At 49.2% G+C, this 54,282-nt stretch carries 65 protein-coding genes, 1 tRNA gene and 3 pseudogenes (1 of these 69 only partly in view); 24 read left to right on the forward strand and 45 right to left on the reverse strand.

Features of this window, described 5'->3' with window-relative positions; all coding sequences use genetic code 11:
• The 4 genes from ABGB15_RS15605 to ABGB15_RS15620 all read right to left on the reverse strand — a co-directional run.
• Positions 1 to 296, reverse strand: partial view of a TonB-dependent siderophore receptor gene (locus tag ABGB15_RS15605; protein ID WP_152083750.1) — the beginning only. The gene continues 1,882 nt to the left of window position 1, outside the view; 296 of the gene's 2,178 nt are visible here — the first part of the coding sequence; the start codon lies at positions 294 to 296; its stop codon lies beyond the left edge, outside the window.
• A gap of 52 nt (positions 297 to 348) precedes the next feature.
• Positions 349 to 1,428 carry a YncE family protein gene (locus ABGB15_RS15610; protein ID WP_152083749.1) on the reverse strand — a complete coding sequence of 360 codons (1,080 nt, stop codon included), beginning with the start codon at positions 1,426 to 1,428 and terminating at the stop codon, positions 349 to 351.
• A gap of 272 nt (positions 1,429 to 1,700) precedes the next feature.
• Entirely contained in the window at positions 1,701 to 2,162 is a 462-nt protein-coding gene (locus ABGB15_RS15615; protein WP_152083748.1) for a hypothetical protein, read from the reverse strand.
• Positions 2,155 to 2,931 (reverse strand): transcriptional regulator, encoded by a 777-nt coding sequence (locus tag ABGB15_RS15620; RefSeq protein WP_369064201.1) that lies wholly within the window; start codon positions 2,929 to 2,931, stop codon positions 2,155 to 2,157. Before ABGB15_RS15620 ends, ABGB15_RS15615 begins: the two co-directional genes overlap by 8 nt.
• A gap of 476 nt (positions 2,932 to 3,407) precedes the next feature.
• Here ABGB15_RS15620 and ABGB15_RS15625 point away from each other — a divergent pair, with 476 nt between their 5' ends.
• The 12 genes and pseudogenes from ABGB15_RS15625 (at position 3,408) to ABGB15_RS15680 (ending at position 13,181) form a co-directional block, all read left to right on the forward strand.
• A complete protein-coding gene (locus ABGB15_RS15625) occupies positions 3,408 to 3,845 on the forward strand; it encodes a winged helix-turn-helix domain-containing protein (RefSeq protein WP_152083746.1) in 438 nt (145 codons plus the stop codon).
• Between the two features lie 295 nt (positions 3,846 to 4,140).
• Positions 4,141 to 5,010, forward strand: a complete 870-nt coding sequence (locus ABGB15_RS15630; RefSeq protein ID WP_215722784.1) for an EAL domain-containing protein — start codon at positions 4,141 to 4,143, stop codon at positions 5,008 to 5,010.
• Positions 5,011 to 5,132: 122 nt separating this feature from the next.
• Positions 5,133 to 5,624, forward strand: a complete 492-nt coding sequence (gene tssD, locus ABGB15_RS15635) for a type VI secretion system tube protein TssD (protein ID WP_215722783.1) — start codon at positions 5,133 to 5,135, stop codon at positions 5,622 to 5,624.
• An 11-nt stretch (positions 5,625 to 5,635) separates the two neighbouring features.
• The gene (locus tag ABGB15_RS15640; RefSeq protein WP_215722782.1) at positions 5,636 to 6,004 is read left to right on the forward strand and encodes a tlde1 domain-containing protein; all 369 of its coding nucleotides are present in this window, start codon (positions 5,636 to 5,638) and stop codon (positions 6,002 to 6,004) included.
• The gene (locus tag ABGB15_RS15645) at positions 6,001 to 6,450 is read left to right on the forward strand and encodes a Shiga toxin A subunit (RefSeq protein ID WP_225903460.1); all 450 of its coding nucleotides are present in this window, start codon (positions 6,001 to 6,003) and stop codon (positions 6,448 to 6,450) included. Before ABGB15_RS15640 ends, ABGB15_RS15645 begins: the two co-directional genes overlap by 4 nt.
• A gap of 509 nt (positions 6,451 to 6,959) precedes the next feature.
• A pseudogene (locus tag ABGB15_RS15650) lies at positions 6,960 to 7,207 on the forward strand (helix-turn-helix transcriptional regulator).
• A 260-nt stretch (positions 7,208 to 7,467) separates the two neighbouring features.
• Positions 7,468 to 8,037, forward strand: a complete 570-nt coding sequence (locus tag ABGB15_RS15655) for a Panacea domain-containing protein (protein WP_243569730.1) — start codon at positions 7,468 to 7,470, stop codon at positions 8,035 to 8,037.
• The gene (locus tag ABGB15_RS15660) at positions 8,034 to 8,441 is read left to right on the forward strand and encodes a hypothetical protein (protein WP_369064202.1); all 408 of its coding nucleotides are present in this window, start codon (positions 8,034 to 8,036) and stop codon (positions 8,439 to 8,441) included. The genes ABGB15_RS15655 and ABGB15_RS15660 overlap by 4 nt, the downstream gene beginning before the upstream one ends.
• 394 nt (positions 8,442 to 8,835) lie before the next feature.
• The gene (locus tag ABGB15_RS15665) at positions 8,836 to 9,006 is read left to right on the forward strand and encodes a helix-turn-helix transcriptional regulator (protein ID WP_369064277.1); all 171 of its coding nucleotides are present in this window, start codon (positions 8,836 to 8,838) and stop codon (positions 9,004 to 9,006) included.
• 681 nt (positions 9,007 to 9,687) lie between these two features.
• Positions 9,688 to 10,137 (forward strand): SgcJ/EcaC family oxidoreductase, encoded by a 450-nt coding sequence (locus ABGB15_RS15670; protein WP_215722901.1) that lies wholly within the window; start codon positions 9,688 to 9,690, stop codon positions 10,135 to 10,137.
• An 801-nt stretch (positions 10,138 to 10,938) separates the two neighbouring features.
• Positions 10,939 to 12,912, forward strand: a complete 1,974-nt coding sequence (locus tag ABGB15_RS15675; protein ID WP_369064203.1) for a colicin-like bacteriocin tRNase domain-containing protein — start codon at positions 10,939 to 10,941, stop codon at positions 12,910 to 12,912.
• Positions 12,909 to 13,181: a colicin immunity domain-containing protein gene (locus tag ABGB15_RS15680; RefSeq protein WP_215722903.1), complete on the forward strand. Its 273-nt coding sequence runs from the start codon at positions 12,909 to 12,911 to the stop codon at positions 13,179 to 13,181. Before ABGB15_RS15675 ends, ABGB15_RS15680 begins: the two co-directional genes overlap by 4 nt.
• Positions 13,182 to 13,330: 149 nt before the next feature.
• Here the strand turns inward: ABGB15_RS15680 and ABGB15_RS15685 are convergent.
• Positions 13,331 to 13,429: pseudogene (locus ABGB15_RS15685) on the reverse strand (helix-turn-helix domain-containing protein); the annotation flags it as partial.
• 28 nt (positions 13,430 to 13,457) lie between these two features.
• On the opposite strand from ABGB15_RS15685, the gene ABGB15_RS15690 reads away from it, so the two are divergent.
• Positions 13,458 to 13,871: a hypothetical protein gene (locus tag ABGB15_RS15690; RefSeq protein WP_369064204.1), complete on the forward strand. Its 414-nt coding sequence runs from the start codon at positions 13,458 to 13,460 to the stop codon at positions 13,869 to 13,871.
• Here ABGB15_RS15690 and ABGB15_RS15695 read toward each other — a convergent pair.
• From ABGB15_RS15695 to ABGB15_RS15860, 34 genes and pseudogenes are all read right to left on the reverse strand, one after another.
• Positions 13,837 to 15,096, reverse strand: coding sequence for a pyocin knob domain-containing protein (locus tag ABGB15_RS15695; RefSeq protein ID WP_369064205.1), 1,260 nt, complete (start codon positions 15,094 to 15,096; stop codon positions 13,837 to 13,839). The genes ABGB15_RS15690 and ABGB15_RS15695 overlap by 35 nt on opposite strands.
• A 59-nt stretch (positions 15,097 to 15,155) precedes the next feature.
• On the reverse strand, positions 15,156 to 15,389 hold the full coding sequence (locus ABGB15_RS15700; RefSeq protein WP_369064206.1) for a cor protein: 234 nt from the start codon (positions 15,387 to 15,389) through the stop codon (positions 15,156 to 15,158).
• Between the two features lie 112 nt (positions 15,390 to 15,501).
• Entirely contained in the window at positions 15,502 to 16,170 is a 669-nt protein-coding gene (locus tag ABGB15_RS15705) for a hypothetical protein (protein ID WP_369064207.1), read from the reverse strand.
• On the reverse strand, positions 16,170 to 16,472 hold the full coding sequence (locus tag ABGB15_RS15710; protein ID WP_369064208.1) for a hypothetical protein: 303 nt from the start codon (positions 16,470 to 16,472) through the stop codon (positions 16,170 to 16,172). Before ABGB15_RS15710 ends, ABGB15_RS15705 begins: the two co-directional genes overlap by 1 nt.
• A complete protein-coding gene (locus ABGB15_RS15715) occupies positions 16,472 to 19,921 on the reverse strand; it encodes a host specificity protein J (RefSeq protein WP_369064209.1) in 3,450 nt (1,149 codons plus the stop codon). The genes ABGB15_RS15710 and ABGB15_RS15715 overlap by 1 nt, the downstream gene beginning before the upstream one ends.
• A 52-nt stretch (positions 19,922 to 19,973) precedes the next feature.
• Positions 19,974 to 20,564, reverse strand: a complete 591-nt coding sequence (locus ABGB15_RS15720) for a tail assembly protein (RefSeq protein ID WP_369064210.1) — start codon at positions 20,562 to 20,564, stop codon at positions 19,974 to 19,976.
• Complete coding sequence (locus ABGB15_RS15725) at positions 20,561 to 21,286, reverse strand: C40 family peptidase (RefSeq protein ID WP_369064211.1); 726 nt, start codon at positions 21,284 to 21,286, stop codon at positions 20,561 to 20,563. Before ABGB15_RS15725 ends, ABGB15_RS15720 begins: the two co-directional genes overlap by 4 nt.
• A gap of 1 nt (position 21,287) precedes the next feature.
• Positions 21,288 to 22,043, reverse strand: a complete 756-nt coding sequence (locus tag ABGB15_RS15730) for a phage minor tail protein L (protein ID WP_215722910.1) — start codon at positions 22,041 to 22,043, stop codon at positions 21,288 to 21,290.
• Entirely contained in the window at positions 22,040 to 22,387 is a 348-nt protein-coding gene (locus tag ABGB15_RS15735; RefSeq protein ID WP_369064212.1) for a phage tail protein, read from the reverse strand. The genes ABGB15_RS15730 and ABGB15_RS15735 overlap by 4 nt, the downstream gene beginning before the upstream one ends.
• Positions 22,388 to 22,389: 2 nt before the next feature.
• On the reverse strand, positions 22,390 to 24,906 hold the full coding sequence (locus tag ABGB15_RS15740) for a phage tail tape measure protein (protein WP_369064213.1): 2,517 nt from the start codon (positions 24,904 to 24,906) through the stop codon (positions 22,390 to 22,392).
• Positions 24,890 to 25,204, reverse strand: a pseudogene (locus tag ABGB15_RS15745) (phage tail assembly protein T); the annotation flags it as partial. The gene ABGB15_RS15740 and the pseudogene ABGB15_RS15745, both read right to left, overlap by 17 nt.
• Before the next feature lie 8 nt (positions 25,205 to 25,212).
• Complete coding sequence (gene gpG, locus ABGB15_RS15750) at positions 25,213 to 25,626, reverse strand: phage tail assembly chaperone G (RefSeq protein ID WP_369064214.1); 414 nt, start codon at positions 25,624 to 25,626, stop codon at positions 25,213 to 25,215.
• 35 nt (positions 25,627 to 25,661) lie between these two features.
• Entirely contained in the window at positions 25,662 to 26,399 is a 738-nt protein-coding gene (locus ABGB15_RS15755) for a phage tail protein (RefSeq protein ID WP_369064215.1), read from the reverse strand.
• A gap of 7 nt (positions 26,400 to 26,406) precedes the next feature.
• Positions 26,407 to 26,805 carry a phage tail terminator protein gene (gene gpU / locus ABGB15_RS15760; RefSeq protein ID WP_369064216.1) on the reverse strand — a complete coding sequence of 133 codons (399 nt, stop codon included), beginning with the start codon at positions 26,803 to 26,805 and terminating at the stop codon, positions 26,407 to 26,409.
• A complete protein-coding gene (locus tag ABGB15_RS15765) occupies positions 26,802 to 27,356 on the reverse strand; it encodes a phage tail protein (protein WP_369064217.1) in 555 nt (184 codons plus the stop codon). Before ABGB15_RS15765 ends, gpU begins: the two co-directional genes overlap by 4 nt.
• Before the next feature lie 9 nt (positions 27,357 to 27,365).
• Positions 27,366 to 27,641 (reverse strand): DNA breaking-rejoining protein, encoded by a 276-nt coding sequence (locus ABGB15_RS15770; RefSeq protein ID WP_369064218.1) that lies wholly within the window; start codon positions 27,639 to 27,641, stop codon positions 27,366 to 27,368.
• The gene (locus ABGB15_RS15775) at positions 27,634 to 27,960 is read right to left on the reverse strand and encodes a DUF2190 family protein (protein WP_369064219.1); all 327 of its coding nucleotides are present in this window, start codon (positions 27,958 to 27,960) and stop codon (positions 27,634 to 27,636) included. The genes ABGB15_RS15770 and ABGB15_RS15775 overlap by 8 nt, the downstream gene beginning before the upstream one ends.
• Before the next feature lie 82 nt (positions 27,961 to 28,042).
• Entirely contained in the window at positions 28,043 to 30,055 is a 2,013-nt protein-coding gene (locus tag ABGB15_RS15780; protein WP_369064220.1) for a ClpP-like prohead protease/major capsid protein fusion protein, read from the reverse strand.
• Positions 30,000 to 31,499, reverse strand: coding sequence for a phage portal protein (locus ABGB15_RS15785; RefSeq protein ID WP_369064221.1), 1,500 nt, complete (start codon positions 31,497 to 31,499; stop codon positions 30,000 to 30,002). Before ABGB15_RS15785 ends, ABGB15_RS15780 begins: the two co-directional genes overlap by 56 nt.
• Positions 31,496 to 31,711, reverse strand: a complete 216-nt coding sequence (locus ABGB15_RS15790; RefSeq protein WP_369064222.1) for a hypothetical protein — start codon at positions 31,709 to 31,711, stop codon at positions 31,496 to 31,498. The genes ABGB15_RS15785 and ABGB15_RS15790 overlap by 4 nt, the downstream gene beginning before the upstream one ends.
• The gene (locus tag ABGB15_RS15795; protein WP_369064223.1) at positions 31,708 to 33,816 is read right to left on the reverse strand and encodes a phage terminase large subunit family protein; all 2,109 of its coding nucleotides are present in this window, start codon (positions 33,814 to 33,816) and stop codon (positions 31,708 to 31,710) included. The genes ABGB15_RS15790 and ABGB15_RS15795 overlap by 4 nt, the downstream gene beginning before the upstream one ends.
• Positions 33,816 to 34,304, reverse strand: coding sequence for a DUF1441 family protein (locus ABGB15_RS15800; protein ID WP_369064224.1), 489 nt, complete (start codon positions 34,302 to 34,304; stop codon positions 33,816 to 33,818). Before ABGB15_RS15800 ends, ABGB15_RS15795 begins: the two co-directional genes overlap by 1 nt.
• 568 nt (positions 34,305 to 34,872) lie before the next feature.
• Positions 34,873 to 35,064 (reverse strand): hypothetical protein, encoded by a 192-nt coding sequence (locus ABGB15_RS15805; protein ID WP_369064225.1) that lies wholly within the window; start codon positions 35,062 to 35,064, stop codon positions 34,873 to 34,875.
• Positions 35,015 to 35,290: a hypothetical protein gene (locus ABGB15_RS15810; RefSeq protein WP_369064278.1), complete on the reverse strand. Its 276-nt coding sequence runs from the start codon at positions 35,288 to 35,290 to the stop codon at positions 35,015 to 35,017. Before ABGB15_RS15810 ends, ABGB15_RS15805 begins: the two co-directional genes overlap by 50 nt.
• A gap of 7 nt (positions 35,291 to 35,297) precedes the next feature.
• Positions 35,298 to 35,927 carry a glycoside hydrolase family 19 protein gene (locus ABGB15_RS15815; RefSeq protein WP_369064226.1) on the reverse strand — a complete coding sequence of 210 codons (630 nt, stop codon included), beginning with the start codon at positions 35,925 to 35,927 and terminating at the stop codon, positions 35,298 to 35,300.
• On the reverse strand, positions 35,927 to 36,205 hold the full coding sequence (locus ABGB15_RS15820; RefSeq protein ID WP_369064227.1) for a phage holin family protein: 279 nt from the start codon (positions 36,203 to 36,205) through the stop codon (positions 35,927 to 35,929). The genes ABGB15_RS15815 and ABGB15_RS15820 overlap by 1 nt, the downstream gene beginning before the upstream one ends.
• Positions 36,195 to 36,584, reverse strand: a complete 390-nt coding sequence (locus ABGB15_RS15825; protein WP_215722933.1) for a phage holin family protein — start codon at positions 36,582 to 36,584, stop codon at positions 36,195 to 36,197. The genes ABGB15_RS15820 and ABGB15_RS15825 overlap by 11 nt, the downstream gene beginning before the upstream one ends.
• A gap of 900 nt (positions 36,585 to 37,484) precedes the next feature.
• Entirely contained in the window at positions 37,485 to 37,622 is a 138-nt protein-coding gene (locus tag ABGB15_RS15830; protein ID WP_369064228.1) for a hypothetical protein, read from the reverse strand.
• 436 nt (positions 37,623 to 38,058) lie between these two features.
• Positions 38,059 to 38,241 carry a DUF1187 family protein gene (locus ABGB15_RS15835; protein WP_369064229.1) on the reverse strand — a complete coding sequence of 61 codons (183 nt, stop codon included), beginning with the start codon at positions 38,239 to 38,241 and terminating at the stop codon, positions 38,059 to 38,061.
• A 61-nt stretch (positions 38,242 to 38,302) separates the two neighbouring features.
• Complete coding sequence (locus ABGB15_RS15840) at positions 38,303 to 38,698, reverse strand: antiterminator Q family protein (protein ID WP_369064230.1); 396 nt, start codon at positions 38,696 to 38,698, stop codon at positions 38,303 to 38,305.
• Positions 38,699 to 38,804: 106 nt separating this feature from the next.
• On the reverse strand, positions 38,805 to 40,676 hold the full coding sequence (locus ABGB15_RS15845; protein WP_369064231.1) for a toprim domain-containing protein: 1,872 nt from the start codon (positions 40,674 to 40,676) through the stop codon (positions 38,805 to 38,807).
• Positions 40,677 to 40,783: 107 nt separating this feature from the next.
• Entirely contained in the window at positions 40,784 to 41,746 is a 963-nt protein-coding gene (locus tag ABGB15_RS15850; RefSeq protein ID WP_369064232.1) for a helix-turn-helix domain-containing protein, read from the reverse strand.
• Positions 41,743 to 42,039, reverse strand: coding sequence for a transcriptional regulator (locus tag ABGB15_RS15855; RefSeq protein ID WP_369064233.1), 297 nt, complete (start codon positions 42,037 to 42,039; stop codon positions 41,743 to 41,745). The genes ABGB15_RS15850 and ABGB15_RS15855 overlap by 4 nt, the downstream gene beginning before the upstream one ends.
• Before the next feature lie 25 nt (positions 42,040 to 42,064).
• Entirely contained in the window at positions 42,065 to 42,280 is a 216-nt protein-coding gene (locus ABGB15_RS15860) for a helix-turn-helix transcriptional regulator (RefSeq protein WP_072032721.1), read from the reverse strand.
• Positions 42,281 to 42,390: 110 nt separating this feature from the next.
• Between ABGB15_RS15860 and ABGB15_RS15865 the strand changes: the two genes are divergently transcribed.
• The 8 genes from ABGB15_RS15865 to ABGB15_RS15900 all read left to right on the forward strand — a co-directional run bounded on the left by ABGB15_RS15865 (position 42,391) and on the right by ABGB15_RS15900 (position 47,207).
• Complete coding sequence (locus ABGB15_RS15865; protein ID WP_369064234.1) at positions 42,391 to 43,050, forward strand: LexA family protein; 660 nt, start codon at positions 42,391 to 42,393, stop codon at positions 43,048 to 43,050.
• 45 nt (positions 43,051 to 43,095) lie between these two features.
• Positions 43,096 to 44,022 (forward strand): hypothetical protein, encoded by a 927-nt coding sequence (locus ABGB15_RS15870; protein WP_369064235.1) that lies wholly within the window; start codon positions 43,096 to 43,098, stop codon positions 44,020 to 44,022.
• Positions 44,023 to 44,197: 175 nt separating this feature from the next.
• The gene (locus ABGB15_RS15875) at positions 44,198 to 44,491 is read left to right on the forward strand and encodes a hypothetical protein (protein WP_369064236.1); all 294 of its coding nucleotides are present in this window, start codon (positions 44,198 to 44,200) and stop codon (positions 44,489 to 44,491) included.
• Positions 44,492 to 44,563: 72 nt separating this feature from the next.
• Positions 44,564 to 44,950: a helix-turn-helix transcriptional regulator gene (locus tag ABGB15_RS15880; RefSeq protein WP_369064237.1), complete on the forward strand. Its 387-nt coding sequence runs from the start codon at positions 44,564 to 44,566 to the stop codon at positions 44,948 to 44,950.
• Between the two features lie 106 nt (positions 44,951 to 45,056).
• On the forward strand, positions 45,057 to 45,410 hold the full coding sequence (locus ABGB15_RS15885; RefSeq protein WP_095442899.1) for a hypothetical protein: 354 nt from the start codon (positions 45,057 to 45,059) through the stop codon (positions 45,408 to 45,410).
• Positions 45,410 to 45,913, forward strand: coding sequence for a hypothetical protein (locus ABGB15_RS15890; RefSeq protein WP_369064238.1), 504 nt, complete (start codon positions 45,410 to 45,412; stop codon positions 45,911 to 45,913). Before ABGB15_RS15885 ends, ABGB15_RS15890 begins: the two co-directional genes overlap by 1 nt.
• A gap of 12 nt (positions 45,914 to 45,925) precedes the next feature.
• Positions 45,926 to 46,786, forward strand: coding sequence for an ORF6N domain-containing protein (locus tag ABGB15_RS15895; RefSeq protein ID WP_369064239.1), 861 nt, complete (start codon positions 45,926 to 45,928; stop codon positions 46,784 to 46,786).
• A gap of 1 nt (position 46,787) precedes the next feature.
• Positions 46,788 to 47,207 (forward strand): hypothetical protein, encoded by a 420-nt coding sequence (locus ABGB15_RS15900; RefSeq protein WP_369064240.1) that lies wholly within the window; start codon positions 46,788 to 46,790, stop codon positions 47,205 to 47,207.
• A 38-nt stretch (positions 47,208 to 47,245) separates the two neighbouring features.
• On the opposite strand, the gene ABGB15_RS15905 is transcribed toward ABGB15_RS15900, so the two are convergent.
• The 6 genes from ABGB15_RS15905 to ABGB15_RS15930 form a co-directional block, all read right to left on the reverse strand.
• A complete protein-coding gene (locus tag ABGB15_RS15905) occupies positions 47,246 to 47,419 on the reverse strand; it encodes a hypothetical protein (RefSeq protein WP_369064241.1) in 174 nt (57 codons plus the stop codon).
• Positions 47,419 to 48,018, reverse strand: a complete 600-nt coding sequence (locus ABGB15_RS15910) for a Rha family transcriptional regulator (RefSeq protein ID WP_369064242.1) — start codon at positions 48,016 to 48,018, stop codon at positions 47,419 to 47,421. Before ABGB15_RS15910 ends, ABGB15_RS15905 begins: the two co-directional genes overlap by 1 nt.
• 104 nt (positions 48,019 to 48,122) lie before the next feature.
• Positions 48,123 to 48,320, reverse strand: coding sequence for a helix-turn-helix transcriptional regulator (locus ABGB15_RS15915; RefSeq protein WP_369064243.1), 198 nt, complete (start codon positions 48,318 to 48,320; stop codon positions 48,123 to 48,125).
• Between the two features lie 137 nt (positions 48,321 to 48,457).
• A complete protein-coding gene (locus tag ABGB15_RS15920; protein WP_369064244.1) occupies positions 48,458 to 49,411 on the reverse strand; it encodes a DUF6387 family protein in 954 nt (317 codons plus the stop codon).
• Between the two features lie 232 nt (positions 49,412 to 49,643).
• Positions 49,644 to 50,837, reverse strand: coding sequence for a tyrosine-type recombinase/integrase (locus ABGB15_RS15925; protein ID WP_369064245.1), 1,194 nt, complete (start codon positions 50,835 to 50,837; stop codon positions 49,644 to 49,646).
• Between the two features lie 164 nt (positions 50,838 to 51,001).
• Positions 51,002 to 51,078 (reverse strand) — tRNA-Arg (locus ABGB15_RS15930).
• 277 nt (positions 51,079 to 51,355) lie between these two features.
• On the opposite strand from ABGB15_RS15930, the gene ABGB15_RS15935 reads away from it, so the two are divergent.
• The 3 genes from ABGB15_RS15935 to fimZ all read left to right on the forward strand — a co-directional run bounded on the left by ABGB15_RS15935 (position 51,356) and on the right by fimZ (position 54,238).
• Positions 51,356 to 52,054 carry an EAL domain-containing protein gene (locus ABGB15_RS15935; RefSeq protein WP_232623262.1) on the forward strand — a complete coding sequence of 233 codons (699 nt, stop codon included), beginning with the start codon at positions 51,356 to 51,358 and terminating at the stop codon, positions 52,052 to 52,054.
• A gap of 24 nt (positions 52,055 to 52,078) precedes the next feature.
• Complete coding sequence (locus tag ABGB15_RS15940) at positions 52,079 to 52,795, forward strand: DNA-binding response regulator (protein WP_215722781.1); 717 nt, start codon at positions 52,079 to 52,081, stop codon at positions 52,793 to 52,795.
• 810 nt (positions 52,796 to 53,605) lie between these two features.
• Positions 53,606 to 54,238 (forward strand): fimbria biosynthesis transcriptional regulator FimZ, encoded by a 633-nt coding sequence (gene fimZ / locus ABGB15_RS15945; RefSeq protein WP_152083736.1) that lies wholly within the window; start codon positions 53,606 to 53,608, stop codon positions 54,236 to 54,238.
• Positions 54,239 to 54,282: the final 44 nt, after the last annotated feature.

A 54,282-nucleotide genomic window follows, 5' to 3' on the forward strand; every position in this document is an offset into this window, starting at 1 on the left:
ACATCAGCAATGGTTTTCGCCTGCTGATCTTCCACCAGTTTCGAGGTGTAGCTGATGATATTGAACGGAACGTCCATGGCATTCTGCTGGCCGAGCATTCCCATGCGTCCGCCGTTGGCTACCTGCCCGTCAAGAAAGGCTGGCACCAGCTGGTCACCGCCGGGTTTGAAATCGCTGGCGGGAGCAGACTGGACAACAATGGTGTCCTCTTTTTTAGCCTCCGCCGCAAAGGCGGAGTGCGTAGCCGCAGCAATGGCAAGCGCCAGCAGCGTTTTGTGCATTGTGGTGTTGTTCATAAGTAACTCATTAAAAGTACACGCAAAATGGCCCGTAACCGGGCCTTAGAATTTATTTAAGAGAGATGCGAACGACGCTGTCCGGGCCGTTAGTGGAGTTGTCTTTATTGAACGCCTGCTTAACGGTGACGTAGAGCGTCTGACCATCGGCCGACAGCAGCAGGCTGTTCGGATTCGGTGGCAGATCCCAGGTATGCTTCACGGCATAGGTGGTGGCGTCCAGGCTCAGCAGCTTGCCGCTCTCGCGCTGGGTGATGTACAGCTCATTGCGTTTGGCATTAAATTTCACCGCCAGCGAATCGCCTACATCAAGTTGTTTGATCACTTCGCCCGTGTGAATATTCAACACCAGCGTGGTTTTGGCTTTAGAGTTATCGGTGACGAACAGACGTCCTGTGGCCTTATCTTCCGCCAGGTTCAGGAGCAGCGCAGGCTTGTCGCCCAGCGGTTTCCAGCGTTTTTCAATTTTATTAGTGTGCGGGTTGATAACGAGGATCTCGCCGCCGCCGTTGGCCGCATACAGACGATCCGTCTGTTCAGACCACAGCAGCCCGGTGACCCACTGACCGGCATTTTTGATGGTTTTTTTCAGTTTCAGGGTTTCGGCATCAACAACCCAAATCACGCCTGGATCGCCCACGCCGCCGACATACAGCGTGCCTTCATGCAGCAGAATTTCACGCGCGCCAAACGGGAACCCTTCTTCGTTACGCTCGGTAAACATCAGGCGCTTTTTGACTTTACCGTCTGCGGTGTTAATGGCGCTGATACCGCCGTCCAGCGAGTTAGTCACATAAACGGTCTGCCCGTCAGGGGAGATCGTCATTGCGAAGTTTTTCAGGTCGGTATGGCTGCGGCCCGTGGTTTTCAGCGTGGCGGGATCAAGTTTGTAGACCACCCCACCCTGCACGTCCTTGAAGCCTTCCGCGCTGGCAACAAACAGCGCATCGCCTTTCTGGTTGAGCACCATTTCGTACAGGCCATCGGCAAGATCGCGTTTGATCACACCCGTCTCAGCCGGAGCCGTCACGGTTTTCTGGGCTTCTGGCGCAGGTGCTGTCGTGTGCTGTGCAGCACAGCCGGAAAGCGAAGCAGCAACGAGCAGTGCCAGCGCGGACAATTTTTTGGTCATCAGGAACATCCTTTACCGTTTAAAGAGAGTCAGGCGGGGATCTGCGTCGCATAGGGCTGCGATTATGATTGTGTTGGCAGGCTGTAAGGCCAGAGCAGATTCCACCGTTGTACTCAGTGTTCCGTGTGAGATCTGCTCACTATTGATGCGGGATGAGTCCGTCAACGCCCGCAAACACTAAAGAGAATGAGAACTATACTCATTATCTTTATATAATCAAGTGTAAAAAGACGTAACCCAAGGACATTGAAAGGGGCTGGAAACTGCATCACTTACTCACTTTTAGAGCAGAAGAAAACGGGCAAGCCGTCATAGAGGAAGAGATAGCTGTTGTCATTGGCGGGAAGTATTTTCAGGCTGATACCGCGATCGCGCCGATGAAAGAAATCTGGCGTATGGTCTCTGAAAGCCTGCGGCTTTTTCGGCAATGCATTTGTCTCATTCGAAACCATGATCACCTTGTCTGATTCATTCCAGTAGTTGAAGGTAATTTTGTTGCTGATCGCCTCCGGAGGTTTCCCTTTTTCCCGGTATTCCCCTGATGACTCATAAATTCCTCTGCCATTCCTCAACGTATAATTCATACTCACATCAATAGCGCTATTTTCATCCACAATAACAGCCTGAATCTGACAGCTAAAATTATCCCGCCGTTCGTGAACGGACCAGGCACCCAGTAAAGGTGCAATAATACCAAACGCGATCAAAGCCCCGTGTATTAATGGTTTATTCATTATAGTGTTGCCTGTAAAAAATTGACCGGCAATTCGCTGCACTTGCTTTTGGATTGCGATCGCAGACAATCACCGACATACCATGCTGAGCAATATTAAGACTTAAATAAGCAAACATCCCGGCAGTACATTGAACAGGATATCGGCTCGTCAGTGTTTCAAACGTACTGCGGCTTTTATCAATATTGTGCCATGAGGAAAACACCTCACACCCGCCAATCTTCCCCACTTTCTGGTAATGTTCAAAAACAGGGACTCTGTGATTAAATTCATACCAGAAGATTGAACAGGATAGAATAAACATTCCGCCTGCCAGCCAATACGCGAGCGTGGTTTTGTGTTTTATTGAATGAGAAACCACCGTTTTAGCTGATATTCCTGTATTTTCGATAGCAGAGGGTGAATTGTCTGACGTGAGAAAATCGTCCCGTTTTCCGACACGCAGCACCGCAGTTGATTTAAAGCCCTCCTTTGGAAAAGTCTTAATCACATCTTCCGCTAATCCGGCGGTTTTCAATGCCTTACGTACAGAGGCAATGGTCTGATACAGCGCATTCGTGGTGACAACGGTTCCGTGCTTCTCCCATATGGCGGCAAATAAAAAACGCTGGCTCAGTATCCTGTCATTGTTTTCAAGAAGTTGCAGAAGGCATTCACTGACGGGGCCATGCAGAGCGATCGACCGTTCAGGATAACCCTTCAGCGGCCCCAGGCGGCGCATCTCAGGTTCAAAAAGGAGGGTTTCATTGATCAGATAAGTATTCGTCATAGCACAACCGGGGGCTACATATAGGGACAAAGCCTGTTCATCCGTGCCCTTCAGAGGTAAAAAAAGCTGATTCAGGATAAATCATTTTAATTCACTCCTCTCTTTGGTCGCTCACATTTATTGTAATGCGATATATCGGACAACAATGATGCGAGGAGTGCCACACCAGTCCAACATTTAATGCCAATTTTTAGCAAAAATTTGAAATTAAATTTTGAGCATTTTGATAGAGACATGTTTTTAGCATAAAATACTACAAAACAGATAAATTAAGTCATTAACTCCAAGAATACCATTTATGAAAAAAAGAACACCACAAATGATTATCACGCTCCCCCTTCGCTATAGCGCATAGGGGTGTGTATTGGAAACCCCTCTTTGCGGCCTTATAATCTCCCATATAAAAAATAGGGGTTATAGAAAGGCATAAATGCAGAGGTATAAGACTAATTTAATCATACGCAAGCAGGAATGATATGGATTATCGTCTATATGGATTTATGATCGGTGATGGTATTCACTTCGACATCCTTAACCGCAGGATTTATCGCCTTACAGGTTGTCGCAGCGATAAAAACATCACATTTGTTTCGATCTATTTTAATGAAACGATGCTGAAGCTATTCCTTTATCTTCTGAAGCATGGCAGGGAAAACCCTGTCTCTAAGGAAGAGTTATTTGAGAAAATCTGGGAGGAGAATAACCTCAGCCCATCGACACAGCGATTATGGCAAGTTCTGAATAATCTGAACAATAAAATCAGGTTGCTGGGATTACCGGCGGATTTTATTAAAAACGTCAGAGGCCGTGGTTACATAATAAATTACCAGAATGTCACCCCTATTTACTACAAAATGAGTGAGCTCCACACTCTTTGCAATAATAACGGCGCAGAAATTAACCTGAGTGATTGATGTCAGCCCAGGTATTTGCCCTGAGCAGTGACGCGAAGGGCTTTTTTCCTTTCCAGTCTGTAAACATTTTTTTCTCGTTAATTAGCGGCTTCGCAGAATGCCGCCGTTGAAGCCGCCCATGCAGGCGTTCGTACGTACTCTTGCACAGCGGAGTGCCCGGTCCGCGAAAGCGATCGAAACCGGATTAACGGATCTGTCTCGCATGTCGACACCGGCTTTAACCTGGTAAAGAGCGCGGCGACTGGGTTAAATTCTGATCACTGCTCTGCGGTTGCCCGCACGGTAAAGGCTCACAATGAACAGCGTTAACAAACCTAACCCTGCGCGGCTCTCACGCTTTCGCGCACTGCTGGCCCGTTTTTTTCGCCACTCGCCGGTAAAAACATTGAGCGCGGCCATTCATCAGCGTCAGATCGTGCCGGTCTATCAGCCTTTTTTCGACAGTCAGTCGGGCAAAATGGCCGGAATTGAAGTGCTCGCCAGGTGGAAACACCCACGCTATGGCTGCGTCTCCCCTGATATTTTCATCCCTCTTGCGGAGGAACATAATCTTATCGCTCCGCTAACCCATCATCTTATTCAGCAGGTCATTGCCGATCTACAGCACCGATGTCATCTCTTCCCGGACGGGCTCTATATTTGTCTTAACCTTAGCCCCCATAACTGCCTCGATCTTCGTTTTAAAACCGATTCCGTTGAGCTTTTACACAGGCTCTCCGCAAGCCACGTGCGGCTCGTTATAGAAATCACCGAAAGGCACCCGCTGCATTTCACTCCTCAACTGAGCGAGTGGTTTGCGACGTTACGAAATTCCGGCATCGCGATTGCGCTGGATGACTTCGGCACGGGATATTCGAACCTGTCATACATTCACGCGCTGGAGCCAGAGTTCATTAAAATAGACAAACTGTTTATCCGCCAGATCGACGGTAGTGGCGATACCCGCCTGGTGGATAGCCTTATCGAACTGGCGAAAAAAATGCATCTCAGGATCATTGCAGAAGGTGTCGAAACACAGGCTCAGGCTGACTACCTGCGCTTAAAAAAGTGTGATTTTTTGCAAGGGTACTACTTCTGCCGACCCGTGGAGATTGCCGAACTGGTCAGAAAGGTGACCGGGAAAACAGGGGATGTATTTCGCAGAGACTTTTCGGTTTATGAATGAATCATGCCTGTTTATCAATGACGCGAATCATGATTAATCCATGCCAATAAAATATTACATTTACAAAAATTATTGCGCGGTATGGTTAATTAAATTTCAGGGAGTAACAAGGAGTTACCAGGATGGCAATACCCGTTTATCTATGGCTTTACGAGGAAGACGAAAAGCTACTGAAAGGAGGAGTTGATATTACTGGACGAGAGGGAAGCATTGAGCTGGTGGGGATGCAGCACGATGTATTTATCCCCACCGATGACATGACCGGCGCTGCTACCGGAACGCGCCAGCACGAGGCACATACTTTCGAAAAAGAAATTGACCCATCCTCCCCGCTTTTATACCGCGCCCTGACGACTGGCCGCACACTGGCAAAAGCTATCTTCCGATACTACCGCATCAACAATAACGGCATGGAAGAAGAATATTTCAATATCATGCTGGAGAACGTGAAGGTATGCCACATCGTGCCAGTTATGTTTGATACTAAAGACCCGGATTTTGAAAAGCATGGCCATATTGAACACGTTGGCCTGCGTTACGAAAAAATCACCTGGAATTATGTCGATGGTAATATTCAACACGCTGACAGCTGGAAAGAACGTAAAACCGCATAAGGAGATCACTAATGGCTAAATGGCTTTATAAACAAAGCACCGGTGAACTGTTCAAAAATGGAAAACTCGTTGAAACAGGTTACTCCGGCGTTCTTACCAATAAAAATAACCCTGACCGCGAGCACGTGCGAGGTATGGGGCCAATCCCGCGCGGAACATGGAAAATTAGCAGCTCTGGCACCAGCAAAGGGCCGCTGACTATTACCCTGAAACATATTAGTGGAAATACCTACGCACGCGATATGCATACCTTCCGAATGCACGGTGATAAGCGTGTTGGTATTACCGGATTTGCCTCAGAAGGTTGTATCATTATGAGTCATTCGACTCGCCTGCTTGTAAGTAAGGATACAGGTGCATTGCTGGAGGTTGTTCGATGATCCGCACATATGCACTGGCTATTATCTTCATGCCAGTATGTGTAATAGCAGCAGTTCCGGATAGCGAGTGTGCAGCACCTGGGCATTATGTCGAAGGGATGCTCCTTACCAGCATAAAGAATGATCTGGGTATTGACCTGACCACAATCCAGCACGATAAGACCGCCGTTGAAGTGCTGAGTATTGCGCCAGTATCTGATGTATTTGCCCGAAAACTTGCGATTGCTGACAGTAAGGCTGACTTAAAAAAACCAGCTGATATAAGACTTTCAGAGCGCGATTACTACCGTATTTATCACGACAACCATGTACTGACTGTAACAGCAAAATACACGTTTACGGATAAAAACGGCAAACTTGATGAATTCATTTCGTCAGCTTTTACAAATGATAATGAATGCTCGGTACGGTTCAACGGGTATCTGACCTTATCGCGAGAATTCTAGCAACTGAAGCCCGCATTGTGCTGTAGCGGGCCTGATTCACCTTTCCTCTTCCACCGCCAGAGACATACCCTCAGTTGAAAAGCACGTATTAGCTGGATTTAGCAGGCTTTGCGGTACGTTAGAAAATATAAAGATGGCACCCCTGTAGGATTCGATATTATTAATCAACGCATTGACACACAAAGAAATTATCTCATTCAATAATTATACATACCCCCTAAAGCACCCCCTCATTCGTTTGCATGAGTACAGCACCAAGAACCATCACGGAAATCTGTACTGAATTACAACATTAGCAAACAAAAATTTGAGCGATGAAATAGCTCATGCTGGTGCAACTCGCAAACAAAAACACGCATATATATACAGAAAACGTTGTTCCAGTCGTTCCAGTTGTTCCAAAACCAGTATCTATTTGAATTTTAACAATTTTATATTCCAAAAGAGGAACAACTAGAAGTCGAAAAAGTTGTTCCATATAGCGACTTTGGTACAACTGGGGAGGAAAAATGAAACGAGCAGTTGGGAAGAAAGAACTTCTGACAATAGTGCCTTTGTCACTGAGCACTATCTATAGACTGGAAAAGAAGTGGGAGTTTCCGAAGCGTTGGAACATTACTAATGGGCGCTGCGTATGGAACGCTGAAGAAGTTGAACGCTAGCTGGATGAGCGGCAGGTAACAAGTCAGGAGGAATACCAAGGAAAAAGCCGTCAAAACAACAGTGCACTCATCGTCCAGTAAGCACGCTCCTTTAGTGCCGCCATGGCCTTGTAACTCCTACTCGTAGTAGAGTATGTCCTCTAGAACTTAATGCATGCGAGATGTCTGGTATCGAGCAAAGTACATCAACAATCAGGCAAGCAAGTTCTGCTAGCACTGATACAAGGAAGTGTTATTTATATGTTTTACATTCATTGCTTTTCATGCTTACTCATATCTATTCGCTTTGCTTAACTCATCAAATTTGAGTAAGCTACCTATACGGTAAACACTGTGTTTACTCTGGAGGTTGAGTATGTATAGCGAAAGCAAAACAGCGCAAATGGCTGGCTATCTGCTGCTAAAACGCGGTGGGCGCATGGCATACATCAAGCTCATGAAGTTGCTGTACCTGGCTGACAGGGAATACATGATCACTTACGGCGACTCCATGACTGGTGATCGTGCCGTATCAATGAACAACGGACCTGTCCTATCGAGGACATACGATCTGTTGAAATCTGGAAGCCCAGAGGAGGAATCACCCTGGGACGACTGGATAGCTGGCGAAGCAAATTTTGAAGTATCACTCAAAAAGCGAGTTAACGGGCTCGATGACGATGATGCTTTTGATGAGCTTAGCAAGGCAAACAAACGCATTCTCGATAAAATTTTTGACGAGTATGGTCAATACAAAAGATTCGAGCTTTGCGATCTTACTCATCGAGTTTGCGCTGAGTGGCAGAACCCACATGGTTCATCAGTTCCGATTAGTCCGAAGGATATTCTTATGGCTGGAGGAAAAAGCGAATCAGAAGCTGATGAGCTTATTCGCCATATGCGTGAAAGAGATGCACTCAAACAGTTCAGTAGGCAACTGGCATGACGCAACAATATGCCCCTTACAGGAAAGGCACGGTTCTAGCACCTGTTGGCGGCAGCGATCATTTACATATTATCTGTAATGATCCGGTTCACTACCCGATACATGGTTGCGACTGTATTCTGGTAGTAAACATTTCTTCAGTTTATCCCCCACCCGCTTACTGTGATCCTGCATGTATTCTTCATGCAGGAGAACATCCTTTTGTTTTCCATGACAGCTACGTTTACTATGAAGACGCTATCGTATGGAAAGTGCCAAACGTGATATCACGTGAACAAAGCGGAGAACTTACTCCTCACGCTGATATGGATGAGGGAGTGCTTCAGCGTGTTTTAAGCGGTTTTGAAACATCCGATTTTACAAATCCTAAGATATTAAAATTCTATAGGGCATACTGCGTTTAACGCCTCGCGAGCCTTATTTGTCACATACGACATTATTCGCATAACATATTTAATCCATAAAAGTCTTTCAGCACAATGCATGAATAATCCATTTATCTGGTAAGCCTCTTGTTCATGGTTTTGCTTGTTTCCAGTGCTCGAAATTATTATCTACCTTTAGTCAGTTATATATAGCAGACGGTTATTTTTCGGCTTGCAATCACCGAAACGTGTCGATGTTCCCTTCCACGCTTCCAAGATTTCTCCCGTGCAATTAGATTGCGCATTTGTCAGGCCTGAAATCGCCATAGTTGAAGGCTAAGTAACCCATTTATTGGGAACGACTTTAATTTCCTGATTTTCCATCTTCACACACAACACTGAGAAAGGAGATTACCAATTGGACACTACTTTGATGAGAATTGAACAGGTTTGTTTTGCTACTGGCTTCAAAAAACCAACAATTTACGAGTGGATGCGCAAAGGAAAGTTTCCGAGACCGATAAAGATAGGGAGAAGCGCCCGGTGGCCTTCCTCTGATGTGGAAAAGTGGATCGCAGAGAAAATCGATGAAACAGGAAGCTAAGTTACATTGACCGTTAGGACAGGAGAATAGAAATGCCTCAAAAAGTACGCACAGAACTGAACGATGAATCATTCATTGACCTGAAGTACATAACTAATGATTCGGGGTTCACAGCAAAATACTTCTATTCACAGATAAAGAGGAATGAGTTCCCTGCGCCAATAAAGCTGGGTAGAAGTTCAAGATGGTTACTAAGAGATTATTCTGAATGGAAAGCCAAGCACATCCAGAAAAGAGACAGTGAACTGCACCTTATGTACACTATTCCTCGGTAGCCTGGTATGAACACCGGGGTACCAGCCGCTGCCCGTTCTTGCATACGATGGGCGGCGGTTTTCTTTACGAAGCTGGTTCCTGTAATGCTGTTTTCAGGCAATTTCACAAGTGTTTAACGCTTTAGTACATCTATAAGCAACAAAACTTATGCAAGAATTAAACTATTCTGCGAAAAATATTTAAACAGCCTACTCTTTCAAACTTGTTAGTCCATAACAATTATTTATTGATCATGATCAAATTTCAAGTCATTGATTAATCCTGACTGACTGTTGAGGATTCGTTTAATAGCATGTGATATTTTGGCTTTAGGTTATTCTTCATGAGTAACAACTAAGCTGTCAGGATAATATTTTATCCATTACGCTAATTTAAAATTTATTTTATGATGATAGGACTTTCCATATGAAAAAACTTAGTATCGCAGTGGCGCTTTCATTATTATCTGTAAATGCCTTTGCTCAGGAGCAAATTAACTGCACTCATGCTGATAAAACACAAATAGAAGGTTTATTCGATAGATGGAATGCATCATTAAAGACAGGTGATGCAAAAACCGTTTCTGATAATTACCTTAGTGATGCTGTTCTGTTACCAACGGTATCCAACCATGTTCGTCTCACAGATGCGGAACGTGTGGATTATTTTGAACATTTCTTAAAGAAAAAACCAAGCGGAAAAATTGACAGTCGTACTATCCGCCTTGGATGTAATAAAGCAATTGATACAGGAGTATATACCTTTACTTTTGCAGATAAATCAACTGTCACGGCGCGCTATACTTTCACCTACGCCTGGGATGGTAAAGACTGGAAAATTTCCTCACACCATTCTTCAGCCATGCCTGAAAGTTAATTATCGATATGATAATTCCGGTTTAGTAACATAAATATTTCCATAAGAAATATTGAATATGAAAAGGTGGCAAGACGTGGAGTGAGAGCTGAAAACAGGGGGTTGTTTCTGTTCTTCCTGGCATGATAAAACGCTCCCGTCAGCTACCTTTATGTATTGTTGAAAAATAATGTCCCGCCTGCAACCATTGCTCAGGTGATAACTTCGGGCATATTCCGCCGATTCAGCCCGACTCTCTTGCTGCAGTCGGCCCAGTGCGAGTTCGCCAGTCAGTCCTCTCCCACACTTGCATATGGCGGGCGGCGGTGGTTTTTTATATCTCATTGCATAACCATTTACATTCCATGGTTTAGGTTAAATGCCTGTATGACGCGATGTTCAGTTGCGCATGTTGTCCATACAACAGTTTGATATTCCTTCCCCCCTTCAGCCCCGTGCATGCAGGGGTGTTTTTTCCGCCTGCTAACAAGTACGTCCTGTTATTCCCACATTTAGCGGAACTGCTGGTCCATAGCGAAAAATGGACCAGCGGTAACTTTTATGTCCACCAGGCAAATTTTAATAATCTCCACCGCCAGCAATCCACTCCACCGGACTCACTGTAGCAGAATAAGTCTCCTTATCTTTGTGAATATCACACTCAGCACTGTCGCGTCATCTCCGGGGTGCTATGTCTCTCACAGCTATAAGTGATAATAATTATCATTACGTTGACATTAAATCCCTGCTCTAATATCCTTGTAAACTGCTGTACGGATTAACAGTAATGTTCTTTTTTTCAAAAGAAAACAAGGAGTTTATATGTCTGATGGGAAAAACGCACCCGCTGACCCAGGTGATACTCTGGTAGTGTGGGGAAACCGACCGGACTGGGGACAACCCGGTGCCGGAGAGAGCATCGGGATAAACCCGGATTTTGACCCTAATACCGGCAACGGCTGGCTGCCCGCTGAGGACGGCTACACAGAGGCGCTGCCGGCCGGAGTGCCGGCTAACGTGCAGTCCGCGATAAATCAGGTGAAGTCAGTCGCAACGAACAGAGCGCTAATGAGTGCCGACATCTGGAAGCTGAAGCCCGCCGTGGGCTACCCGTGGAACCCTAAGGCAGCACGGGACCCGATATTTGTATATTTCCCCGCTCAGACAGTGAGCAATACGAATTTGTCTTCGGGCCGTTTGCCGGCCAAAGTTCCGGTACATACCCGCATTCAGGACGATGTGCATGACGGAGTTCAGTATATCTGCGCTACCGGTTCCGGTTCCAGCTCGCACAACCTGCCGGTGATTAAGGCCAGGGCTGTCGGCAGGAGTTATACCGTCGGACACCTTCCGGGCCCGATGAGTCCCTATACGTTCAGCTTCAGCGCTAATGCCCCGCGTGGAGAGCCGCGATTTACTCGGGCCGAATCAAAAGCCAGCGGTCTGCATCCTGCTGGCTTTACGGTCGGAGCTAACACCACTGACTGCATTGTCGTCTTTCCACAGGGAAGCGGGCTGCAGCCGCTGTATTTTGCGATGGTGGTAGGCCTGCCAGCGGGCCCTCTGAAGCTGCGTCAGACAGCTGAAAATCAGGCAAGGGCAAAAGCTGATGATGCTGCAAAAGCCAAAGCAGCCGCAGAGGCTAAGGCGAAAGCCGAGGCAGAAGCCAGAGCGAAGGCTGAGCGGGAAGCCCTGTTTGCAAAAGCCGGAGTGAAACCGGCACCAGTATACACACCACAAATGGTGACAGGTGCGAACAGTGCCATGAAAGCACCCGGTGCAATGGTGCTGAACCAGAGTCCGGGTACTCTGCAGATGGCGCTGGCAGGTGCAGGGAGCCTGACGCTTTCCGGTGCGGCAGAAAAAAGCATTCTGAACACCATACTTTCCAGCGTGAAGACTCTGGGGAAAGCCGCCCCCGGCGGGTATGTGATTTCTGCCATATTTCACAGCCCCAAGGCCGGTGAAGGCAGCGACAGAGTGCCAGGCCGTGACCTGGAAGCCATGTTTGCGCTTAACGCGCAGCATATCGCGGGTCAGGGTGTGAAAATTGAACCGGGTGTGAAAAGCGTGAACCTGCCGGTGCGCGGACAACTGATCATCAGTAACGGGCAACGGGCGCTGCAGTTGCTGAAAACAGGGAACAGCAGCATCCCGGCAGCAGTACCGGTGCTGAATGCGGTGCGTGATGCTGCCACCGGGCTGGATAAAATCACGGTACCATCAGTAGCAGGTGCACCAGCACGAACCATTCTGGTGAATCCGGCACCGGCTCCGTCTAAACCATCAAATACCGGTAATCAGAAACCTGTACCAGTGACGCCAGTTCATACCGGAACAGAGATAAAACCAGTGGAAACGCTGGTGACGACCACAACTCCGGCTGTGGATGCTGGCGGACTGCGGGACTTTATCTACTGGCGACCAGATGCAGCAGGTACTGGCGTGGAACCGGTCTATGTTATGCTGAATGACCCGCTGGATTCGGGGCGATTTACTCGTAAGCAACTGGATAGAAAATACCTCAAGCATGCTAATGATTTTGGTGTGAACGACACGAAGAAAAATCGCGCAACATTGACTAAATTCAGGGATGCAATAGAAGCGCACCTAGCGGATAAAAGAACAGTGGAGAAAGGAACCTATCTTCATGAAAAAGAATCAAAAGTATTCTTTAATCCAAAAACCAACAACGTTGTTATTTTGAAGCAAAATGGTGATTTTATATCCGGATGGCATTTAACTGTAGGGACACCGCAATACGAGGTTTACATTAAAACGGGGAACTTGAAATGAGTGTTAAATTAATTGATTTGACGAAAGATTTAGTGTTATCCAAGGTGTCTCCTGATGATTTTGAATCCCAGTTTTTTAAGTTATGGAGAGATGAGGGAAATTCAGGGACGCTAGCAAAGGATAGCAAGGAGGTTAGTGAGTGTTTATACGAAATTTTCGATCTGGCTGAGCGATACACATCTGATCCTGAACGTTCATCCATTGAAATTGACGAAAACACTCTGAAGAAAGAAGCGGAAGTAGCATTGAAAAAATTTAAATTCCTCTGATAAGTATTCTTTGAGTATGTTCTTTGCGCCATCCTTCAGGATGGCGTTTTTTCGTAATCGTCTTACTCCGGTTGCTCAGAGCCGTTAATGTCCGGTACCAGCCCAGTATCCCCGGTAAACTTCGACACGATAATTTCAAAAACCACATATTACAGATATCGGTTTTCCGCTGGAAACTTTTTATACAAAGTGCAAACAGCCACATCATAAATTATCGCAACCTGCTTTCTGTCCACGCCGTTCGCCAACGGTTTCATTAAGCGAGCGTCTCCCATTGTGAAAGTATTTTCGGATGGAGACAGTGAGACTAACGACGAATCAGAAGGATGTACCGTTCTACGTATTGCGCCAGGACAGTACCTGATTGAGGGGTGCTGTGGACTGAACTCTGACGCTATCTGGGGTGGGATTGACGGGGGATTTGAGATACCAACCGATCGTAACAAGCAGCCGCTCATCTGGCTGGATTATGAAGTTAACGCCGATGGTTCTATTCTGGTAAAAACCTATCACCGCACGCATCCTGCCGCGCCAGAATTCGCCAGAAACGAACTGCAGGGTATAAACGATGGTGATTCGATAGACATCCCTTCTGATCAATTTGTCTCTGTACGTGTTCAGATGCCGCAGGACAGTCTCTGGAATCAGCGTAAAGCTATGGCTGAAGTTCCTGATTCATCCGCTGGTTAAACAGAGAATCGGATGGCATATCCAGGCGAACATCGATCCAGCTGTTCACCGGCACGTCCATCGGTTCCCCTTTCGTTTTGATGAGCTGACCATCATCGCTCAGGAGGTATTTTCGCTTAAACAGGCGGATAGTCAGTCCGCCGCTTTCAGTTTGCTCCGCTTCAACAACTCCCAGCTCACCCATGCCGCCAGGGTCCATTGGCGGTAATAGCTGCCACCCCTCAGACGCCAGACCTGCCGAACCAGTCAGAACGTACACACCGACGTCAAGCCGCGAAATTGAAATCCCCTCTGCTTCTGCGTTCGCCGTGCCACACCCACACCACGTATAACCCTCTTCATCAACATCGCTGCGCTCGTTGTCAGTGGGAGAGTTCACTATCCGGGCAACGGGTGACGCTGCTTTGAGCGTTCCATCTGATGCCTTTGTTGTGTTCAGTGTATTGTAATGAGTCACCCATGCTGACCATGAGCCTCCATATGCCCTTGCCCCGATAGTTCCTGATGCATTCACCTGTATTTGAGATTTATTTGTTGGTAACCGGGACAGCGTTAACAGAGCAGTGTAGCCACTGAAGTAGTTTACAGCTGAGCCGCCATTTGCGTAGTAAATTCCTGTCGTCAGAGCATTGTTGGCGTCACTCGCTGACGGATTAGGTGGTGACTCTGTACCGATACCAAAATCACCTACAGAAAGGAGATCGCCGGAAGTGCTGTAAGCATTCCGGGTGGCAGCACTTCCCAAACCGAGGTTTGTGCGAGCATCTTCTTTGGTTGTTGCACCGGTTCCGCCTTCAGCAACAGTGAGCGCACCGTTACTCCCTTTCTGCAGTAATTTACCGATGCCAGGAATGGTTACAGGGGTGCCGTTGATGGTAACGGTGATGTTCTGGTTTGCTGAGGTTGTAGCGAAAGCCTCCCATGCGCCAATATTCTCGTCATACTCGTTGATGAGCTGAGAAATGGCCTGTGCCAGCCCGTCGACAGAAATATTGTCAGATACCAGAATGCCGTACTTCTGGCCGCTCAGTGCCGGTGACGCGGCAGGGGTAACCGTCAGAGACGTGCCGCTGTTCACAGATGAAATCTGAAACATCTGCACCGGGTCAGACATGACGATAATCGTCTGGCCAGCGCGAACCTGGCTGGCGGGTGCCGTCCAGTTCGTGCCGGTTCCGGTGGCGGTGTTTCCGTTAATAGCGATGGTGCCAGTGTTATAAAGCATATTTTCTCCAGGCAACAAAAAACCCCGCCGGAGCGAGGTTTATATTCGAAAGTGATGGATTATTTACAGGTGGTGCCGGTGAATGTATTCGCACTTACCCAGCGCCAGTTAAAGGGATAACCGGCCCGGTACTGCGTCTGGTTATTTTGTTTACGAACTCCGTAAATCTGAACGATGTTTTCCTGACCACCAACGATAGCTGTTCCGCTACAAACAGGTTCCTGTTTTTCGAGTACGCCTGCGCAACCAGACAGCATTAAAGCGCCAGCCATGCAGATAATTAGCTTTTTCATTTTTGATAGTATCCAGAGGAATTCAGGTACTTAGACGATACCAGCACGAATGTGATGGGTATAATTGATTTGATAGATCAATTAATAGATATTGATCGCTCAAAACGATCAATTAGTCATAGACTGCGGTATTGATGGCCGTTATAGCCATTCCGGTATTCGTTCCGCCTACCGGACTTCCCTGTCCGTTCTGGCTTCCCACCGCAGATATCCGGGTCGTTGTGCCGTTATATGATGCCCCTGCGTAAGCAGTTACGTTAACTATCACCGGCTGCCCCTGGACCATCACCTGAAACAGCGTGGAGCCGAGTATCGCAGGAACAATTGCATAAGAGCCAGTTAACGTCTGGTCTATGTTGATCCCTCCGCTACTCCCCGGTGTTCCCACAGTGACCAAATCACTTAGCACCCTGCTTTCATTGGTGAGTACAAGTTTTCCGTCCTCGTCCCATATCGCCATTCCCCATGCTGGCAGAGTCTGGGGGAATATTGCAAAAACATACGCCGTGAGTGTATGGACATTCCCGGCAGGACTGCTTGATCCCACTCTGATAACATTACCCACCCGAGTGGCTCCCACAGTTGCCGCTTTCGACGTTTTACAAAACACTATCGCCGGATAACTTGCATCGATGGGAATATCCACAGATGCGCCCTGATAATCTCCTCCTGTATTTACCGAGTTTACCGTTTCCTTTCGGTACAGGCAGAACGGTGTTGAAGTTGGTGTGATAAAAGGGTTCCCGCTGTCCAGAGAAATCAGCGCGCCGTAATCAGCCATTATGCGTTCTCCACAAAAACTACCAGCTCGCATTCAGATGCCGGGTAATTCCCCACTCCTGTTGTGCTCGCGGCGCTGAGAGTTATGGTGTTACCGCTTGCAACGATTCGCCGGCCCACCGATACCGCCCCCTTATCAAGAGAGACAGCAAACCCGACTTTCATTCCAAAGGGAATGGTGAATGACCAGCTTCCTGAGGTTTGTCCTTCAGAGAGTTGAATGCGCCCCACAACGGAGACAGGCTTTATGCCGTAGTTATTTGGTATGCCGCTGGCATCCCACGTCTGAATACCCCACACCATCAAAATACTCCCGTTATTTTCCCAATCTGGACACGGAGCCTGTTTGCGTCCCGAATGCTTATAGTGACGTTTGTCTGCTTCATGCCTCCGGCACTGTCACTTCCGTAGTTCTGCATCGTTCCGTCTTTACCCCATCGCCAGCCAGCACTGCCTGCAACATAGTTATTGGACTGCAGTGAATCAGTGATTTTACCGAACTGAATACTCGCATCCCGGAAAAAGGCGTCATTGATGAAAGTCTGCCCGTTCTGAATAACGAACGGGAGCGTGACTGTTCCACCTGCCTGAGCCATAACCGCGAAGCGGTCAGCAAGGAAAAGCACCTGGGACTGCATGCCCGATGGTGTATTCTCCACACCGATCCCCATACCGGCGGCATACTGATGCCCGTTGGCATCCACGGCCACTTTAATGCCGTACATTGCGCTGAGGTTGCCGTTCACATCTGCGACAGCCTGCGCGGTCTGGTTAATGGCTGCGGTCTGGCCGTTCACAGTTACAGTGAGTGAGTTTATCTTCGTCGCCGATGCCTGCGTGAAGTCAGCAAGGGTTTCGGAGAGATCGGTGGAGTTGGAGATGTTGCCACCGGCTGACGCATCCAGCGTCACCAGTGCGCGGGCTACGGCCTGGCTCGCATCAGCAATAGTGGTATCGATACGATCAATGCTGGCGCTGTTCCCGTTATTTGTCGCCGTCTGTGAGCGGCGGCTGGTGACCTGCGCCAGGCTGTTCTGGATAACGGCAATCAAGGAGTTTTTAACACCGCCGGTCATGCCGTCCATCGAAACGGAAATCTCGTCGATCTTCACCTCTGCCTGCGCCAGCCCGTCGGCATTTTCCTGAATGGCCTGTGCCTGTTGCTCCAGTTCGTCTGCGTTCTGCCTGATGTCGTCTGCCATGCCAGCAATTTTTTCATTACTGTCTACAGCACTTTCGATCAGGTCCTTAAACGTATCCGACTCTTTGATATCTTCCAGAATAACATCGGTGATGTCAGACACATCGATACTGGCCTGGCCGCGCACCCAGTCGGTGTAACCTGATTCATTGCCCGTTCGGTCCACCAGCTGTGCGCGATACCAGAATATCTGCCCCGCTTTAAGTCCCATCTGCTGATATTTGCGCTGCGGGTAAGGCACATCGGCCAGCAACATCGCATCGTCCTCAGTACCCGTCAGGCTGTACTGAATTTCCGTCTTCAGCGTATCGTCTGTATTTGCCGGGAATCCCCAGTTCAGCTCGATGCCAAATACCACGTTTTCAGAAGCGATAAACCCAACTGGCTTCGGCGGATTCCCAACCTTGCCTGTTAACGTTTTCTCTTCTGAATAGCCCCATCCGGACGAAATTTCAGCGGCATTGATTGCACGCACGCGCACCAGGTAGCGCCCCGCGTAAATACCCGGCACGTCAAAGGAGGTGGTGGAGCTGCGTGGCACGTTTACCCAGTTACTGTCGTTACGTCGCCACTGTGCTTCATAGGCGATAGCGTTCTGCGCCTGGTCCCAGCTCACACGCATGGTTTCAACGCTGATATTCTGCTGAACCACAGAGAACGAACCGATCACGATGTTCGCTGGCGGCGACTGGTTACCCGGCGGGATCACACTCACCGGCCGCTGGTCAATAATGGCTCCGTTATCAATTCGGGGGTATTTATCGGGATCGTGCCATGCGCCCGTAACAGAATATGTTCCGTCATTATTATCAGTGACGGTGATAACCCGGTACTGCTGGACATAAAGTTCATCAGATTCAGCAACCCAGACAGATTCAGCCTCAGGCGTTTCACTGAATGCTGTGGTGACCGTCACTTTTCTGCCGTTGATGGCCTGTATCGTGCGTCCCTGCGACAAGCCACCTGGCAGGTTGACGATCAGTCGGTTTCCGACCGCCACGTCAGAATCACGATCGAGTGTTAAAACCCTGCCATTCACGGCGCTGAGGCGACCGCCCATCCTTTTCCCGGAGAGCATTTCGTCTTCAATGCCGATGACATAGCCTGGCTGGGGTATCTTTCCATCAAGCCCCACATCAAAAGCAACAATGCGATCCTTATTGTTGGTAAGAATACCCCAGCGTCCTTTGCGGTTCGCCTCAGACTGGCGCGTACAGCCGATGGCTGTCATTTCCAGCTGATTAAATCCATACCTCGCCACCAGCGCCTGTTCAAATACAGGCTCCATTGCATCGGCATAGGCATTCGCCGGATCAGACCAGGATACCAGCGCATTGGTGTAACGGGTTTTGGATGTGCTGCTGGAATAATTGAAAACGCCGTCGATCACGTTGCTGCGGTTATAGGTGTAATCAATATCCCGTGGCATGTCAGCCAGGGCAACGATTTGGTCACCGCCCCAGTAGGTCATCCCCCTGAAAATCGCAGCGAAGTCACGCAGCACTGTGTACGCATCATTTCTATCCTGGACATACACATTGCAGATATAACGAGGCTCCATACCGTCCCCGCCCTTGCCGTCGGGAACCAGTTGATCACAATACTGCGCGACCTGGTACAGTGACCATTTATCGATATTTTCCGCCGTCAGCCGGTTACCCAGCCCGAAGCGGTCTGACACAATCAGATCGTAAAAAATCCATGCCGGGTTATCTGTCCAGGCCCACTTAAACACGCCCGTCCAGGTGCCACTGTATGTGCGCGTCTCCGGATCATAAACATCTGGCACGCGAATGACACGCCCGCGCGGTTCGCAGGAAATCTGCGGGATTGAGCCGTTGAACTGGCTCGAATCAAATTCGATGTAGAGCAGGGCCGTATTCGGATAGCGCAGCTTGGCATCAATCACCTCGGTGTAGCTCTGTAGCATCATCGTGTCGCCAATTTTGGCGCTGTTCGCATCAGCAGTAATTTTACGTAGACGAACTGTCCAGGTGCTGGCCGCCGCCGGAAAATTGATACGGTGGCTGCGCTCGTAGCCTGAGGTAGTTTTCCCCGTCACACTTGTCGTCAGTACCGTTTTCCACGTACCGCCGTCGGTCTGCAGGTCTATCGCATACTGAAGTGAGTACCCGACCAGATCGCCGTCATCCTCCTGTTTAAACAGTGAGGGCCATTTCAGGCGCAGACGTGCTGCTGACAGTTGCGTGTTTGTGAAGGTATGCGTCCAGGCCGTCACACTTGATACTTCGGTACCCACGCTGATTTCGTTTTCAGTACCGGGGATCCCCTGGATGTATTTCTGCGCCTGTGTGCCGGATCGAAATTCCCACGCCACACCGCTGAAGTTCTGCGATCCGTCTTCGTTCTCCAGTGCGGTACCGTCAAGATAAATGTCCCTGCCGGTTAACTGCCCGCCAAATTCTCCCTCGCCCAGCGCGAGAAGGATTTTTGCCTTCGCTACAGATTGCAGATCATCAGGCTGTTCGGTAGGAGTTCGTGAACTGGATCCGCCGCCCTTGCGGCCTTTAATAAGGGATTCTGTAGCCATAGCGCGCCCATAAAAAAAGCCACCCGGAGGTGGCCTGATGGAAATAGAATTGTTACTGCTGATCTTCGACGTAGATACCGGCGGAAATTATCGCCCCACCAATGCGGCGTTTGCCGTAAAGCAGCGGTACCGGATTACCCTGCGCCGTTGTGTTGGTGACGCCACCGAAGGCATAGCTGGCTTTATTATCAGCCGACTGCTTGCTGGCCAGTCCTTTGGTTTGCGGGGAGAGCATCTGAATCACTCCGCCGAGCGCGAGTGCGGCACCCACCTGGAAAACGATGTTACTGGCCCAGATAGCCGCTCCCCACGGGGCAAAAGCGGCGACGGCGATCAGCGCTGCGCCGAGAATGGTCTGCATCAATCCGCCGCGCTTATTGCCGATGATGACCGGCGCAATACGGATATCATCACTGCCCTCATCCATTTCCAGCGCTTTCTGGTCCAGATTCCGCGTTCCACTGAAAACGGCATAGGTCAGTCCGCGCTGCCGGCTGTTATTCAGGAACCGTTCAAATCCAGGAACAATGACACATAACGCCCGCACCGCTTCCCTGGCTGACGAAACAGCAAGCTGATACTCACGCCCAAAAGTTGCCCCCAGCACACCGTACAGGCGAACTTTGCGCACAGACTCTGTCATGCCCCCTCCTCAGCGATAAAATTCTTGTGCCTGACAATTTTCATGGTGCGTTCAACCCAGTACCCGCCATACGGGACTCGCTGGCTGAGATGACCATAAAGGTGATGAAGTAACATGTTCCCTTCAAGCAGGATCCCTGAATGGTTCCACTTGTTCGATTCCACCTGCATGATGACCAGATCACCCGGCATCGGCGGGCCGCTGAATTCACGGAAACCGCACTCATACCAGCAGTCCTGGTAGAAATTATCCGCGTGGCCCTCTTCCCACCAGTGATAATCCACCCGGTAATCTTTCAGCTCAATACCGTGCTCCTGCCGGAAATAGCTCATTACCAGCCCCCAGCAGTCAAAATGACCAAGCACAAACGGACGCTTCAGCAGCGGCAGTTCTCCGCGCGGCTGAATGGTGCGTAAATCCCCCTCCGGCCAGCTCACTATGTGCCATGGTAAAAGCGTTGCATCGCATTGCGCTTTATCCAGTTCACTCGGCTGTGTCGTGGCATCCGGATGACTGTGAACAATGGCCGTCACGGCCCCCCAGTCCTCAGCCTTCGCGTAGTCCTCAGGTGAGAGGTGAAAATGCTCTTCAGGTTCACTGGCAAGGTTACGGCAGGGGAAATAACGTTCAACCCGGCTTTTTTGCGCCACCACCCCGCAGCACTCACGGGGATATTCTGCAGCCGCGTGCGCCATAATGGCAGTAAGGGTTTTCTTGCGCATATCAGCTCCTGATAAGGGATGTACCAGGGAAACCGCCAAACGGCAGCTCGTTACCTTCTCCATGCCGGAGCTTGCAGGCAGTAAGAGTGCCGTTGCAGACATCCAGAGAAGGGTCATCGACCGGATTGTTATTTTTGTCAAAATAGCGGGTGCCGGCATAATCGCAGCCATCGCCGGTACGGTACTTGTTACGGATGCACCAGGTGCAGAGGGAATGCAGCTGGCGCGTCGGGATCATCATTCCCTGTACGTCCATCGGACTGGACAGCACAAACTGCACTGTCTCATTTGTCTCACCAGTCTTACCGTCGATGTACCATGTCTGGCGTTTTTCCTGCGTCGGGTTCGCCAGGGGATTTCCTGACGGGAAGTTTCGGGCATCCAGATACTTTGCCATCGTATCGTGAATGACCACACGCGCCAGGACGAGATCATCATACGCAAGACAAAGTGCGGTGATGGCGCTGTCCAGATTGGCGACAGACAGTTTTGGTTCGGCGCTGGTCCCGTCCGTGGATTTTTCCAGCCCCTCTAACTGATACGGCCACGCCCTGTATTCCGTTCCCTGCCACCAGATTGATTTTGGCGGCAGGCGGGTTTCATCACCACCAGCCGCCGCAATCTCTTCAGGCGTGTGCGGGATGTTGTAAGCGTGAAAATACATCACATCAGACACACCGAACGCGGTGCCGTCCACTTCAATCAGCCGGATATCATTACCCGGCTCCAGTTTTTGATAATCAGCGTTAAGACTCATGGTGCAAATGCCTGTTCAAACGTTGCTGAAACAGAAAGCATTGTTTTGCCAAGAACAACCTTCTGCAGCGAACTGGACTGAACACGCCACAGGGCGGCTTCTCCGAATGGCGGGGTGAAAATGAACGATTTGGTTTTGTGGCGGCGAAGGAACGCGTAAATCTCCAGCCCCTTTTCCGGTCGGCCCCTGAACGAATATTCAAAAATCAGCTTTTCATCATTCAGGCCGGAGCCACTCACCTGCTCATAACCATCACCAAATTTCGCTTTCCGGATGGTGTCTTCACTTTTGGTTGTGGGCTGGCTGGCCGACTGGATCCCCCACGTAAATGTTTCGATTGCCATGTTTATCTGACCTTCATCGCATTCCAGATAATCCCGCCCGGACGAGAAGCCTTGCGGATCCCGTCCTGAACCGATTTATCGATAACCTGCTGATAAGCGCGACCAAGCTGGTCACCCTGTGACTGCTGCTGCCCTCCCTGCTGTTCAGTCGTCACACTGACCGGCGCGTATACACTGACACCGAACGGCACACCAGCACCGGAAGAGGAACCGCCCCCCACATAGCCGCCACTGGCATAGCCCTTCATCATTCTGTAGAGGTTGCCCACGCCTATTCGTGAGGTGGCTTCTTTGTTAAAAACAAACTCACCACGGTGTACCACACCCGCAGGCTCATATTTCCCGCCTGCGCCGGTATACCCTCCGCCAGCAAACCCGATAGCGGAGCCAACAGCACCGACGATCCCCACGCCCGCCTGTTTAATGGCGATCTGCGCCAGCATCGAGAGTGTTGAACGGGTAAAATCAGCCCACTTTGCTTTGCCGGTAGTCAGCATGTCGGCAAGGTTTTTGGTCATACCGTCAAAGGTGGTGGCAGCCACCGATTTTATCTGTCCGTATGCGTCACCGGCTGAATCGGCATAATCAGCCCATGCGGACCTGGCACCGGACAGCCAGTCACCACGCAGTTTGTCCTGTTCCTGGTAATATCCCTGTAGCGCCTGCAGTTCCCGCTGATAGCCCTGGTCCGATTCCGAACCTCCACCATTTTTCCAGCCCTGAAGGAGCTGAGCTTCTTCATTACGCCGCTGAGCTGAACGACTGCTCATACCTGCGCTTTCAGCCAGAGCACGCGTTTTCTCACCCATTTGCGTAACGTATTTCTGGGACGTATCCTGCAGGCGGTTAAGCCGCTCCTGCGCCACTATCTGATCGCCAAGTTTCGCATTCAGCTCTGCGCGGGAGAGCACTTCATCTTTACTGGCCAGCAGGGATTTTTCTTCAGCAGAAAGTGCGCGCGTCTTCGCCGCCTCTTCCAGAACAGCAAACCGGGACTGCTGACGCCACAGTTCCTGGCGTTGCTGGCTGATGGTGTCGTTTATGCCCTTGTGATCCTGCAGGATGCGCAGTTGCGCTTCCAGCTCCAGCGTCTGGGCACTGGCAGTATCGGTCGCGCGGGTTCCAGCTGGTGTACGCACAGAAGGGGTTTTCTTTGGTTTTTTAAGGGTATTTTCGTACTCTTTTTTCGCGGCAGCCAGGTTGATGTTGTAGTCAGCCTGGAGGATCCGTCCCTCTTTCAGCGCTTTATTCAGCTCATTCTGGCGGGCTGTGTATTTCTCCAGCGCACTCTGAGTTCTGGCGTAATTTGCCTGAGCCTGCGCAGCATATTTCTGGCGATCGGATTCAGCTGCAGCCTCTCTTGATGCGTTCTCTTCATTCGCTCTGGCGGTCCCTGCCTGCTGTTGCGCCATATCCAGCGCCAGCCTGGCCGTTTCGCGGTCATTCCAGAATCGGGCGCGGGCCTCATCGTTGACATAACGGTCACCTTTACGCAGGTTCCAGATTTCATCAGCTTTTTTGAACGCGGCTTCGGCTTTTGCCACCATCTCCTGCGCGGTGTCAGGTCGCCCAATATCGAGGGCTGCATCCCACATCGACTTGAAGGCGCGCTTCAGGGAGTCCGCTGTGGATTCGATCGTCCCCATATTGTCGCGGATAGATCTGGTTTGCTCATTGAAACCGGCGGTAGCTGCTTCATTTGCTGCCTGCAAAGCGCCAGCCTCATCCCCCGCACGCTGCAACTGAGCGACATGCGCAATCTGAGCAGCCGTGACATTGTGAAACTGCTGCGCCATTGCAATCAGACCTGAAGTCGGGTCTGTGGTCAGCTTGCCGTAAGCGGCAGCGACTTTTTCCACCGGCACGCCGGAGGCATCGGTAAACCGCGCCACCGCCTGGCTCATTTCATCAAAGCGCGAGCCAGCACGCACACCCGCGTTGATAAGCTCGGTCAGCGCCTCGCTGGTCTGGTTGAAGGTCAGCCCCGCAGTCTGCCCGTTCCGCGCCAGCGCCAGCATGCGATCTGCAGTCAGTCCGGCCGTGTTCCCCGACAGTACCAGCGTTTTGTTGAAATCAGACAGGGTGGAAGACCCCTGATACCAGGCGTAGAACAGAGCGCCCGTTGCGACGGACAACGCCCCGATACCGATCATCATGGGGGAAGTTGCCCCCATCAGTGCCCGGAACGTCGGCATGATCCCACCAAAGGAGTCCTTAACCTGCCCACCCTGCTGGAGCAGGATAAGCCACGGGCTCTGGCCTCCCGCCAGCTGCGTGGCGATATCGGTAAACTGTGCCGGCAGCATTCGCATTGCTGCGTTATATTGACCGACCGAAATACCGGCCTTGCGGGCGGCGGTCTCCTGGCGGCTGAATGCCTGCTGGATCCGCAACGCAGAATCATTCGCCGCGTCACCTGCCTGTTTAAATTCTTTCTTGACGTAGTTGATCTGCTCGTTAAATTTCGTCGAGTTAACATCAAGGTTAACGACCAGATCACCGACTGCCGTCTGGGCCATAACGCACTCCTCCTGAAATACCCGCGGCCTTCGCCATCAGCGTGTCGTCATCCGGCTCATCGCCACCAGCAGACTCCGGTTCAGAAGACAGAATGCTGAAACTGCCGGGAGTTAAATCCGGATCAGCGAAAAACAGGGTTGAAATGGTGTAGAGCAAACCGGAAAAGTGAGCATCCAGTTGCGCATCATGAAAGAAGTTGTCCCGGTAAAAGATTTTCCAGTCGCCATATTCTGCAGAGGACATACCAGCAAGCATGGCGCGCCAGTCCGGCCGGCCAAACTCACGCGCCAGTTTCATGGCAAATTTCAGCTCGCTGGCGAGGGCTTTTCCGCAGTAACAGGTGCAGCAGGTTCATGATCTTGCTCGTCGGGAGCATCAGATACCGGGGCAATCATGCCGGAGAGAATTTTCACTCTGAAATCCGCTTCAGCAACAAGTTCTGTCGGCCAGGTCATCAGGATTTCTTCCTGAATTTTTGCCACTTCCTCCGCAGCACCACCAGGCAGAGTGTCTTTCAGGGCATGGCCATGCCAGATCGACAACGCCACGAGGTATGCGCCATTCTTCACTGTAAAGGTGATCGCCGTTTGCATATCCCCTTCGTCAACGGCTTCCAGTTGTTTAAGGTACTCAAGGTGTTCAATCCGCTGCAGCGCCGACAGCTGAAACAGTGTTACGCTGCAGCCGTTATGCTCAAGCAGTTCGCTTTTTAGAAACATGTTTACTCCGGGATGCGGGGCTTACGCCCCGGTTATCAGGAAACCGTCACCGTGCAGATCGCCACAAGGTTACCGTCATTGGTCATGACAATGATGTCGACGGTGCCCGCCGCCACGCCAGTCACGGTCAGTGTGTTGCCGTTAACCGTGACGATCGCTTTTGATGGATCAGAAGTCGACGCACGGAAGGAGGTGTCCGACGCGCTGGCAGGCATAACAGAAACAACCAGTTGCGTGGTTGAACCGATGTCCACAGAATCAGTGGATTTATCCAGGCTAATCCCCGTGACGCCAATCGGTGGGGTACCGCTGTCCTCTGCAAGTGAAGGTTTACCGTTGTTGGTGATTTTTGCGGTCCGGGTCATCACCTCTTTGGAGGAAATTGTCTTGCCGAGACTGCTCACCCAGCCCTTAAAGACATCGACGACACCATTCGGGTATTTAATTTTGTATCCCTTCACGGTGCCTTCATCGAACCAGTTCACCAGATCCTGCTGGCCGGAATCACCTGGCATCCATGCAAGCGTCAGATTGGTTTCACCGGCTGATTTCTGTCCCTGCATCGTTGATGTCCAGTCGGCATTCTCATCATCGATGTAAGTATCATCTTCAGATTCAGCTGTCAGTTCACCAGGCTGCAGATCTTTAATCTTTGCCAGGCGCAACCAGTCAACGTCAGAAAGCGGGTTGGCATACGGATCGCCTGTTCCCGTATACACCCAAAGCGTGGTACCGGCACCTTTTGTTGGTGCCAGCGGGTTTGGTGTTGCCATAGGGTCCTCACATTACATAGTTGATTGAATAACTAAGATCGGCTGAGCCCCACATCATCATTTCTTCATCTCGCTGATAGTCATAGCCATTTGCATTCATCAGTTCGATTAGTGGAAGCAATTCGGGGATGTCCGCCAGAACCGGGTACACTTTTTCTTCCATCCAGGCATCCAGCGCAGAATCTGTCTCTTTTGCTTTAAGAAAAACCTCGATATGCAACAGTGCGGTCCACATATCTTCATCTACGCTATCTTCTGAAGCTCGTGCGTCAGTCAGGTAAACAGCTACAGCAGGCAGATCTTCTTCTTCGAGAAATCCTGGACGTCCGTCGAACCAGGTTATTTGCTCTGTGATACTACGTTTCAGGGCCGTCAGAACGGCAGCGCGTATCTGCGGGTGTTTCATCGTTTGAGTATCAACCTCAGTTGGTTTTGAAGGTTCTGGCGCATAACGCCAGGCATGTTTTCGTCCATCAGTCGGGGTAACTCCGCACGGAAGGTCTCAGTAAGGGGAACAGCCAGGGGAATGCTGACCACTTCAATGGGATAACGATTCTTTGTGGTGCGTCGCAGTACATGCCAGCGACCATTTGCCAGTTGCTGGATAAAAGCGCCTGGAAAACGAAACGGGCCTATTCTGAGCACACTGTTTGCACCCGACTTATCTCGTTTCCTGCGAGACAAACGAACACTGGCGGGGCCGAGTTTAATGGCGGGTAGATTTCCCCTGTTCACCCGAATAAGTGCGCGTGGTTTACTGACGGTCGCCCGTCGTAACCTGGCACGTTGCTTAACCAGTTTTCGTGGCACACGAGTAGATTTTGAAACGACAGAAACGCTTCGGTTGATGGCCAGCCCGGCAATCCTGTTAACAGACTGGGCAGAGGCACGGGGCACCGCCGTTTTGCTGATGCTGTTGAGGTTCGCGATAGCCTGTTCCAGGCCTTTTATCGACATAGCCTCCTCCTACTCAATGAAGATGCGTGGTTTCCCGTTAAACTGTTCGTGGCGTGTGACGGTCCAGTTTTTGCCTTCCCACACCACGACATCGTTTCGCCGCGGGGTGTATTCTCCACTGAAAACCACCAGCGACCGCAAATTCCCTGATAATGGCCCCATCTCTTCAAGCAACTCAGCAGGGATAACGTTGCATGTAATTCCGTTGATCAGCGCCGTTTTCCCCATCTTTGTTATGGTGGCCGCGTCCATGCGTGCCGCCATCCGGTCAAAGGGGTTAGGCATTGATCTTTACTTCTACAACGGTGGTGCCTGCCCCTGCATCTTCCCAGGCGATGCCCGCGGCAACGGCGTCCGTTTCTTCGATCGTGATTTTGCCGTCCTTGAGATACACCTGCGCCCCGGCAGTAACCGCATCTTCGGAAACTTTTGGCAGGATGAATACACCCTCAGTAAAACCGTCCCCGGTGTCGCCAGCCGGAATATCGGTAATTGCTACCGCGATAAGTTTTCCAACAACAACCGGGTCGCCGCTGTGAACATCGGTTGCACCACTGTTTACCAGAGGGATCGTTTTCCCGTCCTGCGCATAGTTCTTGGCCATAACTTCTCCATTCAGCCCCTTGCGGGGCTGGTTTCAGGTATAAAAAAAGCCCTTACGGGCGTCTGTTTGTCAGGACTGTTTTTTACTGACCAGTGGATTTGGTCATGCCGCGATAGTCCAGCGGTGCCACACCGGCATCAATACGCACTTTCGTGGCGATACCATCAGTGGTGAAGCCTTCCTGCTGATCGATATAAGGCGTGTCGACGCCGTTGAGATAAGCGACCTCAATGGTGTCGGTGCCCTTCGCGGCAGCCAGATACCAGGCTTTCGCATCAGCTTCATCCAGGCGAGGTTCGGCAATGACTTCTGCAAAGTTCTGGATAGGGTTAACGATCCCGGCATTGATGTCTGCACCTTTAACACTGGCCGACTTGATAGTCTGATTCGCCAGGGTTTCCAGGCCGACAGGCACCAGCATGTAGGCCGGACGGATATTCAGGGTTCGTTCGCCCTCTTTCTGCAGGCGCATCAGCTTGCGCGATTCGTCCAGGCTGGCCACAGAAATTGCGCCCGAGCTCAGGTTCTTGTGATCGGCATGGAACAGCGCCTTGCCATCGGAAAGTTTCGGATTTTTGGTCAGGATGGCGTAAACCAGATCGCCAATCGTTGCTTTCGCCGCGCGCCCCATCTTCATCGGAACGTCGGTGAGCTGGTTCAGGTCATCATTAATGATCGCCTGACGGGTCACAGAGAAGATTTCACCATAAGTTGCCAGCGCGATGGTTTCACCTTTATCTCCGGTGGTTACGTATTTGTACTCTGCTCCTTCACGAACCTGACGCAGGGACGGGAAGCCGCCCATACCGACACGAGTAGCGGTTTTGAAGTCTGACAACTGCCCTTTCTTGGTCCACTGTTCAAAGGTCTCTTCGGCCTCTTCCCAGCCCTGCATTAGCGCCTTATTTGCCACGTCCAGCAGGATGTTGCCAAAATCTGAGGTACTGTGCGTTAACGCCAGGCCAACCATCTGCATAGGATTGTAGCTGGCCACACCGATGCCTTTTTCTGTCAGGGCCATACGCGCATACTCGCGCAGCGTCATACCGTTATAAACGTTATCCCGCTCCTGACCTTCGAACCCGGCACGCGCCATCAGTGCCTGGCGAATACCATCCGCGACGAAGTTACCGTTGCCCGCATGAATATGCGGCTGGGTGGTTTTATTGGACGGCGTGGCCGTTTTACCGAGTTCTGCCAGCAGCAAATCTTTCGCCTTATCGACTGAACAATCAGGGTCGGCCACACACTGATTCTGCAGTTCCATGTGTTTATTGCCGAACATGGCAAAGAGATCGCCAATAGCGTTAACGCGGGCTTTCTGCTCAGCCAGTACCTGCGCGCGGATCGCACTTTCGTCCGGTACCGGGTCCGTTTTTGCCTGTGGTGCCTGAGGCTGGGTAAGTACCGGATCACGCTGAGTAGTATTGCGCGGTGGGGTGATCATGTTGCGAATGCTTTTTGGCATTTTTTCAAATTCCTCAATACGTTTTGAATGGATACAGGCCATTGCCTGAAGGGATGGAGTCACCTGGTCGGCAAAACCCAGTTCGAGGCATTCAGAACCGTCCATCCAGGTTTCTTCCTCAAGCATTGCCGCGATTTCTTCGGTAGTTTTTCCGGTCTTTTGTGCATATGCCGGAATCAGCACCGATTCCACTTTGTCGAGCAGGTCGGCATAGTCGCGCATATCGTTAGCATCACCACCGGCAAATCCCCATGGCTTGTGGATCATCATCATGGTGTTTTCCGGCATGATCACCGGATTACCCACCATTGCGATAACGGAAGCCATCGACGCAGCGAGACCATCGATGTGGACAGTTATCGATGCGCCATGATTTTTGAGGGCATTAAAAATGGCAATGCCGTCGAAGACATCACCACCGGGTGAGTTGATATGAAGGTTGATATGAGTGACATCACCGAGGGCTTTCAGGTCATTGACGAATTGCTTCGCCGTCACCCCCCAGTAGCCGATTTCTTCATAGATGAAAATGTCGGCCTCGTTGTTGCTGGCCTGCATGCGGAACCACGAATTACTTTTTACGCTGGCTTTCGGACGGTGGCGCGCCCGGTTCTCTGGCTTCGGCACTGGTGCCTCCTTTATCATTGGCGGGGTCGGTGTCAAACACCAGGCCCTGTTCTCGGTTCTCGTCAACCTCCGCTTTACGGCGGGACTTCACATCGTCCGGATTACGGCCGCTGGCCCGGATCCAGTCAGATTCTGTTGCTGCACCACCGCGTATCTGCGTTTTCCAGGCATTGGCTTCTTTAACGGGGTCTATCCACGGCATAACGGGTCCCGAATAAACCGCGTTATACAGCGTGTCCATATCGATACCTCTCGGCAGCTTGATTTCTCCGGCAGCAACAGCCATCTTCAGCCAGGCCCGGTACATGGGCCGGGTAACTGAACCAATAAACCAGTCCTGCAGAATCAGATATCCGTCGGTTGACTCGACAAGCTCCTGCCGCTGGGCACTGTACGTGCCGTTGTAGTTTCGGGAGGTACTGGAAAAACTGAGACGACTGCCGGCGGACACGGCCCGCAGTTGCCCGTTACGAAACGACTCAAGGTTAGGGTTCGGGCGATCGGACTTAATCATCCCGATTTCTTCACCGGCCTGCAGCTCGTCATAGAGCATTCCGGGCTGAATCATCAGCTCGCGGTCATCACTGCCGGAATCAGACTCGAAACTTTGTCCGTCCCCCTTTTTGATATACATGCCGAGTGCCGCAGCAATTCTGGCAGCAGTAAGCTCAGAGTCCTCATACTCTTTCAGCGCGCTCAGTCGCATCAGGACACCCGACAGAAGAGAAGTTCCGCGGGTCTGGTGCAAACGCCGGGTAAATTTGAGATGAAGCATGTTCTCCGCATCTATCTCTTTGGTATCGAACTGTCGCCCGGCCACCGGCAGACTTTTATAGACCTGATATTTTTTTGGCCGCCCCCAGCTATCGACATAAACGCCCTGGTTGAGCTGGGTGGCAGCATCGCTGTTCATTGGTACGAAGTCAGGCTCCAGTGCTTCCAGCCAGAATGGCACGCCAGCAACAGGCTGAAGTCCATTTCCGGTACCGCGAACCAGTTGAGCAAATACCTCACCATCCCGGAGCCACGTCCGCAGCATCAGACGCTCCAGCATGGGACGGGTAAACTGGGTTGTGACATCAGGCCTTACGGACCATTCACCCCACTTTCTTCGGATATCACTGGCAAGTTTTTTGGCAATCTTCCCGTTACTTAACTTCGGATGCGGCTCAACTATGATGCCTTTAGCACCAACCACCCTTTCTTCCAGCTTGTCGAAAACGCCAATCACCAGATCGTGATTGTTGTCCAGCCATCGGGCCTGCTGCCTCAGGGAAACCGCCCCCATCTGGCTGAGCTGATCGGCAGAGCGACTTTCCTTCTGAGCTTTGTGAGTCCGCGTTTGCTTAACCGCCTCATATGCTTTGATTACTGCACGGGCACGCAGGCGTGAGGCTTTCCAGCCTGGCGAAAACAGGCCTATCGCATCATCTAAAAAACTCATCCGAACCTCGCCAGCCTGTAACCGGGTCGCCCGCGGCGTTTGTTATTGAGCGTTGCCAGCCGGCGCTCCCATTCCTGACGGCCTTTTCTGATTTCCGACAGGTTTTCGAGCGTCATCTGCTGGCCATTAAATGTGATGGATTTTCCGTCCAGGACAGCAAGCTCTGCCGCGGCATAGCGGTCGATCATGTTTTGAATATCTGCTGAATTCACACCCACCCTCCTGAGGTAGACCACGGATTAGTCTGGTCAGTCACAGACTTCTCACGCTTTGGTTTTGGCTTTGGTTTTGGTTTCTTCGCTGACGTCGGGGATGGCACTTCGCCAGTTTCCGCCTGCGTGTTCTCGATCCACGCTTCCCGCCGTGCCCATTCAGGAGCAGACGGCCATTTAATTTTTTCGTAGCCATTAAGGATGGCGAGTGCATCGGCATAGACGAGAAGGTCAAATGCTTCGTTGGCACCGCGCCCTGGCTTACTCCATTTCCCTTCATTCGAGCGTTCCTCATACGTCAGTTCGTCATAGAACCAGCTGCCCAGCCAGTCGGGGAAATGCACATAGCCAGGACCGGGGGAATCACGCCACAGCGCATTATTCACCCGGTCTTTAAGGGCATCTGTCTGGAGAAGATAAAGAGGCACATCCCCTGTCGCCTTTGCGCGGCGCGTTGATCTGCCCGTGTTGTCGGGAAACGTTAGCTGGATAAGTTTGCTGCGTCTGACGCTGTCCCCCTTGAAGAGACAGATACGCTTGCCCAGTCCCTCGCGGCGACATCTGCGCCAGAACTTGTAGGCATTATCTGTCACGCCGTCCTCGCCCCCGGAGTCCACAGCCATCGACATAAGCCGCATGCCCTTTGACGGGTCAGACGCGAGTGGCCACGTTTTATCAAAGACGTCGGTGAGTAAAAGATCCCAGTCCTCCGGATAGCTTGCCGGGTCCACCTGTATGCTTTCCCCGTTGCCATCGCAGCGCAGCGAATGCCGGATGTTGTAACGGTCAACTATCCAGCGCTCCCCCATACTTCCGTAACCCGTGATCTGCACAACAAAGCGCCGGTTGCGTCCCGCCTGAACGTCTACCGTTGCGACAAGGAACTGCACGCCATCAGGCACAGAACGTTTAGGCACTTCTTCAGCACGCTGTTCAAGCAATTCGCTTTTACGCTGTTCCATGCTGGCACGCGGCAGATAGGGACGTCCGAAGTCGGTGTTAATTACCGTCTTCAGGGTTTCTTCGCTGCGCGTGGTCTCATATTCCTGCTCAGCTGTCAGGAATTTATAGATCAGCTGCGCCCAGGTCTGGTAAGCAGCTGCGGGACCTTCCATCCAGAAAGAAGCAATGCGCGATCGACGTCCGTCGCCGCTGATATTGCCACTGCTGTCGATACTTTGTCCGTCCCGGAGCCATACACACTTCATGTTGAGGGAGCGTTTCATATCAGCGGTGATCCTGCCCTTACAGGCCGGGCACTGAAGATATGCCGCCTCACTCGCCAGCACCGGATCATTGCTGTCCCGATACCCTGTCATATTGTCCATTTCCGGCTGGAAATATTCACCACAATGAGGGCACGGCCAGTAAAGCCGACGGCGGTCTCCACGGTTGTACAGCGACAGGATACCAGTGGTCGGCGGGGCTTCATGCGGCGTGGAGCGCCGCCATTTCGTATCCCTGATATCCCTGCCAGGGGAACTCTCCACCAGAGTCATGCCCGAAGACATGAAAGTAGTGGTTCGTTTGGATGCGAGGGAATAGGCATCACCTTCCCCGTCGATATCTTCCGGGAAGCGGTCATAATCTGTCAGCGCCACACTTTTATAGTCGGACGAGGACATAATATTGACTGATGGCCAGCCGAGTTTCAGGTAATTACCTGCCCGGAATGTACGGTCGTAAACGTTATTGTCATTACGTCGCGGGCTTAACCGGGACTTAACTGCCGGGCTGGAGCGGAAGGTACGATCAAGACGCTTTTTAGAATGCTCGCGCGCCTTCTCTTCGGAGACCTGAATAACGAGCATGTCAGCCGGATCACAAACGATGTTATAGACAATCCAGCCATCAATCAGGCCGATAGTTTTCCCCGTTCGCGCCGGGCCGACAAACACCACGGCATCATATTCACGGGATGCAAGGCAGTTCATTGGCTCAATAACATAAGGGGCAAGGTTCGGGTCCCACGGGACGGAATTTCCCGCCCCCATTGGTACGCGCATATAATCTTTAACTGCGTCGGCCACCAGCATACGACGCGGGGCGCGCAATATCCCGGATACGTCACGACGAATCCCCCTGGCTGATGCCCGCTTTGCCATCAGTCCTCCTCTGGCTCATCCTCCTCTGCTTCGGCTTCCAGTACCTTCTGGGCCATCTGATCACGTAAATCATCGATAACGCTCTGAACACGCGAAACCGCTGCAGGAGAAAGTGCGCAGTCGCGTTCAAGTACATCCGGAAGGGTTTCAAGAACCATGATGATGGCTTTTGCCATCAGAGAAAATTCGCGAGCAACTTCATCAGCAGGAATAAGCTGACCCGTTTCCTGCTCGAATTTGATCCGCTCATTCTCTGCTTTCCAGTGGGCCAGTCGGTCAGACGGTGTCATGTCATCAAGCTCGCCCGCGATGGTCGGCACCATCAATTCGGTAAGAATGTCGGTGATCTGAAACAGTTTTAATTTGGCGTTACTGCCGGGAGCTGGTTCAACATTTTTCAGTCTGGCGGCAACTGTCTGCCGGTGCACACCAGTGATCCCGGCCAGCTGATTAATGTTCAGCTTAAAAGAAGCTATTTCCTGGTCCATGATGGTGAACACTTTTTAAACGATTCGACATCTTTCGAAAATGGCCTCTAATTAAATCAAAGACCTGCTCAAATGATGATGATGACCCTGGATCGCAAAAACTAGCCGTTTTCCGCGCGCCAGCCGCCCCGTGGCAGGCCCCCCTGACGGGAGGACCCTTATTGATAATGATTATCATTTGCTGTACTGTGCTATTGCAGGCTATGGCAGTGGCCCGCTCAATACTCCATTATCAACCCACGCCGCCTTCGGGCGGCTTTTCAGGAGCCATATGGTTGCTAAAAACAAAACACATTGTCGGCGTATAGCGCGGTCTCTTTTTAACAGACAAGATTTATGCATAACCGCCAAACCTCCCGATCAAGATAAAGCAGCAACGTTTATCTCTGTTTCGACAGGACAAGTGCCTTTACTTATTCATCTTGTCCCTTCGAAAAACAACCGCTAACGTTAAGGCGATTAAAAGAAGTGCAGTACAGTAAAGCTACCAGGAGCAAACTGTTCGCCCAGGCTCACAGCTGAAAGACCTTCTTAGATATGCGCGTGCGATGCGCATTAAAAAGCCCCGCTATTGCGAGGCTCTGGTTTCTTTCTGGCAGTTCGCCTGCCATGCTTTGTTATGCGCCAGGATGTCGCGCTTCGTCTGCTTATCCAGCACGTCGATATTGTGGTCTGTCAGATAGATAATTCGCGTCCACAGACAGCCTGTATCAACCACCACCGGGGCGGGTGAATTTTTCGCGCAGCTCGCGATCAACATCGTCATCAGCCATACGCTTAACAGCTTCTTGCACATTGCTGGCCTCTTTCGTTACTTCCACCCGCCGTTCTGCTGCAGCAACCGTAGCCGCTGCGTTCTCTTCGGTACGCTGCTGGTCTGCTTTCGCTTCCGCTTTGCTGGTGCCGCGAATGTGACCCAGGCCAAAAGCACCAGCGATGGCAGCTATCACAGCGGCTGCCAGCCCGATTATCGTTTCAATACCCATAGTGACCTCACACCAGCACGGCTTTTGCCAGATTAAAACGACGCCGACGGTCATCAAGTCCATTACGGCCGCCATTGATAAGGAGCGTCACGCGCTCCACGTCGCCGGAATGAAGCAGGCAACCGTGGGAGACATAGAACCATGCGGCGGAACGCGCAGCATAATCATCCCGTTCCAGCAATTCGGGATACGACACCAGATCCAGTTTCAGCGCCTGACCACAACTGTGATAATTGCTCAGCCCGGTGATTTGCTTCAGCCCGCGCCCCCGATATTTCCAGCCATCACCCGCTACCTGATTACCCAGGTTCTTTTTGCCCCATTCGCCGCCGTAAACCAGGTTGGCGATCGCTTTCTGGTTGGCCGGTTGCGTTGCCGTTCTGCCAAGTGCGGCAGCCTGCTGCGTCGTGATACGGTGTGTACCGAATACGGGAACAAGACGATCGGCTGCATAGTTCAGACTTTCCACCAGCGTTGTATACCCACCGGATTCATGCCCCATCTGCGCAATGAACATCGCCTGATCGAGCGGTGCCGTAATGCCGAATTCCTTCATTGCGGCATCGATATGCGGAAACCAGCGCGCAGCTAACCCGGCGCTGATACCAGCCGCCTTCTGAAATTGTGTTTTGTTCATTAGTGCCTCAGATGATCAACCAGACGAGCCAGATTACCCCGTACCTTCATAACAGCAGCGCATATCAGGAGGTTTGCCACCACCACCAGCCAGCTGGAGTCACGATAAAGGCCGAAGATGAATTGCAACGGGATAACGGCGTAAACCAGCACGGTTATATACGCCAGGACAGAGATGAAAGGACGGTGCCTGGCACCATGGCGCTGGTAAAACATCAGGACAACGACGATCACCGCACAGATAAACGCATTAAAGAATGCTGTCAGCTCACCTGCCATTGCCCCCTCCTCCGCGTAACCGCGAGAAAAAGCCGAACAGACTGTTCAGGTCCTGGTTATTAAGAAAAGTTAGGATTTTTATACACAGGGCAGACAGAATCACTGCGCCGAGTGCATCCAGTGGTTTTTCATAACGCGTGGCGGCGTTGAGCCATGAGCCAATAAAGCCAGCCCCAAGCACCCCGACGATAAACGATGTCAGGAAATATGCCGCCAGACGGCCGCGCGTCAGGTTTGTTGCCGTCGCAACGTAGAACACCGCACCTCCGAAAGCGCCAAAAACGACGCCAAAATCGGTGTGGGTAAACATGCCGTAAGCAACGGAACCCAGCAGGCCTCCGCCGAGAACTGCGCTGGCTCCGGTTAATGGATCGGACATTTAGCCCCCTCATATTGCTGTGAATCCTCTCAGAATTGAGGGGAAATAAAAAAGGCCACCGGATGGCAGCCTTAGTTGATAAGTGTTTTTTAATATCGCTTCATTGTGTTGATCGGAGCTCTTTCAGACCAGTCAGGTCGCTCACCAGCCATAATGGCACGCTGTTGAGATGGCGTCACAGACTGGGTTATTTCAGGCATTGACTTGTATTCAGGTTTTTGGGGAGGACTGATAACAACATCAGAACTACAACCTGACAGGAGGAAAAACGCAAATACAGTTGAATTGAACTTGAACACTTCAAACCCTTCCAATGGGATAAAATTTTGCAGAAATAATGTGGTGCCGGGTGCCTCCCGGTGTCCCTACCCCAGTCAGTAAAGACGCGTGCATACCTGCAGATGCAGTTGACTGGAACGCCCTTTCGCTTAGAAAGGATTCACCACCTACATAATTTATTCCTCAAGCATTCATGCCGTCAATAATTGTCTCAACACGAAAAAAATGACCAGCAAATGAGTGCTGGTCAGGGGTCATGCAGTTGTCTCTGCGAAGCGGGTGTTTCCCCACCCAGTGTTTTCAGTATCGAGAGCATTATCGAATGCCGTATTAACTATAGCACCGCGAATAAAAGATACTTCGTCAAAAGCGAAAAGAGATGATCACTATACAAAATTATGAGATCGCATTCAAAATTCCAAGATGTTACAAAAAACAAATTTCAAACCGTTCCTAAATAAAGGACGCACTCCATCCAACTAACCACTCCGGTTAATCAGATTTTAATGGAGTGCTTTTGAAAGCCGACTGAAACCATTATAAACTGCAGCAACCCCGTGGCACTGTTCAATAGCGCGCTTTCAAAATCATCCCACTAACGATTTTTTTTCTCCAGGTCCTTCACCCCCCCTCTTCATCTTCTTCGAGCATGGATTCAATCCATTGCCGCTGCTCTTCAGTCAGGTCTAGCGACTTCAGTTTTTCCCTAAGCTCCCGTGCCTTCTTGTCGTCATCTGATGTTTTTTTGTCAGAAGACATACATTCCCCCCAGGATAACCAAGCCCCAGAACAAAGCGCTGATTACAAATACCAATATCCAAGCTGCGCGAGGTGAAATTTTCAACCTGTTGATTCCTTATAAAACCGACAACAGGTATTAGGACAAATCTCAGAGAATGCCGTTCAAAAAGAAGGGGGGTTCAGGGAAAAATAATTCATTCTGTTTCTCATATGGACAGATAAACTGAAAACTTTGTAGTGAGAAAACTCTTAACAGATATATGTTCTACAAAAATTGTTTCAACTCTAGTGTATTTATCTTCATATAATTAAGCACGCTATCAATTAGCATGCTTATTTTTTCCCACTAAAACTCTAAAACAAAAACCCCGCCGACAGGCAGGGTTTCGATGACTAAGCTGTTTGTCGAAGTGACCACTCTTAACAGGATATTCCGTTTTTTACGTACGTAAACCTATTTTGCCTTCTCACAGCGAAAATTTTCGATTGTGACCTTAACTCCATAAGATTTACCAGCCTCTGTGTCCCTGAAGAACATTTTTTCGCATTGTTCGCGAGTCATTTTGTGTTTAGAAAAGCGAATCCACTCAGCTGGTGTGCCTCCTGCTTTGATGATAGTCGCTGTGATTTTAAACATAACGTCCTCTGTATATCCCTCTGTTAAATTATTAAACAGTGAGACACCAAGATGAATCAAATTACTTAATCACAAGCGTACTTTTTTCAACATAGCGATCCATTTCCAGCCGGATATCAAGCATCATCAACATGCCCTCAATCACACCCTCAGCTTTCTGCAGTTTTTTACCAATATGACCGTCAGAGCAGCCATGCTTGCGGGCCAGCGCCATAAACGTCATGCCCATCACATAATAATCCACCAGCAGATCATGCAGATCCTTATTGTTTTTGTTTAGTCTTGCTATACATCCGCATAAAATCATTGCGTCATCGTCACAGCATTGTGGCCGCGATTTTACCCTCGCCGGAATGAGCCCTTTAAATCCAGCAGCAATAGAAGCCCACGTAACATCTTCATGATTATTGGCTGCCCACGCTCCCCAGCGCTCCAAAACCATTTGAATTTCACGCATTGTTCTGTGCTCCTGTATTATTCACGCTGTTGCTGTTGCTGTTGCTGTTGCTGATTTGCATACCCTGAGGGCTAAAGTGTTTTAGTAATGCTTCAAGTTCCATATCTCACACCCTCGTCACGTTGCTGGCTTCCCACTCGAGATCAAGCTCGCTTTGCTGCTTACCTACCAGGTAGTTAAATGGTTTTTTCTCGCCTTCCAGGAACTGGTGAGATCGAGAATCGAAATTAGCTCCGATATCACCAATCCACCCCTCCCCCTCTCGCTGCTTCAACAAACGAATCATTGAGGCAGGCAGATTAATTGCGGCCTGTTCGTCTTTATCGAGGCTCTCATAACCCATACGATCCGCTTTTCTCTGCGCCAGCTCACGGGGAATGTTGCGCCAGACGGCCATAACGTTGTCAGGCATGTCCGTTAACGCACCGGTGCCTTTTACGTCCATTTTTCCTGTTGGAGCAGAGTCGTTTGTTTTTCTGGCATGAGTAACCAGCAGGACATGACAGTTGTGCTCATTCTTGAAGTCGCACAGCGTATCGATGAAGTCCTTCTGACCTGTGTAGTCTTCTTCGTCTAAACCACATTTTGCCAGGTTATCTATGACGAACAGCTCAATGCCATAGCGACGCCGGGCATAGGCAAAAATCTCAAGAAGCCGGTCGGCTTTGGCCGTTCCAGTGAGTTTGAATACCCAAAGGCGGTCAGAAAACCATTCGTTGGTCATAATGATTTCTTCACGCTTCGGTGAAGAGGTGCAGATGGTTTGCCGTGTGAGTCGGGCAAGCATTTTGCCGGGTTTAAGCTCCAGAGAAGCAATACAAGTCCTGACGCCCTGACTCATCGCATCAATCGCGATATGTCCAACGAGCTCTGTTTTTCCATGCCCATTCACGCCATTGACGAGGGTCAATTCACCGGCACGGAACTTAAAGTTGTTGTTCAGCGAAGCCCATGGGCTTGTAAACAGACCGGTATCCCGATGTTCGAATGCCTCGATAGTTTCTTGAAGCAAGTCCCCTGCTGAGCAAAGCTCATCGGGATCGAAGAATTTGGCGCGCTCCATGTATTCCAGAATGGAGTCGCTGTCCATGCCGTTCATCAGGCAATCGTTGATATCTTTGTGGGGAAGTTCAACCATGCGGCAACGATGTTCCCCAAGACGTCTGGCGATTTCTTTTGCAGCTTCACGGCCTACATCGTCGTTGTCCAGGCACAGCCAAATTTCCTGGAAGCGATCGAGGTTATGGTATTCATATTCAATCCACTGCTGTTTGGCCCCTTTACCACCACCAAAGGGAACAGACAGGGCATCATAGCCAAGCTGCGTAAAGGTCATGCAATCAATCTCACCTTCGCACAGAACTACCAGGCGGGTGTTTTTATCCAGAGCCTGCCAGCCAAACAGACATGGTTCGCAATCAGCTTCAGCCATAATCAGTTTTTTGCCGTTTGGCCTTTCGGTACCAATACGTTTTACCTGTAGCAGTTCACCATTCCGGATGTAAGGGAATGCCACTGCTGGTACCTCGCGGCTTTCGTCGTGGTACCAGACCACCGCGTCTGTTACCTTAAAGCGATCGGCTGTTTCACGGGTAATTCCACGTGAAGCAAGGTAGTCATAGCATTTGCTGGCCGATTTAACGCCCTTTTTCGTCGGACGAGAGAACAGTTTTTTCTTCGCTTCGAAGTGGTGGTCGTCATCTTTCAGGCCAAGAAACTCTTTCGCCTCTCGCATTGCATCATGCAGCTGGCAGTTACGAACCAGCACCCAGAGATCCAGCAGGTCACCGCTGTCACCGCTGGCAAAGTCAGCCCATGATTTTTTACCGCCGATATTGACCTTGAGGCTTTTGCCTGAGTCACCGTTCGTATTGCCAGCACACCACTCTTTCCCCTCCAGATGTCCTTTCGGAAGGAGAAACTTAGCGACGCGTTCAGCGTTATCCCATAGTTTTTCTGATAGTTCAGCTGGGCTCATAACTCACAAACTCCGTAAATCGAATTTAACAAAAAACCATCTCACAAATCCCTCGCACAGAACGCCGTGGTTATATCCGGCCACCAGCACACGCTTGAGGAGTATTTTCATGGGCGATACCCGCCACGGTTCATGCGATCGATCGCTGACTGATTGATAAACACTTCGGCAGAGCCGTCATCAGACTTTGCGTACCACTCGTAGCGAGACTGGTCTTGTCGGGTAGGGACTTTATTTTCCAGGGTCTCTACTAGCCACGGTTCATCGAAATGTTTATCCGGTCCGAAGAACGTCGCCGCCTGTTTCACGTACTGCGTTCCAGCGTTGCCCGTAGCACGGACATAACCGGCGTAACGGTTTACACCATCCAGCATTGCCTCAGCGGTAACACCGTCTTTAATTCGAGCTTTCCAGGCTTTCCAGGCAGCGGCTTTGGAATTACCACCAGCCCGCTTGGGGTATGCATGCCATGCCTGTTCGAACTCGTTGGAATAGTTCTCTTTGGAAGAGCGATTTTCAGAAGAGGCTTTGCCACACACGCCAATATCTTGTGATTCTTGTTTTGAATTTACTTGAGGATCATGTTTTGAATTTACTTGTGGATCTGGGGTCAGATTCTGACGGGTGAAAACGCCATTTTTGTCAGAATCTGACGGGTGAAAACCGTTTGAACATCCAGAATCTGACGGTTCAGATTTTGAAGGGTCAGAATCTGACGGGTGAAAACCGTTAGCCCTACGTTGCTGTTTCAGCGCAGCTACCTTGTCCTTCTCAATGCGTGCCAAGGCCTCCAGACGTTCGGTATTAAGATGATAAAGATTGGACGTGTTGCGATTACCTTTGCGGCGGGATTCACGACGCAGCCAACCGGCAGACTCGAGTTCGGCAATGGCGGTCCTGACCGTGCTTTCCCCCAAACCCAGTTGGCGGCAAATGGTCTCAACGCTCGGGTAGCAGACACCATCATCGTTCGAGTAGTCTGCCAAACGAGCCATAACCACCAGCTTCGCCCCCTTAATGTCATGAGCGGCGCAAGCGTCCCAAACGTTACCGAGAATTTTGCTACTCATACAAACTCCTGAGCTGGAGTGATGGTGTAACCGCGAGCTGGTTCAAGCCGAACTTTAAGACCAATATCAAGGGCGCCAATTTTTCTCACTTTCAGGAAACCAGCACGCTCAAGAGCCTTAATCTCCTTAAAAACCGCCTGTTTTGAGCAGCAACAGAATTCAGCCAAAACATGATGTTCGATTACACGCACCCCCTCACCATCCATAGAGCCGCCCATCAGTACGCGAAGCATGATTAATCGCTGAAGTGGTTTCTCAAATGAATATTTACGCGCGAAATCTGATTGATTCATGATTCCTCCAGCTTGTGTTGGCATGTCATACCTTTGCGGATGGGTGAGGGAAAATTTCTTCGATAAATACCTTCCGATCTGATTTACTCAATGCGGAAGCAATGAGATGGCATGTATCAATGTCAGGAATCCTCCTGCCTGATTCATAGTGGCAAATAGAACTCTGTGTACGGCCTATGCTATTTGCCAACTCACATTGCGTTAAGCCACTTGCGATGCGTAGTTTTTTTAAATTGCTCATTTTTGTCTCCTGTACCCTCAGGAAATATTACATATTGTATTTGATGTTATCAAGAAAATATTACATTATGTGCATTGATGTTTTATCACATAATGTAATAACATGAGCTTATGAAAACAGAATGGTACGAGCTGGCAAAAGCCAGAATGTCTGAAGTAGGGATTACGCAAGCCCAGCTGTCAGAAGAGTTAGGTATTACCCAAGGTGCTTTGAGCCACTGGCTTAACGGCAGGAGATCGGCTTCACTTGCTGAAATAGGCTCGATTTTTCGAATTCTTGGCATAGTTGGAGCAACCCTCAACTTAGACGGCACCTTCACCATCGGGTCTGGTCAGTTTTACGAGCCACCCAAACCCCATTTCGAATACCCTGTTTTCTCTAAAGTTCAGGCTGGTATGTTTTCACCGGAGTTCAGACCTTTTACGAAGCGGGATGCAGATAATTGGGTGAGCACAACTATAAAAGCCAGTGATAACGCATTTTGGCTTGAGGTTGACGGTCATTCCATGACAGCACCAACTGGTTCGCGCCCGAGTTTTCCTGAAGGCATACTAATCCTCGTTGACCCGGAAGAACCTGTTGTCCCTGGCGACTACTGTATCGCCCGCCTTGGGGGGGATGAATTCACATTTAAGAAGCTGATTAAAGATAGCGGTCAGGTGTTCCTACAACCTCTAAACCCCCAGTTCCCTATGATGCCATGCGATGAGAACTGTCGAGTTGTTGGGAAGGTAGTAGCCAGCCAGTGGCCTGCTGAGACGTTTGGGTGATTTTTTTCCCGATCCCCTCCACTTAAATAAGGATATCAATAACATATGGCTGAATTTAAAGATAACAGATCCCTACAGCAGATACAGTTATTTCCGGTAGTGGAGGTTGTTTCTGATGACATGCCAATGGGCGTTCTTAATGATGGAACGCCTTACCTCACCCTCTACGGGCTTGCAAAGCTATGCGGTATAGACGATACCCCTCTGAGGGTTTTCACATCAAACTGGGAAACGGAAAAGAGTAAGCCTCGAGGTCAAAAGGTTTCAACCTATCTGGCATCTCGCGGATACCATGATATTGACCGACTTTATACTCGTGTCGTCAACTCCGCCGGTGTGGAAACCCATGCTTATCCAGATTACGTCTGCATGGCAATTCTTAGATATTATGCTTTTGATGCCAACAACTTCGATAACAGCACAGCAGTAGAAAATTTCGTGCGGCTGGCCGAGTATACTCTCAAAAGGATGATCTATGAGCGCTCCGGCTATCAACAACAGAACACTGAGGTTATCAGCCAGTCATGGAATATTTTTCAGCAGCGTATCATTGCAAACGATAGCATTCCGATTGGTTATTTTTCCATTTTCCGAGAGATGGCAGATCTTACTGTAAGGCTCATCAACAGCGAGTTTAAGTTAGATCCTCACTCCATCCCTGATATAAGCGTTGGGCAGAGATGGGCTAAATATTGGAAAGATAACAAATTAGCCGATACACACGGCGAAAGAACGTTGCACCCTCACAATTATCCTGATGATTTTCCACAGAGCAAAGGCACACAAAAGGAAGCATACATTTATCCAAACTCAGCTCTGGGTATATTCAGAGATTGGTTGTACACCGTATACGTCAACATTCACCTGAAATCATATCTTGCAACGAAGGTTCAACAAAAAGCCCTTCCAAGTCCTCAAGCGGAAAGAATAATCGAAGCCCTTCAAAAACCAACATTACCAAAACCGCACTGAAATCCCCAACCCGGCCACCGAGCCGGGTTTTTTGTCTCTACGATTTGCAATCTGAATAAATACACTTTGATATCATATGCTTTCACTAAATATACAATTTTTATTTCATTTTGTATAGACATCAACAATTACGTTTTGTAATATCATCTCATCGGCAAACAACGGAGCCAATCAGATGAACACTAACTACCTACCCAATACAACTAACCAGACATTTGATATTCACGCCAAGCTTAGATCAACCAATTCGCATTGGTCTTATTGCCATGCTGTGCAGCCTCACGATAAAGGTTTTGATTACCAATTCAATACGACATTTGTTGGTGAGATGGAGTACGCAGTTTACGAACGCATCGAAAATTATTTCGTATTAGTTGATTTCTTCAAATCTTATGACGAGGCATGTGATGATGCTAAAAAAATTATTGATGAACATCCTGACATTAAAAAAATGCTCTCAGCCATTTAACTAAGTAATTACTAATTTAATTGTTATTAACACCTTTTCGGGTGGGAACAAACTCACCCTAAGGAAATGAAAATGCAAAATGCCATCGCAATTAATCAGCCAATTAAAAAACCTCAAATGCTGTTTGGTTCAGACAATATTAATGACTTTGGTAACCGCGTTCAGAGCTGCAGGATGGAAGGTGACTCAATGCAACCAACCATCGAACCCTGTGAGGTAGTGGCTTTCGTTGATTGCGGTGGCCGTGCTCTTACCCCTGGCATTTATGTTTATACGATGGATGTATTTGGTCGTCCTTGCCTTTTTATTAAGAGAGTAGAGCCATTAGATTGTGGTTCATTGAAGATTATTTCGGACAACCATCATTACGAAACCTTCACCATCAATACCGATGAACTGAAAGAAATCAAAATTCACGGTCGCGTAGTCGCTTCTTTGGCTGTGAGGCGCTTCGTATGACTTTCATCAAAGACCAATCAGCATACAGATCAGCATGCCTCTATGCGGTCTGCGGTTACGAGGTAATCGCTCGTCTTTATCTTAAGAAAGCTTATGGGTACTAACTATGAACATTATCGATACCTACCGGCGCAGAATTGCTAACGCGGCATTAGCGCGTCTCCAGCGTAAGACTGGTGGAAACCTACTGATTATAAAACTGCCCGAAAACAAAATTGAAACCGTAGAAGTCAATGAGCACTTCATGAATCAGCTGTTATTACGCTTTGAAGGATTAACACGCGGTGGGCTTAGCAGATATGAGGGTGACGCAACTATCAAAACTGCATATCAAAATGCCATAGGAATTAATAAACACACCGAATATCTGACAGATTCAGGGAAATTGATTATCGACGAACTTCTGAACGAGGTTGTTGATTACGTGAAGCAGAAACATGTAAGCGGAGGAATTAACTGATGGCAGAAAATAACGACAACATCAAGCGGCTTGTCGCCAAGCTGAAAGATATCCACGAAAGAACTGGTATGAATTTCCCTGCATGGATGATGGATGAAAATCGCAGTGGAGACCACGAGCTTACTGCTGCCGAGCAGCACGAATGGGCTGAAATCATCTGTGAGTCCATACGCGGAACTGTCGCCCTCCTCTACCTGATTGAATGCGAAAAGCGCTGGGGACTGCGTGATGGTGAGTATGTGTTCAGAAGTGAAGAAAATGTCTTAGGCCTTACAAGAGCGCTGATTGAGAACGTACTAATCAAGTATGTGGAAGAAGACCTTCTCCTGCACAAGCCAACAGAGCGCTATATGGCCGTGTTCCAGTTCTACTGGGCAAATGACCAGCGCGTTCAAGCTGGTGAAGCGTCATGGTTCAACGAATTCCTGGATGGGATTTTTTTAGATGTCGCGCGCCGGTTGCGTGCCGGTGAAAAGCCTCCAGTAAAACCAATTTTGCATTAAGGAGAAACGAAAATGGCAATGAAAACTGAATTAGCACCAGTAGCGGCTCGCGACTTGCAGATCATCGAGTATCGCGCTCAGCGAGTTGTAACCACTGAGCAGCTGGCGGCGGGTTATGGTGCAACTGAACAGATGATCACTAACAACTTCAACCGCAATAAATCACGTTTCGTTGAAGGTAAGCATTACTTCAAACTCTCAGGAGAAGAAGTCGAAATTTTGCGCAACTCTTTTAGGGGTGTGCAAATTTCAAACAAAGCTCGCAGCCTGACACTTTGGACAGAACGCGGCGCGGCTAACCACGCAAAGATGCTGGAAACCGACCAAGCGTGGGGATATCACGAAGACCTGGTGGAATTTTACTTTACTCAGCGTGATGCCATCGCGGTACCGTCAACACAGGTGGCTCTCAGCCGTAAACAGCTGGCGATGATGGTTATCGAGGCTGAAGAACGGGCAGAGGCGGTGGCGTTGGAAAACAAAACACTCAACGCGACGGTTGAAAGCCTGGAGAAGCACTTCATCAAAGGCATGACGATCCCAGCATTCTGTAAGGCTCTTAATGGCGTCAATATCAACAAAATGATGTTGTGGGTATTCGAGCGTGACTGGGTGTTCAACGAGCAACGTGATCCTGAGAAAGATCCTCGCTGGCGTGTCGCCTCATATGCACGCGACAAATATCTCACCGAAGACCAGACGCAGATAACCCCGCACGGAAAGGATGCTTTCACAAAGTTTACACCTGTGCTTCTGGAGAAAGGCTGTCATCGCCTATACCAGCTGTATATGAAAGGTGAACTACCGATGAAAAAGACATGGAACGGCGAATACAGTCACGATAAAGCGATTTATACACCCGAGGGTATGTGAGATGAAAAGGGATATCTGCGATCCTGTCAGTTCAATTCAGCTGGCCCACCAGCAAGCTCTTACATGGCTGTCTGATGCCTATCTGTTCCATTTGGTCAGCGTACATCGTCGACCTGTGTATCGTCATCTACACGGTGATATTTCACTAAACCAACCATCGCTTCAGGGATTCATCGACTCATATCTTGAAGACAAGGGTTGGAATTTAGAACGTCGCAGGGCGCATTACATCAACATGCTCAATCTTATTGGCTATATGGACCGAAAAAACTCAGACTTCATTGACTGGGGAACAGTGCCATCACTAACACCTCGCGGGCTGCGCTGGATGAATGCCTGTTTCTCAAGGCTGGGTGAAATGGTTAACACCTGTGGTGGTTGGGATGTTGAAACATTGGCAGACATGAAGGTGGACGGATGAAAATATGGGGTGGCGTAAGCCACCCATAGTAACGAAATCTATAATACGCCTTCATGCTCGAGTGCCTTGCGGGCGATTTCCCCTACTAAATCTACAAGCTCATACAGCAGGGTTGCTTCTTTCCCGGTAGTGGATAAATAGCCGGCAGCGACTGCAAGCGCCCTGATTCTCTCAAGCTCATTAACAGGATTAAGTTTTTGCTCATCAAACATTAATGAATCTCCTTATCACGATCGCTACCGATAAAATCGAGCTTCAACTGACTGAGGCTTTCTACCAGCGATTCCGCTTTCTCGAGCAGTACCAGATCGTCCTGACGTTTACGCAAACGGCGGCCAGCGTCACTTGAGTCTTCATCTGATACCTTACGAGCTCCAGCCACCATTGCCTGTAGTTCTTGGACTGAGTAATTGAGATATCCATGAGCCTGGCGATCTAATTCTTCCATGTAGTCGTAAACCTTGGCCTGCAGATCGTAGCTATAACTCATTGCCATCAGGCAGGCCTCGCGTTTGGGGAAGTTGTATCCTGGGTATTCTTCTCCGTTTTGCTCGTTTACGAAGGGGTGTACGAAATTTTTCGCATACCCCTCGCCAAGAACCTTTGGAACTTTTTTCGTAAAGTCAGCATGACGGAGCTTACGATATTTTTTGCATGGGAATGGCATTCCCTCCGCTTCTGCTTTCTCCCGACGTTCGGCATTGATGTAGCCGACCATATCGAGACTATCCATAGTGGGCGAAGAAATTCCGTGCTGGCCGATTTGAGGTTGCACTAATCCCTGCCCGGAGAGGGCATACAATTTAGTCATGATGATTTACCTGTCGTTAATTAGTTGGTAGCTGTCGCGACAATCAGATCTTAACCAGATGCTAATGCAACGACACGCAACAAATGCACATAGGGGGTTCTTATTCAGGCAACCTCCTTGCGTGATTCTTCGATGCGCTGGTTGATCCATTCATCTACTTCACTTTCGACGAAGGCGATGGCTCGAGAGCCAATTTTGACGGAGGATGGGAATTTCCCCTGAATCATCAAGCGATAAATCCAAGCCTTGCTGTAACCGGTTCGACGTATGACTTCAGATATTCTTACTAGAGACTTTGACATAGTTTATCTCCCATTGCATTTAGTCATCTACAACAGGAGAGTCTCATTAGTTCGAAAGTCAAGCAGCACAGAAATAGAGAAAAAAAAACTTTTGGAGCCTAGCCGTTGGCTAATCTCAAAAAGTTTCACCCAAGCGTTTATTCGGCGATTTTCATCACATCTGAAAGTCTCATAGTTCGTAGGTAATCGTTTTTCATCGTATAAAATTTAAGCTGCTGTAATGTTGATTCAAAGACGATTTTTTCAACAAATGGCCTAACACTGTCTTTTATTTGCTGCCCTCCAACAACCTCATCCCCATCTAGGGGATATAAAACCCTAGCAATAAGCTCATTACTTATCTTTCTCTGATTAACAGACTCCCATAACATTAGATCCAAAAACTGGAACACTCTATATGAATAAATTTTCTTTATCGTTGAAATACCAACTCTTTGTTTATATTGCTCAGGCTCATCGATTCCAAGTTGTTTACGCCATTGCTTTAACATCTCTTTGAATTCTGATAATAACTCATCATCAGTAAACGATGACAAATTAACATTAACATTAACAACTATTTCATCATAAAAATACTCACTACCATCTTCCACAGCATTTACACTAGAAAAAATACGGCCTGCGTTTACAACAGGTATATTATCAATTTCATCAATGTGCTTAGTTAGTCGAAAATGTCTATGATACGACACAAGGTCAGCAAGTGTGAAAGGCGATAAGGCTTCACCTTTAGCGAGCTCTTCCTCCTGAGGTTGCTGATCATGATCTTTTGACATTATAGTGCGACCATGAATCCTGAAAAGAAGATCAGAAATTTCCTCATCCTCGACATCATCATCAAAAGATGAAGATATCGGTCGTTCAGATAGATCAGATGAAAGTATGGCCCCGCTTTTAATATCTTCTAAAAATTCAGCCTGAAACTTTTTAAAATTATCATCTGGATTCTCTTTAGAAGAGAGATCTAAAAGAAAAAAGATTCTATGCTCTAACTCATTTATTATTTCATCAATAGTGAGATCAAGAAATCTATTATAAATATCAAGATTCATCCAAGCAGATATTTCTTTCGGGGTCACTTTTTTAGCCATTTCATTTAACCTTGCATATTGATAATAACTCTTGCTACTGATGAGCATTCAAATTTAGATGATTATCTTCTACTATGGATTTTCTGTCCACTCACCACTGTATATAAAAACAGGTTAAAATAAAGATTTTCTCACAACCAAATCTGGAATTAAAAGCATTGCAACTCATAAAAGCCAATACAAATCAATAAGTAAACACGAAAAAATCAATCAAGATATTGCTTTTGCCCCATCAAATTTTCTTAGGGTTCTCATAGGCAAGCTCGTCCAGATAGTCCGCATACCACTGAAGCATCTCGCGCCGACCATCAATGTACTGAGCGTGATTATAGGTACCACGTATTGTGTTTCTGTCGGAGTGTGCCAGCTGCGCCTCTATCCAGGCAGAATTGAATCCCTGTTCATGTAACACAGTGCTCATGGTGTGCCTGAAGCCATGGCCAGTGGCTTGACCTGCATACCCAATACGTTTAATCACCTGGTTAATGCTGGCTTCGCTCATCGGCTTCCCTGCGTCATTACGCCCAGGGAAAACATACTTCCCTCTGCCGGTAATCTCTTTGAGTTCGAGCAACAGTTCCTTGGCTTGTTTGGGAATAGGAACGAGGTGTGGCCGACGCATCTTCATGCGCTCTTTTGGGATTAGCCAGAGATCTTTGCTGAAATCAAATTCATGCCACTCAGCAGCACGAAGCTCGATGGTTCGGACACTGAGGTACATAAGAAGTAATGTTGCGATTCGAGTGATTTTACTGCCGCTATAAGCGTCGACAGCATGCCTGAAGGGGCCAAGCTGAGCTGATGAGAGATGAGGGAAGTGTTGCTGTTTGGGAGATTTCAGAGCCCCTGCCAAATCAGTGACTGGATTGTACTCTGCCCTGCCGGTGATGACAGCATAAGTGAATATCTGGCGGCAAGCCTGTCTCGTTTTCTTGAGCTTATCCAGGACTCCGCGTTCCTCCATCTTCTTCAGAACAGAAAGCATGTCCATTGGTTTGATATCGGTAATAGCTTTTCTACCAATATAAGGGAAAATATCTTTTCGCAGATATTCGAGAATGTCGTCAGCGTAACCAGAAGACCAGTTCGGCTTCTTATGTTCATGCCATTCAAGCGCCAGGAGTTCAAAGCTGTTATTAACCGCGAGACTTTTTGCCTCTTTGGCAGCCTGTTTTACCTCAGACGGATCTTCACCAGCCGCAAGTAAGCGTTTAGCCTCATTACGTTTGTCACGAGCTTCTGCAAGTGACACGTCGGGATAAACACCAATGGAAAGTAGTTTCTCTTTACCTGCATAGCGGTATTTCATACGCCAGTACCTGGAGCCATTTGGGTTGACCAGCAGATACAAGCCACCGCCATCTGCCAGTTTGTAGGGTTTGTCCTGAGGCTTAGCAGTGCTGATCTGGCGGGCCGTTAACTTCATTGGGGGTATCTCACTTCATTGAACCTGAACATACCCCCGAATGTACCCCCTTCTGAGCGTAGATTTCAATAGATGATACTAGACGTTGGGATAATAAGATTTAGCTTCAATACCTGTAAACACTGGGTTTTGTAGACTTTAAGAGAGGTCGGTAGAAGTGAAGATGGCACGCCCTGTAGGATTCGAACCTACGACCTACGGCTTAGAAGGCCGTTGCTCTATCCAACTGAGCTAAGGGCGCACGGAGAAGAGTGAACTTCGCGGTGGTGAAACGCGAGGAATTATACGGTCAATGACAGGTGAGTCAATGCCTTTTCCGCCTTCTCTTCTGATAACGGTTAGCCAGTTGTAAATACGGCTGTTTTTTCAACATTTGTGCGTGTTCTCTGCGCATTTTATCACTGAGAAAAACCTTAGCCGCTTTTAAGTAACGCCCGCTATTATCTTGCTCACTGCCCCGTCACACTGTTACGCGGTATCCCGGCCGCCCGGAGGCTGGCAGAGAACAGGACAACGGAGTGACAGCGCACAACCTGACGTATTCCCCCTCTCGCTTGCAACATATCTCACAGGACATCACCGGCATCAAACTTGAGCCTGTCGTCGCCCTCTCCTCTTCCCGCACCGTGGGGGCTGAAGTGCTCAGCGTGCTGTCTCCACATCAGCAAAGCGAATGCTTTTTTCGCCATCAATCGACGATGCAGGCGGTTATGCTGCTTGAGACTCAGCTCGCCATGCTAAAAAACGACGTCCCCTGTAACAATCTTTTCATCAATCTGCCGATAACCGTATTAACCGTGCCGGAAACTTTTAAGCGTCTGTACCAGCTGAAAAGTCCGCCGCTAAATATTGAGATTGTCGAGCCGGGATTATTTTTTTCGCTGTCTGCCAGACAGCGTGAATGTGTCGTTCTGCGCTTACAGCAGTTGACCCTACAGGGACACCGTATCTGGCTGGATGATGTTGATGAAGCGTTAGTGCACGCGTTTTTATCCTTTCGCTTGCCGCTGTGTGGGGTAAAAATCGATAAGTTTGCGTTCTGGCGTTTACGAACCAGTCCTGCGCTTTCGCAACTGGTCACGCTGTGCTCGCAAATCGCGGCGAACGTGCTTATCGAAGGTATTGAAACAGACAGGGATCAAGCATGTGCTCTGCAGGCAGGCGCGGGATTCGGTCAGGGATATTACTGGCCATCCTGGACATGGCCGGAGGAATAGACGGTCATCGCCGAGAGGGAAGCTATGCGAATGACAGTACGCCGTTACAGGCGGCGTCGGACAGGAAGTGATTCACTGGGATTTACGCACTCCCCTTTTGTTCCCCCCTTTTTCGATCGACTCGAATTTTTGAGCCAGTCGGTCAACCAGACTCGTAAAACCGATGCCCCGTTCATTATTCTGGTCACCCAGGATAATTTCCTGCGCACAGGGTTTCTCAACGGCCAGTTTCCCCTCAATAACTGCTGCGACTACCCTACGCTGGAAACGGCGCTCGCCGCACTAAGCCACTGGCCGTCAGCACGGCTTGTCGTGGATATCGACAGCCGCACGTCAACATTAATCGATCTGCTGGATCGATTGAGAAGGCAAAGCCTCTATCCTCCCTTTCTCATGCCTCACCTGTTAATCAGGGCGGATGATTACGACGCACGGCTTTTTTGCAAAGCAGCGGGGCCTTTCCATGTTCTGGAGCGTCAGCTTCCGGCACCGGCAATGCAGCAAAGCCTGCTGGAGACCCGGCCTCACCCAGGCGTGAGTAAAGAGTGGTTTTCACGTGAGGAGTGGCCCATTTTGCAAGCGCTGTCGCGCGGCTACTCGTTACGGCATATCGCGCTTTTGCATAACCGTCCCTACAACCGCATCATTTATCGTCTCAGCTGCATTTTGACGAAACTTGGGCTGAACCACCGCCAGGAACTGCTCCATCTTCTCAATAACCTCTCAGACTTCACATTTTAACGCGCCCACTAACCCCTTAATTCCTAAAGACCTTTAGGAAATTACTTACCATAAATGTTAATTTAATGTTTATTTTTAACAAAACTATCGAATTTAAAACTATTCCTAATTTATCCACTTCAACAACGTGAAATGCTGACAAAAACAGTAAAAACAGCGATTTCGCCCATGCGTTAAGGTTTAACTCTTTCCGTAAAGAGTAAGATAATGATGTAAAAACAAGCGATTTATCTGAATTGACGGGGAGCGTAAAGCGTGAAACACAGCAGATCCTGCTGTGTAATGAGAGAATTTTCCAGGAGGAGAACAAAGGCTTCAGATGACGATATCGCGCCCAATGTGGTTGCATGATGACCAATAAACACGAACGTGGCAGGTGCGTTTCCCGCCCCTTTTTGTTAACAATTGATCAACATATAGTGATATCTTTTATTTTTTGTTATTACATAAAGATGAATGATTGCAGTAAATGAAATAACAGGACAATTCCGCTAAATTTAAAATAATAGCTCTTAAGATCCAGAATATAATATTCGGAAATATACAGTTATTAATTTACAGGCTTTTCGGATAAAACTTAAACGGTATAATAAGCCGTGTTTCAAATACGAATAAGAAAATTCCTTTTGCCATCGACAGCAAAATGACATAACCGCGCAGTGGCATTGATTCCATCACTACGTTAACAAGGATGCTTTCGCTCTTTCCAGGGAAATACCACCGTATAAGGATCTGCACAATTATCCTTCCGGCTTTACGAGAGTTTTACAAAACTCAGCATAACGCTTTTAACAATCTGAGGCATAAAAAATGAAACCGGCATCCGTTATCATTATGGACGAACACCCTATCGTCAGAATGTCGATAGAAGTCCTGCTACAGAAAAATAAAAATATCGTTGTCAAACTCAAGTCTGGTGATAGTCACGAAGTGCTTGACTGCATTCGTAACCACACCATCGATTTGGTGATCCTCGACATCGAAATGACAGGCACCGATGGATTCTCATTGCTTAAAAGAATCAGGAACTTAAACAAAGAGATAAAGGTTCTTTTCCTGTCTTCGAAATCTGAATTATTTTATGCCGGGCGCGCCATACGCGCCGGGGCAAATGGCTTTGTCAGCAAGCGAAAAGATCTGAGCGAGATTTATAACGCGGTTGAAATGATTCTGACGGGCTATTCTTTTTTCCCCTCAGAAACATTGAGCTTTATAAATCATCTGGGTTCCCGGACGGGAGCCGCTGTGGATATGCCCTTATCAAATCGTGAGGTAACGGTGCTGCGTTACCTCGCGAACGGATTATCCAATAAGGAGATTGCAGAACAGTTATTATTAAGCAACAAGACCATCAGTGCCCATAAATCCAATATCTATTCCAAGCTGGGTGTGCAGAGCATTGTTGAATTAATTGATTACGCCAAAGCACACGAATTGCTATAACCTGAAATCACTCCCTGCAACTTACGTGAGTTGCAGGGAGTGCG

The organism is Enterobacter sp. MALB-1, from assembly GCF_041021625.1.
In the GTDB taxonomy this organism is placed as follows: domain Bacteria; phylum Pseudomonadota; class Gammaproteobacteria; order Enterobacterales; family Enterobacteriaceae; genus Enterobacter; species Enterobacter oligotrophicus.

Excerpts from the sequence above, each read along its gene's own strand:
- ABGB15_RS15655 (WP_243569730.1), top strand. The coding sequence starts at position 7,468 with ATGTATAGCGAAAGCAAAACAGCGCAAATGGCTGGCTATCTGCTGCTA.
- ABGB15_RS15680 (WP_215722903.1), top strand. The coding sequence starts at position 12,909 with ATGAGTGTTAAATTAATTGATTTGACGAAAGATTTAGTGTTATCCAAG.
- ABGB15_RS15805 (WP_369064225.1), bottom strand. The coding sequence starts at position 35,064 with ATGTTGATCGCGAGCTGCGCGAAAAATTCACCCGCCCCGGTGGTGGTT.
- ABGB15_RS15675 (WP_369064203.1), top strand. The coding sequence starts at position 10,939 with ATGTCTGATGGGAAAAACGCACCCGCTGACCCAGGTGATACTCTGGTA.
- ABGB15_RS15885 (WP_095442899.1), top strand. The coding sequence starts at position 45,057 with ATGAACATTATCGATACCTACCGGCGCAGAATTGCTAACGCGGCATTA.
- ABGB15_RS15625 (WP_152083746.1), top strand. The coding sequence starts at position 3,408 with ATGGATTATCGTCTATATGGATTTATGATCGGTGATGGTATTCACTTC.
- ABGB15_RS15890 (WP_369064238.1), top strand. The coding sequence starts at position 45,410 with ATGGCAGAAAATAACGACAACATCAAGCGGCTTGTCGCCAAGCTGAAA.
- ABGB15_RS15825 (WP_215722933.1), bottom strand. The coding sequence starts at position 36,584 with ATGTCCGATCCATTAACCGGAGCCAGCGCAGTTCTCGGCGGAGGCCTG.
- ABGB15_RS15875 (WP_369064236.1), top strand. The coding sequence starts at position 44,198 with ATGAACACTAACTACCTACCCAATACAACTAACCAGACATTTGATATT.
- ABGB15_RS15830 (WP_369064228.1), bottom strand. The coding sequence starts at position 37,622 with ATGTCTTCTGACAAAAAAACATCAGATGACGACAAGAAGGCACGGGAG.
- ABGB15_RS15735 (WP_369064212.1), bottom strand. The coding sequence starts at position 22,387 with ATGGCAATCGAAACATTTACGTGGGGGATCCAGTCGGCCAGCCAGCCC.
- ABGB15_RS15860 (WP_072032721.1), bottom strand. The coding sequence starts at position 42,280 with ATGAGCAATTTAAAAAAACTACGCATCGCAAGTGGCTTAACGCAATGT.
- ABGB15_RS15640 (WP_215722782.1), top strand. The coding sequence starts at position 5,636 with ATGGCTAAATGGCTTTATAAACAAAGCACCGGTGAACTGTTCAAAAAT.
- gpG (WP_369064214.1), bottom strand. The coding sequence starts at position 25,626 with ATGTTTCTAAAAAGCGAACTGCTTGAGCATAACGGCTGCAGCGTAACA.
- ABGB15_RS15665 (WP_369064277.1), top strand. The coding sequence starts at position 8,836 with ATGAGAATTGAACAGGTTTGTTTTGCTACTGGCTTCAAAAAACCAACA.
- ABGB15_RS15820 (WP_369064227.1), bottom strand. The coding sequence starts at position 36,205 with ATGGCAGGTGAGCTGACAGCATTCTTTAATGCGTTTATCTGTGCGGTG.
- ABGB15_RS15700 (WP_369064206.1), bottom strand. The coding sequence starts at position 15,389 with ATGAAAAAGCTAATTATCTGCATGGCTGGCGCTTTAATGCTGTCTGGT.
- ABGB15_RS15775 (WP_369064219.1), bottom strand. The coding sequence starts at position 27,960 with ATGGCCAAGAACTATGCGCAGGACGGGAAAACGATCCCTCTGGTAAAC.
- ABGB15_RS15905 (WP_369064241.1), bottom strand. The coding sequence starts at position 47,419 with ATGTTTGATGAGCAAAAACTTAATCCTGTTAATGAGCTTGAGAGAATC.
- ABGB15_RS15695 (WP_369064205.1), bottom strand. The coding sequence starts at position 15,096 with ATGCTTTATAACACTGGCACCATCGCTATTAACGGAAACACCGCCACC.
- ABGB15_RS15810 (WP_369064278.1), bottom strand. The coding sequence starts at position 35,290 with ATGGGTATTGAAACGATAATCGGGCTGGCAGCCGCTGTGATAGCTGCC.
- ABGB15_RS15910 (WP_369064242.1), bottom strand. The coding sequence starts at position 48,018 with ATGACTAAATTGTATGCCCTCTCCGGGCAGGGATTAGTGCAACCTCAA.
- ABGB15_RS15765 (WP_369064217.1), bottom strand. The coding sequence starts at position 27,356 with ATGTCGATAAAAGGCCTGGAACAGGCTATCGCGAACCTCAACAGCATC.
- ABGB15_RS15725 (WP_369064211.1), bottom strand. The coding sequence starts at position 21,286 with ATGCGCAAGAAAACCCTTACTGCCATTATGGCGCACGCGGCTGCAGAA.
- ABGB15_RS15670 (WP_215722901.1), top strand. The coding sequence starts at position 9,688 with ATGAAAAAACTTAGTATCGCAGTGGCGCTTTCATTATTATCTGTAAAT.
- ABGB15_RS15785 (WP_369064221.1), bottom strand. The coding sequence starts at position 31,499 with ATGAGTTTTTTAGATGATGCGATAGGCCTGTTTTCGCCAGGCTGGAAA.
- ABGB15_RS15630 (WP_215722784.1), top strand. The coding sequence starts at position 4,141 with ATGAACAGCGTTAACAAACCTAACCCTGCGCGGCTCTCACGCTTTCGC.
- ABGB15_RS15900 (WP_369064240.1), top strand. The coding sequence starts at position 46,788 with ATGAAAAGGGATATCTGCGATCCTGTCAGTTCAATTCAGCTGGCCCAC.
- ABGB15_RS15835 (WP_369064229.1), bottom strand. The coding sequence starts at position 38,241 with ATGTTTAAAATCACAGCGACTATCATCAAAGCAGGAGGCACACCAGCT.
- ABGB15_RS15815 (WP_369064226.1), bottom strand. The coding sequence starts at position 35,927 with ATGAACAAAACACAATTTCAGAAGGCGGCTGGTATCAGCGCCGGGTTA.
- ABGB15_RS15840 (WP_369064230.1), bottom strand. The coding sequence starts at position 38,698 with ATGCGTGAAATTCAAATGGTTTTGGAGCGCTGGGGAGCGTGGGCAGCC.
- ABGB15_RS15895 (WP_369064239.1), top strand. The coding sequence starts at position 45,926 with ATGGCAATGAAAACTGAATTAGCACCAGTAGCGGCTCGCGACTTGCAG.
- ABGB15_RS15770 (WP_369064218.1), bottom strand. The coding sequence starts at position 27,641 with ATGCCTAACCCCTTTGACCGGATGGCGGCACGCATGGACGCGGCCACC.
- ABGB15_RS15880 (WP_369064237.1), top strand. The coding sequence starts at position 44,564 with ATGCAAAATGCCATCGCAATTAATCAGCCAATTAAAAAACCTCAAATG.
- ABGB15_RS15710 (WP_369064208.1), bottom strand. The coding sequence starts at position 16,472 with ATGGTGTGGGGTATTCAGACGTGGGATGCCAGCGGCATACCAAATAAC.
- ABGB15_RS15755 (WP_369064215.1), bottom strand. The coding sequence starts at position 26,399 with ATGGCAACACCAAACCCGCTGGCACCAACAAAAGGTGCCGGTACCACG.
- ABGB15_RS15795 (WP_369064223.1), bottom strand. The coding sequence starts at position 33,816 with ATGGCAAAGCGGGCATCAGCCAGGGGGATTCGTCGTGACGTATCCGGG.
- ABGB15_RS15850 (WP_369064232.1), bottom strand. The coding sequence starts at position 41,746 with ATGAGTAGCAAAATTCTCGGTAACGTTTGGGACGCTTGCGCCGCTCAT.
- ABGB15_RS15645 (WP_225903460.1), top strand. The coding sequence starts at position 6,001 with ATGATCCGCACATATGCACTGGCTATTATCTTCATGCCAGTATGTGTA.
- ABGB15_RS15715 (WP_369064209.1), bottom strand. The coding sequence starts at position 19,921 with ATGGCTACAGAATCCCTTATTAAAGGCCGCAAGGGCGGCGGATCCAGT.
- fimZ (WP_152083736.1), top strand. The coding sequence starts at position 53,606 with ATGAAACCGGCATCCGTTATCATTATGGACGAACACCCTATCGTCAGA.
- ABGB15_RS15720 (WP_369064210.1), bottom strand. The coding sequence starts at position 20,564 with ATGACAGAGTCTGTGCGCAAAGTTCGCCTGTACGGTGTGCTGGGGGCA.
- ABGB15_RS15940 (WP_215722781.1), top strand. The coding sequence starts at position 52,079 with ATGCGAATGACAGTACGCCGTTACAGGCGGCGTCGGACAGGAAGTGAT.
- ABGB15_RS15705 (WP_369064207.1), bottom strand. The coding sequence starts at position 16,170 with ATGGCTGATTACGGCGCGCTGATTTCTCTGGACAGCGGGAACCCTTTT.
- ABGB15_RS15615 (WP_152083748.1), bottom strand. The coding sequence starts at position 2,162 with ATGAATAAACCATTAATACACGGGGCTTTGATCGCGTTTGGTATTATT.
- ABGB15_RS15915 (WP_369064243.1), bottom strand. The coding sequence starts at position 48,320 with ATGTCAAAGTCTCTAGTAAGAATATCTGAAGTCATACGTCGAACCGGT.
- ABGB15_RS15925 (WP_369064245.1), bottom strand. The coding sequence starts at position 50,837 with ATGAAGTTAACGGCCCGCCAGATCAGCACTGCTAAGCCTCAGGACAAA.
- ABGB15_RS15740 (WP_369064213.1), bottom strand. The coding sequence starts at position 24,906 with ATGGCCCAGACGGCAGTCGGTGATCTGGTCGTTAACCTTGATGTTAAC.
- ABGB15_RS15855 (WP_369064233.1), bottom strand. The coding sequence starts at position 42,039 with ATGAATCAATCAGATTTCGCGCGTAAATATTCATTTGAGAAACCACTT.
- tssD (WP_215722783.1), top strand. The coding sequence starts at position 5,133 with ATGGCAATACCCGTTTATCTATGGCTTTACGAGGAAGACGAAAAGCTA.
- ABGB15_RS15920 (WP_369064244.1), bottom strand. The coding sequence starts at position 49,411 with ATGGCTAAAAAAGTGACCCCGAAAGAAATATCTGCTTGGATGAATCTT.
- ABGB15_RS15620 (WP_369064201.1), bottom strand. The coding sequence starts at position 2,931 with ATGACGAATACTTATCTGATCAATGAAACCCTCCTTTTTGAACCTGAG.
- ABGB15_RS15870 (WP_369064235.1), top strand. The coding sequence starts at position 43,096 with ATGGCTGAATTTAAAGATAACAGATCCCTACAGCAGATACAGTTATTT.
- ABGB15_RS15730 (WP_215722910.1), bottom strand. The coding sequence starts at position 22,043 with ATGAGTCTTAACGCTGATTATCAAAAACTGGAGCCGGGTAATGATATC.
- ABGB15_RS15845 (WP_369064231.1), bottom strand. The coding sequence starts at position 40,676 with ATGAGCCCAGCTGAACTATCAGAAAAACTATGGGATAACGCTGAACGC.
- ABGB15_RS15660 (WP_369064202.1), top strand. The coding sequence starts at position 8,034 with ATGACGCAACAATATGCCCCTTACAGGAAAGGCACGGTTCTAGCACCT.
- ABGB15_RS15865 (WP_369064234.1), top strand. The coding sequence starts at position 42,391 with ATGAAAACAGAATGGTACGAGCTGGCAAAAGCCAGAATGTCTGAAGTA.
- ABGB15_RS15800 (WP_369064224.1), bottom strand. The coding sequence starts at position 34,304 with ATGGACCAGGAAATAGCTTCTTTTAAGCTGAACATTAATCAGCTGGCC.
- gpU (WP_369064216.1), bottom strand. The coding sequence starts at position 26,805 with ATGAAACACCCGCAGATACGCGCTGCCGTTCTGACGGCCCTGAAACGT.
- ABGB15_RS15610 (WP_152083749.1), bottom strand. The coding sequence starts at position 1,428 with ATGACCAAAAAATTGTCCGCGCTGGCACTGCTCGTTGCTGCTTCGCTT.